The sequence below is a fragment of the Enterobacter sp. GER_MD16_1505_Eko_090 genome (assembly GCF_003331015.1).
Classification (GTDB): Bacteria; Pseudomonadota; Gammaproteobacteria; order Enterobacterales; family Enterobacteriaceae; genus Enterobacter; species Enterobacter roggenkampii.
Genome location: NZ_PUQF01000001.1, coordinates 459171 through 508788, shown reverse-complemented (window position 1 = coordinate 508788; position 49618 = coordinate 459171). Strand labels below are relative to the sequence as shown.

General features: G+C 56.7%; 47 protein-coding genes (1 of these 47 running past the window's edge). 27 read left to right on the top strand and 20 right to left on the bottom strand.

The genetic code is table 11. The features are described from left to right. Window positions 1-97 precede the first annotated feature (97 nt). Window positions 98-1693 (bottom strand): ABC-F family ATPase, encoded by a 1596-nt coding sequence (locus C6A40_RS02415; RefSeq protein WP_008501187.1) that lies wholly within the window; start codon window positions 1691-1693, stop codon window positions 98-100. Between the two features lie 222 nt (window positions 1694-1915). On the opposite strand from C6A40_RS02415, the gene ldtB reads away from it, so the two are divergent. Together ldtB and C6A40_RS02405 are read left to right on the top strand one after the other, a co-directional pair. Next, complete coding sequence (gene ldtB / locus C6A40_RS02410; protein WP_044596939.1) at window positions 1916-2836, top strand: L,D-transpeptidase; 921 nt, start codon at window positions 1916-1918, stop codon at window positions 2834-2836. A 242-nt stretch (window positions 2837-3078) separates the two neighbouring features. Further along, window positions 3079-3888, top strand: coding sequence for a glycosyltransferase (locus tag C6A40_RS02405; protein WP_052686633.1), 810 nt, complete (start codon window positions 3079-3081; stop codon window positions 3886-3888). Between the two features lie 8 nt (window positions 3889-3896). Here the strand turns inward: C6A40_RS02405 and C6A40_RS02400 are convergent, their stop codons facing one another. The 3 genes from C6A40_RS02400 to C6A40_RS02390 are packed head-to-tail and all read right to left on the bottom strand — an operon-like array spanning window position 3897 to window position 7379. Then, window positions 3897-4613 (bottom strand): GntR family transcriptional regulator, encoded by a 717-nt coding sequence (locus tag C6A40_RS02400; RefSeq protein ID WP_045336705.1) that lies wholly within the window; start codon window positions 4611-4613, stop codon window positions 3897-3899. A gap of 15 nt (window positions 4614-4628) precedes the next feature. Further along, window positions 4629-5951 carry a PTS sugar transporter subunit IIC gene (locus tag C6A40_RS02395; RefSeq protein ID WP_023292937.1) on the bottom strand — a complete coding sequence of 441 codons (1323 nt, stop codon included), beginning with the start codon at window positions 5949-5951 and terminating at the stop codon, window positions 4629-4631. A 51-nt stretch (window positions 5952-6002) separates the two neighbouring features. Next, window positions 6003-7379 (bottom strand): glycoside hydrolase family 1 protein, encoded by a 1377-nt coding sequence (locus tag C6A40_RS02390; protein WP_008501183.1) that lies wholly within the window; start codon window positions 7377-7379, stop codon window positions 6003-6005. A gap of 300 nt (window positions 7380-7679) precedes the next feature. On the opposite strand from C6A40_RS02390, the gene C6A40_RS02385 reads away from it, so the two are divergent. Continuing rightward, window positions 7680-8783 carry a succinylglutamate desuccinylase/aspartoacylase family protein gene (locus tag C6A40_RS02385; protein ID WP_052686634.1) on the top strand — a complete coding sequence of 368 codons (1104 nt, stop codon included), beginning with the start codon at window positions 7680-7682 and terminating at the stop codon, window positions 8781-8783. A gap of 114 nt (window positions 8784-8897) precedes the next feature. Here C6A40_RS02385 and C6A40_RS02380 read toward each other — a convergent pair whose 3' ends face one another. From C6A40_RS02380 to mntR, 6 genes are all read right to left on the bottom strand, one after another. Beyond that, window positions 8898-9938 (bottom strand): aldo/keto reductase, encoded by a 1041-nt coding sequence (locus tag C6A40_RS02380; protein ID WP_008501181.1) that lies wholly within the window; start codon window positions 9936-9938, stop codon window positions 8898-8900. Between the two features lie 107 nt (window positions 9939-10045). Next, on the bottom strand, window positions 10046-11569 hold the full coding sequence (locus C6A40_RS02375; RefSeq protein ID WP_114191229.1) for an efflux transporter outer membrane subunit: 1524 nt from the start codon (window positions 11567-11569) through the stop codon (window positions 10046-10048). Continuing rightward, window positions 11569-13140 carry a DHA2 family efflux MFS transporter permease subunit gene (locus C6A40_RS02370; protein WP_008501179.1) on the bottom strand — a complete coding sequence of 524 codons (1572 nt, stop codon included), beginning with the start codon at window positions 13138-13140 and terminating at the stop codon, window positions 11569-11571. The genes C6A40_RS02375 and C6A40_RS02370 overlap by 1 nt, the downstream gene beginning before the upstream one ends. Continuing rightward, window positions 13137-14231, bottom strand: a complete 1095-nt coding sequence (locus C6A40_RS02365) for an HlyD family secretion protein (RefSeq protein ID WP_008501178.1) — start codon at window positions 14229-14231, stop codon at window positions 13137-13139. Before C6A40_RS02365 ends, C6A40_RS02370 begins: the two co-directional genes overlap by 4 nt. A 101-nt stretch (window positions 14232-14332) precedes the next feature. Further along, on the bottom strand, window positions 14333-15442 hold the full coding sequence (locus C6A40_RS02360; protein WP_021240969.1) for an anion transporter: 1110 nt from the start codon (window positions 15440-15442) through the stop codon (window positions 14333-14335). After that, window positions 15439-15912 (bottom strand): manganese-binding transcriptional regulator MntR, encoded by a 474-nt coding sequence (mntR, locus tag C6A40_RS02355; protein WP_008501176.1) that lies wholly within the window; start codon window positions 15910-15912, stop codon window positions 15439-15441. Before mntR ends, C6A40_RS02360 begins: the two co-directional genes overlap by 4 nt. 183 nt (window positions 15913-16095) lie before the next feature. Here mntR and mntS point away from each other — a divergent pair, with 183 nt between their 5' ends. Beyond that, window positions 16096-16224 carry a manganase accumulation protein MntS gene (mntS, locus tag C6A40_RS02350; RefSeq protein ID WP_008501175.1) on the top strand — a complete coding sequence of 43 codons (129 nt, stop codon included), beginning with the start codon at window positions 16096-16098 and terminating at the stop codon, window positions 16222-16224. Window positions 16225-16507: 283 nt separating this feature from the next. After that, entirely contained in the window at window positions 16508-18091 is a 1584-nt protein-coding gene (locus tag C6A40_RS02345; RefSeq protein ID WP_044596944.1) for a phosphoethanolamine transferase, read from the top strand. Between the two features lie 147 nt (window positions 18092-18238). Here the strand turns inward: C6A40_RS02345 and ompX are convergent, their stop codons facing one another. Continuing rightward, on the bottom strand, window positions 18239-18757 hold the full coding sequence (ompX, locus tag C6A40_RS02340) for an outer membrane protein OmpX (protein ID WP_008501173.1): 519 nt from the start codon (window positions 18755-18757) through the stop codon (window positions 18239-18241). A 354-nt stretch (window positions 18758-19111) separates the two neighbouring features. Here ompX and rhtA point away from each other — a divergent pair, with 354 nt between their 5' ends. From rhtA to ybiO, 6 genes are all read left to right on the top strand, one after another. Beyond that, window positions 19112-19999, top strand: coding sequence for a threonine/homoserine exporter RhtA (gene rhtA / locus C6A40_RS02335; RefSeq protein WP_008501172.1), 888 nt, complete (start codon window positions 19112-19114; stop codon window positions 19997-19999). Between the two features lie 299 nt (window positions 20000-20298). Further along, window positions 20299-20802 carry a DNA starvation/stationary phase protection protein Dps gene (gene dps, locus C6A40_RS02330; RefSeq protein ID WP_008501171.1) on the top strand — a complete coding sequence of 168 codons (504 nt, stop codon included), beginning with the start codon at window positions 20299-20301 and terminating at the stop codon, window positions 20800-20802. Between the two features lie 362 nt (window positions 20803-21164). Continuing rightward, on the top strand, window positions 21165-21908 hold the full coding sequence (gene glnH / locus C6A40_RS02325) for a glutamine ABC transporter substrate-binding protein GlnH (RefSeq protein ID WP_008501170.1): 744 nt from the start codon (window positions 21165-21167) through the stop codon (window positions 21906-21908). Window positions 21909-22001: 93 nt separating this feature from the next. Further along, entirely contained in the window at window positions 22002-22661 is a 660-nt protein-coding gene (gene glnP / locus C6A40_RS02320; RefSeq protein WP_003858462.1) for a glutamine ABC transporter permease GlnP, read from the top strand. Next, complete coding sequence (glnQ, locus tag C6A40_RS02315; protein ID WP_008501169.1) at window positions 22658-23380, top strand: glutamine ABC transporter ATP-binding protein GlnQ; 723 nt, start codon at window positions 22658-22660, stop codon at window positions 23378-23380. Before glnP ends, glnQ begins: the two co-directional genes overlap by 4 nt. Before the next feature lie 124 nt (window positions 23381-23504). Next, the gene (ybiO, locus tag C6A40_RS02310) at window positions 23505-25718 is read left to right on the top strand and encodes a mechanosensitive channel protein (RefSeq protein WP_025912873.1); all 2214 of its coding nucleotides are present in this window, start codon (window positions 23505-23507) and stop codon (window positions 25716-25718) included. Window positions 25719-25766: 48 nt separating this feature from the next. Here ybiO and rlmF read toward each other — a convergent pair whose 3' ends face one another. Further along, complete coding sequence (gene rlmF, locus C6A40_RS02305) at window positions 25767-26678, bottom strand: 23S rRNA (adenine(1618)-N(6))-methyltransferase RlmF (RefSeq protein ID WP_008501167.1); 912 nt, start codon at window positions 26676-26678, stop codon at window positions 25767-25769. A 243-nt stretch (window positions 26679-26921) separates the two neighbouring features. Between rlmF and mcbA the strand changes: the two genes are divergently transcribed. From mcbA to ybiJ, 3 genes are all read left to right on the top strand, one after another. Next, window positions 26922-27188: a DUF1471 family periplasmic protein McbA gene (gene mcbA, locus C6A40_RS02300; RefSeq protein ID WP_021240977.1), complete on the top strand. Its 267-nt coding sequence runs from the start codon at window positions 26922-26924 to the stop codon at window positions 27186-27188. 121 nt (window positions 27189-27309) lie between these two features. Beyond that, on the top strand, window positions 27310-27576 hold the full coding sequence (locus C6A40_RS02295; RefSeq protein ID WP_023616641.1) for a DksA/TraR family C4-type zinc finger protein: 267 nt from the start codon (window positions 27310-27312) through the stop codon (window positions 27574-27576). Window positions 27577-27861: 285 nt separating this feature from the next. Continuing rightward, the gene (gene ybiJ / locus C6A40_RS02290; protein WP_013097471.1) at window positions 27862-28122 is read left to right on the top strand and encodes a DUF1471 family protein YbiJ; all 261 of its coding nucleotides are present in this window, start codon (window positions 27862-27864) and stop codon (window positions 28120-28122) included. 118 nt (window positions 28123-28240) lie between these two features. On the opposite strand, the gene ybiB is transcribed toward ybiJ, so the two are convergent. Next, window positions 28241-29203, bottom strand: a complete 963-nt coding sequence (ybiB, locus tag C6A40_RS02285; RefSeq protein WP_045336702.1) for a DNA-binding protein YbiB — start codon at window positions 29201-29203, stop codon at window positions 28241-28243. 256 nt (window positions 29204-29459) lie between these two features. Between ybiB and C6A40_RS02280 the strand changes: the two genes are divergently transcribed. The 5 genes from C6A40_RS02280 to C6A40_RS02260 all read left to right on the top strand — a co-directional run bounded on the left by C6A40_RS02280 (window position 29460) and on the right by C6A40_RS02260 (window position 34831). Next, window positions 29460-29996, top strand: a complete 537-nt coding sequence (locus tag C6A40_RS02280) for a fimbrial protein (RefSeq protein ID WP_021240980.1) — start codon at window positions 29460-29462, stop codon at window positions 29994-29996. A 69-nt stretch (window positions 29997-30065) separates the two neighbouring features. Next, window positions 30066-30740, top strand: coding sequence for a fimbrial biogenesis chaperone (locus C6A40_RS02275; protein ID WP_045336699.1), 675 nt, complete (start codon window positions 30066-30068; stop codon window positions 30738-30740). 26 nt (window positions 30741-30766) lie between these two features. Then, complete coding sequence (locus C6A40_RS02270) at window positions 30767-33310, top strand: fimbria/pilus outer membrane usher protein (RefSeq protein WP_145975153.1); 2544 nt, start codon at window positions 30767-30769, stop codon at window positions 33308-33310. A 22-nt stretch (window positions 33311-33332) separates the two neighbouring features. Continuing rightward, complete coding sequence (locus C6A40_RS02265; RefSeq protein ID WP_045336697.1) at window positions 33333-34322, top strand: fimbrial protein; 990 nt, start codon at window positions 33333-33335, stop codon at window positions 34320-34322. Window positions 34323-34327: 5 nt separating this feature from the next. Beyond that, on the top strand, window positions 34328-34831 hold the full coding sequence (locus C6A40_RS02260) for a fimbrial protein (RefSeq protein ID WP_008501157.1): 504 nt from the start codon (window positions 34328-34330) through the stop codon (window positions 34829-34831). Here the strand turns inward: C6A40_RS02260 and dinG are convergent. Both dinG and rhlE read right to left on the bottom strand, forming a co-directional pair. Beyond that, complete coding sequence (dinG, locus tag C6A40_RS02255; RefSeq protein ID WP_045336695.1) at window positions 34818-36995, bottom strand: ATP-dependent DNA helicase DinG; 2178 nt, start codon at window positions 36993-36995, stop codon at window positions 34818-34820. The two genes, C6A40_RS02260 and dinG, sit on opposite strands and share 14 nt — an antisense overlap. 97 nt (window positions 36996-37092) lie before the next feature. Continuing rightward, window positions 37093-38472 carry an ATP-dependent RNA helicase RhlE gene (gene rhlE / locus C6A40_RS02250; protein WP_023292954.1) on the bottom strand — a complete coding sequence of 460 codons (1380 nt, stop codon included), beginning with the start codon at window positions 38470-38472 and terminating at the stop codon, window positions 37093-37095. A 205-nt stretch (window positions 38473-38677) separates the two neighbouring features. Here rhlE and cecR point away from each other — a divergent pair, with 205 nt between their 5' ends. Genes cecR through C6A40_RS02225 form a run of 5 tightly spaced genes read left to right on the top strand, consistent with a single transcriptional unit; the run spans window position 38678 to window position 44318 of the window. Further along, window positions 38678-39355, top strand: a complete 678-nt coding sequence (cecR, locus tag C6A40_RS02245) for a transcriptional regulator CecR (protein ID WP_045336693.1) — start codon at window positions 38678-38680, stop codon at window positions 39353-39355. Next, window positions 39352-40347: a secretion protein HlyD gene (gene hlyD / locus C6A40_RS02240; protein ID WP_039266015.1), complete on the top strand. Its 996-nt coding sequence runs from the start codon at window positions 39352-39354 to the stop codon at window positions 40345-40347. The genes cecR and hlyD overlap by 4 nt, the downstream gene beginning before the upstream one ends. Beyond that, window positions 40340-42079, top strand: coding sequence for an ATP-binding cassette domain-containing protein (locus C6A40_RS02235; protein ID WP_045336690.1), 1740 nt, complete (start codon window positions 40340-40342; stop codon window positions 42077-42079). Before hlyD ends, C6A40_RS02235 begins: the two co-directional genes overlap by 8 nt. Then, the gene (locus C6A40_RS02230; protein WP_045336688.1) at window positions 42069-43202 is read left to right on the top strand and encodes an ABC transporter permease; all 1134 of its coding nucleotides are present in this window, start codon (window positions 42069-42071) and stop codon (window positions 43200-43202) included. Before C6A40_RS02235 ends, C6A40_RS02230 begins: the two co-directional genes overlap by 11 nt. A 9-nt stretch (window positions 43203-43211) precedes the next feature. After that, window positions 43212-44318: an ABC transporter permease gene (locus C6A40_RS02225; RefSeq protein ID WP_045336686.1), complete on the top strand. Its 1107-nt coding sequence runs from the start codon at window positions 43212-43214 to the stop codon at window positions 44316-44318. Here the strand turns inward: C6A40_RS02225 and C6A40_RS02220 are convergent. Continuing rightward, the gene (locus C6A40_RS02220; protein WP_008501149.1) at window positions 44280-44690 is read right to left on the bottom strand and encodes a YbhQ family protein; all 411 of its coding nucleotides are present in this window, start codon (window positions 44688-44690) and stop codon (window positions 44280-44282) included. The two genes, C6A40_RS02225 and C6A40_RS02220, sit on opposite strands and share 39 nt — an antisense overlap. Window positions 44691-44823: 133 nt before the next feature. On the opposite strand from C6A40_RS02220, the gene C6A40_RS02215 reads away from it, so the two are divergent. From C6A40_RS02215 to C6A40_RS02205, 3 genes are read left to right on the top strand one after another with little or no spacing between them, the layout of a single operon-like run. Next, window positions 44824-45585 (top strand): endonuclease/exonuclease/phosphatase family protein, encoded by a 762-nt coding sequence (locus tag C6A40_RS02215; protein WP_008501148.1) that lies wholly within the window; start codon window positions 44824-44826, stop codon window positions 45583-45585. Beyond that, window positions 45582-46820 carry a cardiolipin synthase ClsB gene (clsB, locus tag C6A40_RS02210; RefSeq protein WP_023343620.1) on the top strand — a complete coding sequence of 413 codons (1239 nt, stop codon included), beginning with the start codon at window positions 45582-45584 and terminating at the stop codon, window positions 46818-46820. Before C6A40_RS02215 ends, clsB begins: the two co-directional genes overlap by 4 nt. Further along, window positions 46820-47782 (top strand): lysylphosphatidylglycerol synthase domain-containing protein, encoded by a 963-nt coding sequence (locus C6A40_RS02205; RefSeq protein WP_023292958.1) that lies wholly within the window; start codon window positions 46820-46822, stop codon window positions 47780-47782. The genes clsB and C6A40_RS02205 overlap by 1 nt, the downstream gene beginning before the upstream one ends. 89 nt (window positions 47783-47871) lie before the next feature. On the opposite strand, the gene C6A40_RS02200 is transcribed toward C6A40_RS02205, so the two are convergent. The 4 genes from C6A40_RS02200 to moaC form a co-directional block, all read right to left on the bottom strand. Continuing rightward, a complete protein-coding gene (locus C6A40_RS02200; protein WP_008501145.1) occupies window positions 47872-48579 on the bottom strand; it encodes a Bax inhibitor-1/YccA family protein in 708 nt (235 codons plus the stop codon). 64 nt (window positions 48580-48643) lie between these two features. Next, complete coding sequence (gene moaE, locus C6A40_RS02195) at window positions 48644-49096, bottom strand: molybdopterin synthase catalytic subunit MoaE (protein WP_021240989.1); 453 nt, start codon at window positions 49094-49096, stop codon at window positions 48644-48646. Between the two features lies 1 nt (window position 49097). Then, window positions 49098-49343, bottom strand: a complete 246-nt coding sequence (gene moaD / locus C6A40_RS02190) for a molybdopterin synthase sulfur carrier subunit (protein WP_045336683.1) — start codon at window positions 49341-49343, stop codon at window positions 49098-49100. Then, window positions 49336-49618, bottom strand: the 3' portion of a protein-coding gene (moaC, locus tag C6A40_RS02185; RefSeq protein ID WP_021240990.1) for a cyclic pyranopterin monophosphate synthase MoaC. 203 nt of this gene lie beyond the right edge of the window; only the last 283 of its 486 coding nucleotides appear in the window; its start codon lies beyond the right edge, outside the window — the gene reads right to left on this strand; the stop codon is at window positions 49336-49338. Before moaC ends, moaD begins: the two co-directional genes overlap by 8 nt.

Sequence of the window (49618 nt, the reverse complement as noted above, 5' to 3'; positions counted from 1 at the left end):
GTCTCCTCTTCTATGCCAGTTATAACTGTTACCCATGTATCCGGTCTAAAGTGTTACCCATGTTTCCGGTTCATACCGAAGCGCCACCGGGCTTTTTTTAGCCGTCGATACCTTTGCTGCGCAGGTAATCTTCGTAGTTACCGGTAAAGTCCACCACGCGCTCTGGCGTAATCTCGATCACGCGGGTTGCCAGCGAGCTGACGAACTCACGGTCGTGAGAGACGAAGATCAGGGTGCCCTGATACATCTCCAGCGCCATGTTCAGCGATTCGATCGATTCCATATCCAGGTGGTTAGTCGGTTCGTCCATCACCAGAATGTTTGGTTTTTCCATCATCAGCTTGCCGAACAGCATGCGGCCTTTCTCGCCACCGGAGAGCACTTTAGCCGGCTTTTTGATGTCGTCCTGGCTGAACAGCAGACGGCCCAGGATGCTGCGCACCGCCTGCTCATCGTCGCCTTCCTGCTTCCACTGGCTCATCCAGTCGAAGACGGTCAGGTCATTTTCGAACTCGTACTCATGATCCTGCGCGTAGTAGCCAATCTGCGCGTTCTCGGACCATTTCACGGTGCCGTTGTCCGGCTGCAGTTCGCCGACCAGGGTTTTCAGCATGGTGGATTTACCCACGCCGTTGGCGCCCAGAATGGCAATCTTCTCGCCCACTTCCAGCAGCAGGTTGAAGTTTTTAAACAGCGGGCCTTCATCGAAGCCTTTGGTAAGGGCCTCCACTTCCAGCGCGTTACGGAACAGCTTCTTGTCCTGCTCGAAGCGGATGAACGGGTTCTGACGGCTGGAGGCTTTAACCTCTTCCAGCTTGATTTTATCAATCTGACGCGCACGCGAGGTCGCCTGACGCGACTTAGAGGCGTTGGCGCTGAAGCGGCTAACGAAGGACTGCAGGTCCGCAATCTGCGCTTTCTTCTTGGCGTTGTCCGCCAGCAGACGCTCGCGCGCCTGGGTGGCGGCGGTCATGTACTCGTCATAGTTGCCCGGATAGACGCGCAGCTCGCCGTAGTCCAGATCCGCCATGTGCGTACAGACCATGTTCAGGAAGTGACGGTCGTGCGAGATGATGATCATCGTGCTGTCACGGTCGTTGAGCGTCTGCTCCAGCCAGCGGATGGTGTCGATGTCCAGGTTGTTCGTTGGTTCGTCGAGCAGCAGGATGTCCGGGTTAGAGAACAGCGCCTGAGCCAGCAGCACGCGCAGCTTCCAGCCTGGCGCAACTTCGCTCATCGGGCCGTAATGCTGTTCGACCGGAATGCCGACGCCCAGCAGCAGCTCGCCCGCACGCGCTTCCGCAGAGTAACCGTCCATCTCGCCGTACTGCGTTTCCAGATCGGCCACTTTATAGCCGTCTTCTTCGCTCATTTCGGCCAGCGCGTAGATGCGATCGCGCTCCTGCTTCACTTCCCACAGCTCCGCGTGCCCCATGATCACGGTGTCCAGCACGGTGAACTCTTCGAAGGCGAACTGATCCTGACGCAGCTTACCGATACGCTCGTTAGGGTCGAGCGAGACGTTGCCGAGGGTCGGCTCCAGATCGCCGCCGAGGATCTTCATGAAGGTGGATTTTCCGCTACCGTTGGCGCCAATCAGGCCGTAACGGTTGCCGCCGCCAAATTTGACGGAAATGTTTTCGAACAGCGGCTTACTGCCAAACTGCATAGTGACGTTGCTGGTAACTAACACGGGGAGATTCCTGCGAAAAGTGTGATAAACACGGCATTATGCCACAATTCCGAATTGAGATCCCGTGTTGCGGCAATCCACTAAACTTTAACAAAATCGAAAAAAATGTGATTTCGTACACATCTGAATTCCCAGTGAGCGGGAATGCACATATAATGCGCTCCCATCACAGATTCAGACTTATCAACTCATCGCCTGAATGGCTTAGATACCTCGCACAACATGAACATGAAATTAACAGCGCTTTTTGCGGCGGCGTTAGCCGTAGTAGGTTTTTGTAAGACCGCGTCTGCGGTGACGTATCCCCTGCCGACCGACGGAAGCCGTCTGGTGGGTCAAAACCAGGTGGTGACGGTGCCTGAGGGTAACTCTCAGCCGCTGGAGTATTTCGCCGCGCAGTACCAGCTGGGCCTGTCTAACATGCTGGAAGCGAACCCGGGCGTTGACCCGTATCTGCCGAAAGCAGGTACCGTGCTGAATATTCCTCAGCAGCTGATCCTGCCGGATACCGTTCATGAAGGTATCGTGATCAACAGCGCCGAAATGCGTCTGTATTACTACCCGAAAGGCACCAACACCGTTATCGTGCTGCCAATCGGTATCGGCCAGCTGGGTAAAGACACCCCGCTGAACTGGACCACCAAAGTTGAACGTAAGAAAGCGGGCCCAACCTGGACCCCAACCGCCAAAATGCACGCGGAATACATCGCTGCGGGCGAACCGCTGCCAGCCGTTGTGCCAGCCGGCCCGGATAACCCGATGGGTCTGTATGCCCTGTACATTGGTCGTCTGTATGCGATTCACGGCACCAACGCCAACTTCGGTATCGGTCTGCGCGTAAGCCACGGCTGCGTGCGTCTGCGTAACGACGATATCAAGTTCCTGTTCGAAAACGTGCCGGTCGGTACGCGCGTGCAGTTCATCAACGAACCGGTGAAAGCGACGTCTGAGCCAGACGGCAGCCGCTACATCGAAGTGCACAACCCGCTGTCCACCAGCGAAGACCAGATCAACAACAACGAGATCGTGCCGATTACGCTGAACAGCGCGGTGCAGTCCGTGACCTCTCAGCCTGACGTGGAAACCACCATCGTCGACCAGGCGATTCAGAACCGTTCCGGTATGCCGGTGCGTCTGAACTGATCTTTCTGAATCTTTAAAGTACCTTATAAGACCTCGAAATCTCGGGGTCTTATTACTCCGCGATACCCACTGCACTCATCGTTTCTGAACAGCAATTATTGCCGTAAGTCCCATTCTTGCCATTTTCTGCCAACCCGGCGTGGTTACATCTGATCCTCTAAGTGTTATGATGCGCCTACTTATAACATCAGTTTAATCTGTATTTATAGGGTCTTTTTATTTCCTGGAGCACACTTAGTACAATGATCAGTATTAACTTAACAACAACAAAATCGCGCCTTTATCTCTGTTCGCAGACAGTGTGGTCACTAGCGAACCAGAGAAAAAAAGTCGATCGAATTGTTGTATGGGTCTCCAGTACACCTTATCTCAGTGATGAAGGCATCACTGAAGAGCCTGAATGGGCGCAGAAAATTCGCCAGACAGGTACAAACCTGGTTTTTAAATGGGTTAAAAACACCGGGCCTTATCGTAAATTGTTTCCTGCGTTACAAGCGGCAACGGAAGAGGATATTCTGATTTATGCCGACGATGACGCCATTTATAACGAAATGTGGGCAGAAACCCTACTAGATGATTTTTACCACCACAATCAGGAATATGTGGTTGCTGCGCGCGTGCGCGAAACAGTAAAGAAGAAGAAAGAACTTCTTGATACCTATCGTAATTTCCCGCTTATCACCGTGCCAAAAGTTGTTAAGCAAAACTATATCATCACCGGTCTTGGTGGCGTTGTCCTCAAGAAAAACATGATTCCGGAGTATTTCCATTTTAACGAGGATTTTATTCGGGTTTGTCCTCGCGCAGATGATATTTGGATCAGCAAACTGATTCAGCTCACCAAAACACCGGTCTATGTTTCAGCAAAGAGCATTCGTTTTGTTCATGAGATAATTCATGATTATGGATTATCACGCGACAATACCAGCAAAATAAAACGATCCTGGATCCAAAAAATCCGTTTTACATTTAAGCCGGGTCATATTCAGCATCTGTGTCAGAACGATCTTTACATAAAAGATACAGACAGCTATTTCGAGTCGTGTGCCTGAAGGACGGACTATCCGTTATTCACGATAACAATCCCGCCGTGGTCGTACCGATAGTGGCAGTGGGCATACTCCAGCGCAGTGCCGTCCTCCAGATAAATCACCTGCTCCACTTCCAGCACCGGATCGGTATGCTCGCAGACCAGATGCTCCCTGTCCAGCGCGCTGGGCTTAAGCGCCCGCACCACCCGATATGACCCCATAATTTTCAGCCCCAGGGTCTCCTGCACGTACTGGAACACTGACCCTTCAAGATGGCTTTTCGTCAGGCCAGGCACCAGATTCATCGGCATCACCGTGGAATCCAGCGACATGGGTTCGCCGTTTAATAAGCGCAGACGAATAAAGTCATAGACGGGCGCATCGGCGTTAATCATCAGCGACGCCTGCTCTTTTTCGTTCGGGAAGCGCAGTTCAAAATGCACCACCTGGCTCGTGACCGTGCCCAGATGTTCCCAGGTTTTGGTGGCACCGAAATAGTCGCTGCCGGAGAGATCCCACTGCGAGAGCTGGAGGAAGTTTTTGCGGATGAACGTCCCTTGCCCCTGACGGGTGTAGACCAGCCCTTCGACGATCAGCTGGCGCATCGCCTGCTGGATGGTCATCCGGCTGGTGCTGAACTCCGCCGCCAGCGCAAACTGGTCCGGGAGCGGTTCATTGGCGGCGTACTGCTGGCTGATAATGCGTTTCTTGATTTCCCGCGCTATGGTGATGTACTTCGCCGCCATCGTCCTTCCTTACAGTTAGTTTTCTATCCCGCTGTTTTTCAACGCCACTCGCTCGGCAATCTTGAGGAAAGGCAGGTAGAAGAATACACCAAATACGATGATTGCCAACTGCACTACCACCGCCCGCCAGTCCCCTGCCGTCGCCAGCCAGGCGCTGAGAATCGGCGGCGTGGTCCACGGGATCATCACCACGCAGCGCGACATGAATCCCAGCGTGGTACAGAGCCAGGCGAAGTAAATGCCGATGGCGGGCAACAGCACAAACGGGATCATCAGCGGCAGGTTAAAGACAATCGGCAGGCCGAAGATCACCGGCTCGTTGATGTTGAACAGGCCCGGCGCCAGCGACAGGCGCGCTACCTGCTTCGCCGACTGCTGGCGCGAGAAGATAAATATCGCAATCAGCAGCGAGATCGTGCTGCCGGTTCCGCCCACCATGCCAAACGTCGGCACGAAGATGTTGTTGATGATGTGCGGAATGGGCTGGCCGTTGGCGAAGGCCAGCATGTTCTCGTTGGTGTTGATCAGCAGGAACGGCTCCAGCACCACGCTGTTGACCACCGACTGATGAATACCGAGCGTGAACAGGAAGTTGCCGAAGCTGTAGATGAAAATCGTCCCCGGCAGGCTGGTGTTGATCAGCCGCAGCGGCTGCTGGATAAAGGTGGTAATGAGATGGATCAGATCCGTGTGCAGCACGTTTGCCAGCACGGCCGCCAGTACCGCGAACAGGGAGAGCGTGAGGATCGTTGGGATCAGCGCGGTAAAGGATTTGCTGACCGCTGGGGGCACATTTTCCCCGAGCGATATGTGCAGCGCCTTCAGGCGCGAAATCGCGATAAACACTTCCGTTGAGAGCAGCCCAATCAGCACCCCGGCGAAAATCCCGGTGGAGCCGATATTGGCGAAGGTCAGCACCTGCGTGACGTTCACCGCGGCGTCGCTGCCAACGGGCGTAACCTGTAAGCGCATCGGCATCATGATGATAAAACTGCTGACGGCGATAACCACTGCCGAAACCGGGTTGTCGAAATCTTTGTTGCGCGCCAGTGACCAGGCGATCATCGGGGCCAGCAGCAGCGCGGCGATGTTAAGCGTGCCGTTGATAATCGCCTCGCCCCACACTTTGAAGTGTGCCAGCGTATCGCCGTGAAAAATCCACGGGAACACCACGTTGTTCACCAGCACCGCCAGGCCGGCGAGGATGAAAATCGGCATCACCGTGGCGAAGGCGTCGCGCAGGGAGCGCAGGTGCACCTGGTTTGCCAGGCGCGCCGAGAACTCAACAAACTTATCGACAAAGGACTGCATGTGCGGTGTGATTTTTGTTTCAGACATAGCGGCGTGTTCCCATCAATCAGTCACAAAAACGGCCCGGCAGCGTACGGCTTACATCTCGCGTCCGTTGGTATGGATAACCTGTTTTAACCACGCGTAGCTCTTCTTCGGCACGCGCCTGAGGTCTTTCAGGTCGTGGTTTTCCCGGTTGACGTAGACCACGCCGTAGCGCTTACGCATGTCGCCCTGGGAGCTGAGAATGTCGATTAACCCCCAGCCGAGGTAGCCCATGACCTCTGCCCCATCCTCGAATATCGCCGCTTTCATCGCCTCGATGTGCGCCCGGTGGTAGTCGATGCGGTAGGTATCCTCGATGGGGTTGACGCCATCCCACGACTCAATCACGCCAATGCCGTTTTCAATCGGGAAGACCGGCATGCGCCAGTCGTTGGCGTAGCGGGTAATGATGGTGCGAAAACCGAGCGGGTCGATCTGCCAGTTCCACTCGGTGGCTTTCAGGTAGGGGTTATTTTTCTCGCCGTGCAGCAGGTAATAGTTGACCGGCGTGCCTTCCGGGATCGCATCGCTGTCCAGCGTTTTGCTGGCGTAGTAGCTGAAGGCCATATAGTCGTTTCTGGTGCGTGCCAGTAGCGCTAAATCTTCGGCGCGGTAGATATCACCAAAGCCTTCCTGCTCCACCACCGCCATCACCGCCGGGCTGTAGCCCTGCCCGGCAAAGACGCGCAGCAGGTTCTGGTTGAGGAACTCGTCATACTGCTGGGCGCAGAAGATATCGCGCGGTTTGCAGGTGGCCGGGTAAACCAACTGGTGCGCCAGCATGCCGCCCATCAGCTGGCCCGGTTTCGTCTGGTGCAGATACTCGGTCAGCGCCATGTGCGCCACCATGGTATGGTGCTGCAGCTCGTACAGCTCGCGCAGGGTTTGATCGCCTTTCATGTAGCCAGAAATGCGAAACGCTTCCGGCATATGGAAGATGTTCTGCTCGTTGAAGGTCAGCCAGTACTTCACGCGGTCGCCAAAGCAGTCGATCATCTTTTTACCGTAGCGGATAAAGGCGTCCATTACCCGGCGGTCATTGAAGCCGTTGTACTCCTGCGCCAGCGCCAGCGGCATATCGAAGTGGTAGAGGCAGATCATCGGCTCAATACCGCGGGCGATGAGATCGTCAATAAAGCGGTCGTAAAACGCGATGCCCTCGTCGTTGAACGCGCCGTCACCCTGCGGACAGACGCGGCTCCAGGAGATCTGGAAGCGGTAGCAGTTCATGCCCAGATCCTGCATCAGGTCGAAATCTTCCCGGTAGCGATGGTAGGAGTCGGTCGCGACTTTCCAGTCGGAGATGTTCTCCCCAGCTTCGCGAATGTCGTACACCGACATCCCCTTCCCGCCCTCGTTCCAGGCCCCTTCCGTCTGCATGCTCGATACCGAGTTGCCCCATAAAAAGTTGGCCGGCAGCTGATTGCTCATGTTTCCTCCCTATATGACTAGTCATTTAAAATTTCATGACTAGTCATATAAGCGAAGATGGCATGTCGATCAAAGCGGAGGATCGTTTTTTGTGAGGTAGGTTAGAAAGAAGACGCCGGGCAGGAAAAATGAATCGCGCAAACCCTGTTATTGAGGCCGGTGCGTTAGCCTATGCAAAATCACATTTCCCGATCGTGCCGCTGGCTGGCCTCATAAAATCACTATTAACTTAATGAGCACGAACCACGGCCCAGGCCGAAAAATAAAAATCTCAACCCTATCAAATGGAAAATGACGCTCATGAAGATATTTACTAGCCGTATCGCATTCGCTCTCAGCTTAGCGTTGCCATGCTCAATGACTCACGCGGCAACGGTGTATACGGGTGATAAGGTGCAGGGAGTGCCGGTTATCTCGACTCTGGATGTATCAGACCTGACAGCAGGACAGCATCGCTTCATGTTCGAGGGGGTTGAGACAGGAACAGGACAGCGCTGGTATGTCCCCATCATGGTGGCAAAAGGCAAAACGGACGGGAAGAAAGTCCTTCTGCAGGCGGGCGTCCACGGCGATGAGCTAAACGGAGTGCGCATCGTACAAAAAGTGATGGAACAACTGGACCCCGCAAAAATGAACGGCAGCGTTATTGGCATTATAGGTCCAAACCGTTCTGGACTTGAAAGGGTCTCCCGGACATGGTCCGTTTCAACCGATGGGGGTGAGACGATCGACTACAACCGCGTGCATCCAGGAAAAGAAACGGGTAACCCTGCCGAGCGTCAGGCATGGATGATGTGGAATAAGGTTTACAAAGGAAATGTCGACCTGGCGATTGACTATCACACCCAGTCTACCGGAACGGCTTATCCGCTGTTCATTTATGCCGACTACCGCAATGCGGATGCCCGGACGATTGCAGAACTTTTTCCGGCCGATCAAATTAAGAAAGATCCCGGCGAAGCCGGCTCAATGGAAACCACCTTTATTCAAAATGGTATCCCGGCGATAACGGCCGAGACGGGAGAGCCGAGGATTTACCAGCAGGATATGATTGCCAGGGGTGTAGAGGGTGCCCTCAATGTACTGATTCATTACAAGGTGATTGAAGGCAAAATCGGCGCAACCGCCAGCAGCAATAAAACGTATATTGGTAATGCGATCAGTTCAATACGAGCAACCACGGGTGGGTTTGCGGAAGTTTTCGTTAAACCCGGCGACACGGTAAAAGCAGGACAAGAGGTCGCCCTGCAGCGAAATGCATTCGGTGATGTTGTCGCGAAGTATTCAGCAGAACGGGACGGCAAAGTACTGTCAATTGGAACAGATGTCGTGAGAGAACCCCGAGCCCTGCTGGTAAGAATCCTTGAGCAAAACCCAGCGGCAACCTGCAAAGACGGTTGCTGATTCCCGCCACAGCCCATCGTTGAATCGGCAAAAGCGTGCTCAGTGAAATAAGCCGCTTTTGCCGATTTCTGTACCGATGGGCAAACAAATTTAAAAAATACCTGATGCGGAGAGTTACTGTTGCGCGAGCTGATTACGGCGATACTCCCCCTGACGCTCCAGCATCCAGCCCGGATACTCGCGCGGCAGCGCGCTCACCGCATCCAGCTGTTTGAGCTCGTCTTCGCTGAGGCGGATCCCGGTGGCGGCAATGTTGTCGTCCAGCTGCTCAACGCGTTTCGCGCCAATGATGACGCTGGTGACGGCTTTCTGATGCAGCAGCCACGCCAGCGCGATTTGCGCGACGGAGACGCCCTTGCTTTCGGCAATCACGCGCATCACGTCCACGCAGTCAAAGGCGCGATCTTTGTTCACCGGCGGGAAGTCAAATTCCAGACGGCGGCTACCGGCTTCGCTCTGCCCGTCGCGGCCATATTTTCCGCTCAGCAGGCCGCCCGCCAGCGGGCTCCAGACCATCAGCCCGACGCCTTCGCTCTGCATCATCGGCACAAGCTCGCGCTCAAGATCGCGTCCGGCGATGGTGTAATACGCCTGGAGAGATGCGAAGCGCGCCAGCCCGAGGCGCTCGGAAATGCCCAGCGCTTTGGCAATCTGCCACGCCGCCCAGTTCGAGACGCCGATATAGCGCACGTGGCCGTGCTGCACCAGGTTATCCAGCGCATACAGCGTCTCTTCAATCGGCGTGGCCGGGTCGAAGCCGTGCAGCTGATAGAGATCGATATGATCGAGCTGCAGGCGGCGCAGGCTCTCCTTCACGCTGCTGATGATGTGATAGCGCGAGCTGCCGCGCGAGTTCACTCCTGCCGTTCCCGTTTCGCCAAATACTTTAGTGGCGACGACCACGTTCTCGCGCGGAATTTTCAGGTTTTTCAGCGCCTGGCCGACGATCGCCTCCGAACGCCCTTCCGAGTAAACGTCCGCGGTGTCGATAAAGTTGATCCCGGCATCCAGCGCGCGGCCCACCAGCTGTTCTGCTTCGCTTTGCTGGAGCTGACCAATCTTGCCCCACATGCCGCCTTCTCCGCCGAAGGTCATGGTGCCGAGGCAGAGTTCAGAAACGAACAGTCCGGTATTGCCCAGTTTTTGATAACGCATATGATAATCCTCGCATGTCGTTTAAGGGGTACACGATAGTTATACCCGCCCCTCTGCCATCGCGAATGTGGCGTTCCTGTCCGTTTCTTGCCCAATCCTCTGAATATTTATCCGCGCGGGGCGTCGCCAAAGACGCTGTAGTCCGGCAGCTGCACCTGCTGATACGGCTCCCAGCCGCCACCGAGCGCCTTGTAGAGCGCCACCAGATCGAGCGCGCTTTGCACCTGCGCCTGCGCGCGCTGCTGCTCGGCCTGCGCCAGCTGTCGCTGGGCGTCCAGCACGTCGATAAAGCTGGCGATCCCCTGCCGATAGCTGTCGCTCGCCAGGTCAAAGGCGTTTTGCAGGGCATCAATGGTTTTCGCCAGGCCCGCTTCACGCTGCTGGTCGGTGCGATAGCTCACCAGCGCATTTTCGACATCGCCGAGCGCGGTGAGCACCGTCTGCCGATAGTCCAGCACCGCGGCCCCCTGCTGCGCGCGCGCCACCTTCACGCTGGAAACCAGTCGACCGCCCTGGAAAATCGGAATGGAGACCTGCGGACCAAAGCTGTAGAAGTGGCTGCTCCAGTCGGTCAGCCAGTTGGTTTCACTGTTGCGCAGGCCAAACTGCCCGGAGAGGGTAAAACTCGGGAACAGCTGGGCCACCGACACGCCAATCTGCGCCGTGGCGGCATGAAGATTCGCCTCCGCTTCGCGCACGTCCGGACGGCGTCGCGCGAGCGTAGACGGAATGCCGGTTTGCACGATATCCGGCAATTCGGGCATCGGCTGCACGCTTTGTAACTCCGCATCGAGCGCACCCGGCGGCTTGCCGAGGAGGATCGCCAGGCCATTCATCGCCTGCCGCGCCTGCGCCTGGTACTGCGGCAGCTGCGCCTCCAGGTTACCCAGCTGTGCCCGCGCATTCTCCACGTCCATCTGCGGCGACAGCCCGCCCCGCTGGCGGCTTTCGGTCAGATCCAGCGTCTGCTGCGCGCTTTTAATCTGGGTGTTCAGCGTGGCGATAATGCTCTGCGCCCCGCGCAGCTGGAGCCACGCGCGCGCCACTTCCGCCTCCAGCGACACCAGCGCGTCGTTACGCTGCTCGATAGCGGCTTTCTGCTGCGCTTCGGCGGCTTCCACCTGTCGGCGCACCTTGCCCCAGAGGTCAATTTCCCACTGGGCGTCGAAGCTGCCCTGGTAGAGGTTGATCGGCTGCGTCAGGGGGCCTAACGCGCCCCGCAGCTCAGGATCGACATTATCCAGCTGGTCATACACGCCGTGGGATTTCAGCTCCCCTTCCAGCCCGAGCTGCTGGCGCGTCGCCTGCAGATTGCCGTTCACCGACGGGTAAAACGCCCCGCCCGCCTGGTTAATCTGCTCGCGCGCGCCGGCGATGCGCAGCACCGTCTGCTGCAGCGTCAGGTTTCCGGCGAAGGCGCGCTCAACCAGGCTGTCGAGCTGCGGCGAGCCGAAGGTCTTCCACCAGCGCGGATTGGTCGCGGCGGAGGTCGTCTGCGATTTTACCCCGCTGTCGCCCTTATCGTTCCAGTGCGTCACGGCAGGCGGCGCGGGCGGCTGATAGTCCGGCCCGACGGCGCAGCCTGCCAGCAGCATCATTATCATCAGGGGGTGTAAACGTCTGTGTATCATCAATGTGCTCCTGCACTCCCCTCGCTCTTAACCGGCGAGAGCAACAAACAAAACGGAATCAATAGCAAGGCCACGGCGCTCAGAAGGGTAAAGACGTCGATGTAGGCCAGGAAGCGCGACTGCTCGATCATGGTCTGGTACAGGCGTCCGGTGGCAATCCCGGTGGGATCGCCCACCTGGGTCGTGAAGTTCTGGATCGCCTGGGCGCTTTCGCGTATTGCCTGCTGAAACTGCTCGTTAAACGGCGAGGCGTGGTACGCAAGGTGCGCGCTATGCGCCTGAGACCGTTCGGTGATGGCCGCCGTCGACAGCGAGATCCCGACCGAGCCCGCGACGTTACGGAACATAGTGAACAGCGCCGCCGCGTCGGCATTCAGCCGTCTTGGAATCGAAATAAAGGCAATGGTGGTCAGGGGCACAAACAGGAACCCCAGCCCCAGCGACTGGGCGCTGCGGAACAGCACCAGGGTTTCAAAGTCGATATCCGGGGTCAGCGTGCGCGACCAGAAGAACGACACCGCCAGGCAGGTAAAGCCAAAGGCGATAATCCAGCGCGTCTGCACCACCGGCATCAGCTTCAGCACCAGCGGGATCGTTAATACAATCAGCACCGCCCCGGGCGACAGCACCAGCCCGGACCAGGTGGCGGTATAGCCTAAATCCTGCTGCGCCAGCTGGGGGATCACCACCGAGCTTCCGTACAAAATCATCGCCATCCCCGCCATCAGCAGGCTGGAAATTGCAAAGTTGCGGTCCTTCATGCAGTGCAGATCCACCACCGGTTTTTTGGCATACACCAGCCAGTAAATGGCACCGATAATGCCGATTAGCGTTAACACCGCGAAGGTACGGATAAAGTTCGAGTAGAACCAGTCCTCATCTTCTCCCCGGTCAAGCATCACCTGCAGGCAGCCAAGCCCTAAGGCGATCAGGCCGATCCCCGTCCAGTCGATGGTCAGCTTCTCTTTAGACTTGCTCTCCCACGGCGGATCTTCCAGCAGCTGGTAGATCGCCAGCACCGTGACAATCCCCACCGGGATATTGATGAAGAACACCCAGCGCCAGGAGTAGTTGTCGGTGATCCAGCCCCCCAGCGTCGGGCCGAGGACCGGTGCAACAATAATCGCGATGGAGGAGAGGCCGAACGCTTTGCCCCTGTCCTCCGGCTTGAAGTAGTCGAGCAGTACCGACTGCTGCGTGGGCTGCAGCCCGCCGCCAAAAAAGCCCTGCATCACGCGGAACAGGATGATCTGCCACAGCTCGGTGGCGATGCCGCAGAGGAACGAGCAGACGGTAAACATGACGATGCAGATCAGGAAGAACTGCTTGCGGCCAAATACCCGGCTCAGAAACGCCGAGATGGGCAGCACGATGCCGTTCGCGACCAGGTAGCTGGTTAATACCCAGGTGGATTCGTCATAGCTGGACGAGAGTGAACCCGCCACGTGGGGCAGCGCCACGTTGACGATGGTGGTGTCGAGGATCTCCATAAACACCGCCAGGGTGACGACAATCGCCACCGCCCACGGATTGCTGGCGGGCTTCCAGCTGTCGTGGCTGTGATCCGTCATTCCACCGTCACCTTCGGCGCGACCGACAGCCCCAGCGGCAGCGGTTTGTTCGGATCGAGCCCCTTATCAATCACGATTTTCACCGGCACGCGCTGCACAATTTTGACAAAGTTACCGGTGGCATTTTCAGCCGGGAAGGCGGAGAAGCGCGAGCCGCTGCCCTGCTGGATACTGTCAACGTGGCCCTCAAGCGCCATATCCGGCCACGCGTCGACCGACACGGTGACTTTATCGCCGGGCTTCATGCGCTCAAGCTGGGACTCTTTGAAGTTCGCCACCACCCACACGTTCGGCGAAACCAGCGAGAACAGCGCCGTACCCGCCTGCACCAGCGTGCCGGGCTGCACGTTGCGTTTGGTGACAAACCCGTCGAACGGGGCGCGGACTTCGGTGTAAGAGAGGTTCAGATTGGCCGTTTCCAGCTGCGCTTTGGCCTGTTCGACCTGACGCTCGCGCGCTTCAACGTTGGTTTCCTGCTGGCGGATTTGCAGCTGTACCTGCTCTGCCACTTCCAGCTGCGCCTGAGCGCTGGCCAGACCCGCCTGGGCGCTGCGCAGTTGCGCATTCGCAGAATCAATACTTTGCTGGGTGGTCGCCCGCGGATCGACGCCGCGCTGGCGGCGATACTCCGCCTGCGCGTTCGCCAGATCGGCCTGCGCTTTCAGCACCTGCGCTTTGGCTTCGTCACGCTGGGCGGGATACTGCACTTTGGAGAGTGCGAGCTGCGCCTGGGCCTGGTGCAGCTGCGCGATAGCCAGCCCAAGCTGGGCCTGGGCCTGATCGCGCTGCGCGGTGGTATCACGCGGATCGATGACCACCAGCAGATCGCCTTTTTTCACGCGCTGGTTATCGCGCACCCGCAGCTCGGTGACGTAGCCTGCCGTTTTCGGGGCAATCGTCACCACGTCGCCGTCGGTAAAGGCGTCGTCGGTCGTCTCTTCGTTACGGGTTAAAAACCACCAGACCAGCGCCACGACGACCATCACCACCACGACAATGCCGAGGATAATTAACGGTTTTTTGCCCGGGCGCTTACGCTCATTATTATTTTTGTCCTGCTCGTCAGCAGGTGGAGTTTGATCTTCAGCCATAGTTCAGCAACGGTCCTGTCAGTGAGCGGCATCACACTATGCCGTTCACTAAAGCTAGGACGTTGCTATACGTTTGCCAGGAAAAACTGACAAATTGCGCACTATATGAGAAGGAATATTCCGAAACCGATCGCCGCGGCCCAAACCAGCATCGGGATTGACCAGAGATGGAAGCGCCACCAGATGCGGCGATCGTTGGCCATGCGCAGGGCAATCAGGTTGGCCAGCGAGCCGGGCAGCAGCCCAAACCCGCCGATATTCACCGCCCAGGCCAGCAGCGTGTCCGGCGGAACATAGTTGAGCAGCAGAATGGTGGAAGGCACGTTGCTGATAAACTGCGACAGGCCAATCGCCGTCAGCCACAGTCCCGGCTGAGACAGCGTGCTGACGCTGTGGAGCACGTTTTGCAGCACCGGAAGCTGAATAAGCAGATGCACATCAATAAACATCACCATAAAGACCAGCAGCAGCGTCCAGTCCACGCTGACCAGCACGCGTCGCGCGAGGACGACAAAGCCCGCGGCGACAAGCAACACGCCCGCCACCTCATACTTCAGCTCCAGCGCGAACAGAAAGACGATATATAACCCGAGGCAGCTCCAGACCAGACGCGGCTGCCACTGCGGGCCCGTGGTGCCGCTGTGGTATTGCAGTTTTTTATCCGGAAAGGCAAACCAGCAGACCGCCAGCAGCGACAGCATCATCACCAGCGCCAGCGGCGCCATCTGCCAGGTAAAAGCGGCGAACGACAGCCCGGAACGGCCCCAGAGGAGGATATTTTGCGGGTTACCGATGGGCGTTAACAGAGAACCGGCATTAACGGCGAGCGCTTCGAAGATGATGAGCCGGCTTACCGGGATCTCGCAAAGCTTACGCAGCGTGAGGGTGAGGGGCACGATGATAAACAGCGCCACGTCGTTGGTCAGAAACGTCGACAGCACCGCGGCGGAAAACACCATAAACAGGGACAACCTGCGCTCGGTGGCAAAGCGGCGCACCATTTTACGGCCCAGAACGTCAAAATAGCCGCTCAGCTCAACCCCTTTGGTGAGCATCATCAGGCCGCTCAGGGTAATGATGGTGCGCCAGTCAATGGCAGCGGGCCAGGCCTGCGGCGCAAACGGCACAAAGAGGCTTAACCCTGCGCCAATGAGTAATAAGAGATGGAAGAAACGATCGCGTGCCAGGGCCTGCAGTCCAGGGATTTTCATTCAGCGGAGGGACCATATTTAAGGGTAAATTCGCGAAACTTCACCAGCGTCTCTTCGCTGACGTGGTGTTCCATGCCTTCCGCATCCCGGCGGGCAATCTCCGGGCTGACGCCCAGCACCAGTAAAAAATTCTCGACAAGCTGGTGGCGCTCGCGGCTCTCCTGCGCGAGTTTCTCCCCTTCCGGCGTCAGAAAGACCCCGCGCCAGGGGATCATTTCAATTAGGCCCACGGAGGCGAGACGTTTTAACATTTTTGCGACAGTTGGCTGCGACACCCCCAGCCTGGCGGCCATATCGACCTGACGCGCTTCCCCGACCTCACGAATCAGATCGGAAATGAGTTCAACATAATCATCAATCAGTTCACGCCGGTGCGCTTCTCGGACCTGGCGAAAACCTTCGACATGCTCTTCAACATTCACCAGTTGCGTCGTTTTTTTAATGGTTGGCTTACCTGCGCGACGGTTCATTGTACTTCCTCAGTGGGGTGACGCTTCCAGCGCCCGGTATCGAGAGCGCACATTGTAAACCATCCCTCCACAAGCACAAAAAATTAACGAAATAGCCATAGCTATACAATATAGCCTGTGCTATATCTGTATGTAATGCAGTCACCCTTCACGGATCGAAGGGATCAAAAATCAGGAGGTCTTATGAACGAATTCAAGAGGTGCATGACCGTGTTTACCCACTCCCCCTTTAAAGTGCGCTTAATGCTGCTGAACATGCTGTGCGATATGTTTAACGGCAAACCGCATCAGGATGATAAACCTTCCCACTAAGCAGCGTTGCGGTACGCCGCTTCATTTTCCCGTCACAATCTCGCTCTAAACTGGCTCCCAGCCGCCTTATTCCCGATCTTTTTTACGGATTTGCAATCCCCTTCGCAAAACATCTGCTTAGCAACTGTTGATATTATTTAGCGCTCGCACTATCTTCTTGCAGCCCTGCACAATTTGCGGCTCGCTGAAGCGGACCCTCATTCCCTCTCCACGCACTGTCAGGCAGGTTATGACCCTTGACGCCAGGGTGAGCACATGGCGTTTTCATCCATGATAGTGACCTATGAATGTAACCCTGATAGATACCGTTGTGACCCGCAGCCGGGCCTTAAGCCCGTGGACGGGTTTTTACTTTTTGCAGTCATTACTGATTAACTTTGCGCTGGGTTATCCCTTTAGTCTGCTCTACGCGGTGGCCTTCACCTGCATTCTGCATGTGCTATGGCGCGCCGCCCCGCGCGCGCAAAAAGCGTTAATCGGCATCTGTTCGCTGGTTGCGGCACTCTATTTCCCGTTTGGTCAGGCGTACGGCTCGCCAAACTTTAATACCCTTCTGGCGCTGCACTCGACCAATATGGAAGAGTCGACGGAGATCCTGACGATCTTCCCGTGGTACAGCTACGTGGTCGGGCTCTTTATCTTCGCGTTGGGCGTTATCGCCATTCGTCGTCAGCCGGGCGAGAAAAAATCCTGGGGTAAGATCGACATACTCTGTCTGGTGTTCAGCATTGCCGTGGCGTTTGTCGCCCCCATCCAGAACATTCCCTGGGACGGTAAGCTAAGGCTCACCAATATCGGCTACCCGGTTTTCCGCTTCGTGAAAGACGTCGTTGTTAACAATAAAGAGGTTCTCGACGAACAGGCCCGCATGGCTGAGCTTTCCAATATGAAAGACACCTGGAACGTGCTGGCCGTGAAGCCGAAATATCACACCTATGTAGTGGTGATTGGTGAAAGCGCGCGTCGCGATGCAATGGGCGCGTTTGGCGGCCACTGGGATAACACCCCGTTTGCCAGTTCGGTCAAAGGCACCCTGTTTACCGATTATGTTGCGGCCAGCGGCTCGACGCAGAAATCACTCGGTCTGACCCTTAACCGGGTGGTGGATGGCAAACCGCAGTATCAGGATAACTTCGTCACCCTGGCAAACCGCGCGGGTTTTCAGACGTGGTGGTTCTCTAATCAGGGGCAAATTGGCGAATACGATACGGCGATTGCCAGCATCGCCAAACGGGCTGACGAAGTGCAGTTCCTGAAAAATGGCGACTTTGAAGCTGACAAAAACACTAAAGACGAAGCGCTGCTGAAAATGACGGCGCAGGTCTTCGCCACCCCGCGCACCCAGCCGCAGCTGATCGTCCTGCACCTCATGGGGTCGCACCCACAGGCCTGCGATCGGACAGGCGGAAAGTACGCGGAGTTTGTGCAGTCCAAAGAGACCTCCTGCTATCTCTACACCATGACGCAAACCGACGACCTGCTGAGCAAGCTGTACGATCAGCTGCGCAATACGGGCGACAGCTTCTCCATGGTCTATTTCTCGGATCACGGGCTGGCGTTTAAAGAGCGCGGTAAAGAGGTGCAGTATCTGGCGCACGATGACAAGTTCCAGCAGAACTTCCAGGTGCCGTTTATGGTGCTGTCGAGTGACGATAAAACGCATCGCGTCATTAAAGCACGCCGTTCAGCAAATGATTTCCTGCAGTTTTTCTCGCAGTGGACGGGGATTACCGCCGGGCAGATAAAAAATGTTTACCCGTTTGTCTCTAACAAGAAAGCTCCCCCAGTGTACGTTACCAACTTCAAGTTACAGAAAGTTGACTACAACCATCTGGGTACGGATATTTTTGATATTAAGAATAAGTAATTGCCGTCTCGTGCGGACCGATGCCCTCTCCCACGGGGAGAGGGAACCAACACTCAAAACGGCAACCTCAGGTTGCCGTTTTGCTTTTATCTTCGACAAAAAAAATCCGCCACAGTGGGCGGATTTTTTATTTAATCACCGAAGTGATTAGAAGCGGTAACCTACGCCCGCGATCCAGGTGCCAACGTCAACGTTGCGGATACGGCTCTGCTCATAGGAGAAGTCCAGAGCAACGTCCTGGATTGGGTTGAACTGCAGGCCTGCGCCATAGGAGAAGCCGTAGTCGCTGTTGCTTGCAGTGCGGTTCAGACCTTCGTTTTCGGTCTGCTGGAATTTACCGTAGCCAACACCTACAACACCGTAGATGCTTGCCCAGTCGTTCAGACGGTAAGCTGGACCAGCAGTGATACCGTAGTACTGGCCTTTGTTGTATGCGCCGTTTTCAGAACGATCTTTCTCGGTGTAGGTGAAAGAACCGATCACGCCCAGTGGGTTGTTATCCTGCTCGTAACGATACTTCAGGTTGAAACCGTTAGCTTTGTTCATCACGCCCTGATAGTCGCTCTGAGCGTAACCACCAGTAACAGTAGAAGTAGCAGCTACAGCGGTACCTGCGGAAACAGCCAGTACAGCGGCCAGTGCTGAAAGACATGCAATTTTTTTCATAACCACCTCAAATGTGATCCAAGTAAGTCCGTAAGTTTTAAATATATCAAAAAAATTTGCGAAACTCTTTGTGATTCGTGATGTCTAATGAAGCCTTTCCTGTAACAGAACGTTTCCAGCGTAAGCTATCTCTTTCAAATCACATGCAATTTTCACTACTAAATGCGCATAGTGCGCGTCTGCGCCGTTACATTCATCCAGATTATTCCTAATCTGACAGGCGATAAATCCACCAGCGCTTATCCATTTTACGGATTTCACCTGCTTTTTTTTCAACAGCGCCTCAACCGTCGCCGCATATTTCCTTTACACTGCAACCTTTACCTCATTTGACATAAGCTGACAGGAGAAAGGATGCCTGGGTTATCCCGCACGTCGTCGGTCTGGTTGCCGGTTGCAGTCATACTCATTGCCATGTTGTCCATTCAAAGCGGCGCCTCGCTGGCAAAATCGCTTTTTCCACTGGTTGGCGCGCCCGGGGTGACCGCCCTGCGTATTGTTCTGGGCACGGCGATACTGGTGGTCATTTTCAAACCGTGGCGACTGCGCTTTAAAAAGGAGCAGCGTTTACCGCTGCTGTTTTATGGACTCTCCCTGGGGGCGATGAACTACCTGTTCTACCTCTCCATCCAGACGATACCGCTGGGTATTGCCGTCGCGCTGGAGTTTACCGGCCCGCTGGCGGTGGCGCTGTTCTCCTCCCGACGTCCGGTCGATTTTATCTGGGTTGTGTTGGCCGTATTGGGCTTATGGTTCCTGCTGCCGCTGGGCCAGAGTGTTTCTGAGATTGACCTGACGGGCGCAGCGCTGGCACTGGGCGCAGGTGCCTGCTGGGCTGTCTATATCCTCACCGGCCAGCGCGCAGGGGAAGAGCACGGACCGGCAACGGTGGCGCTGGGTTCCCTGATTGCGGCCATCGTGTTTGTGCCCATCGGCATGGCGCAGGCGACAGAATCGATCTGGCAATGGTCCGTCATGCCCATCGGGCTGGCGGTTGCGATTCTCTCTACCGCACTCCCCTACTCTCTGGAGATGATTGCCCTTACGCGTCTGCCGACGCGCATATTTGGCACCCTGATGAGCATGGAGCCTGCGCTTGCAGCCATTTCCGGGATGGTGTTTCTCGGTGAAACCCTGACATTGACCCAGACGCTGGCGCTCTGCTCGATTATCGCGGCATCAATGGGATCGACGCTCACCATGCGCCCCGAACCTAAAGTTGAGAAAGTGGATATCAACTAAGGCCATATATTCTGCATGGCTTCAACGCCATGCAGAATAAAGGCCAAAAAGACAGTCGTTATAATTTCTTACACTCTGATTCCTGCCAGCTAAATATCCCTCTGCGCTGACTTCCTCATTCAGCAATTAAGATTGATCTGTATCAATTTAAAAATTATTCAATATTTTCAATACATTAATTTCTCAACCTCCTTCTCGCTATTAAACCGATAGGCACAGCCAAACCGCAGAGAAAAAATCCGGTGCTATACTTAGTTCCGTAATTACCTGGGACATAAACATCAAGAGGATATGAGATTATGAGTACCGCTAAACTGGTGAAAACGAAAGCGTCTAATCTGCTTTATACCCGTAACGATGTATCGGACAGCGACAAAAAAGCGACCATTGAGTTGCTGAATCGCCAGGTGATCCAGTTCATCGATCTTTCGCTGATCACCAAACAGGCCCACTGGAATATGCGCGGTGCAAACTTTATTGCCGTTCATGAAATGCTGGATGGCTTCCGCACAGCACTGGTTACCCACCTCGATACGATGGCTGAACGTGCCGTTCAGTTAGGCGGCGTGGCGCTGGGTACCACACAGGTGATCAACAGCAAAACCCCGCTGAAAAGCTATCCGCTGGATATCCATACCGTTCAGGATCACCTGAAAGAGCTGGCGGACCGCTACGCGATTGTGGCGAACGATGTGCGCAAAGCGATTAGCGAAGCGAAAGACGAAGATACCGCAGATATCTTCACCGCCGCGTCCCGCGATCTGGATCAGTTCCTGTGGTTCATCGAATCTAACATCGAATAATTCATACGAATTTTCTATCAAACCCTCGCCTTCCGGTGAGGGTTTTGCACATCTATGGTGCACGTTTTTTGCCTGAGAACGTGCAAAAGTGAAGAAATTGTAATAATCACCTCACACAACCGTTAACGGAAGATTGTTTTTTCGTCAGAATTTACGCTAAATATCTCCCTGTCAGTTAAGCCAAACGAAGCGCACCAAAACAGTGCTCCACTTTGGTGCAATAAAACCTCATTGCCCCATTTATTGTGCAATGCATGACATCATCCCCTTTGCAAAACAACAGCTTGTAAAGTTGGCACGATTTTTTCATTGTGCCACCTGTTCTCGCAGGGGATCGCCCCGTGGATATAAAAGGAAATGCTATGAAGTCTGTATTAAAAGTTTCACTGGCTGCACTTACCCTGGCTTTTGCGGTGTCCTCTCAGGCTGCCGACAAACTGGTTGTGGCGACCGACACGGCGTTCGTTCCGTTTGAATTCAAACAGGGTGATAAATACGTTGGTTTTGATGTGGATCTGTGGGCCGCAGTCGCAAAAGAACTCAAGCTGGATTATACCCTGAAGCCGATGGACTTCAGCGGCATCATCCCGGCACTGCAAACCAAGAACGTTGATCTGGCGCTGGCGGGTATCACCATTACCGACGAGCGTAAAAAAGCGATCGACTTCTCTGACGGCTACTACAAAAGCGGCCTGCTGGTGATGGTCAAAGCCGATAATAACGACGTAAAAAGCGTGAAAGATCTCGACGGCAAAGTGGTGGCAGTGAAGAGCGGCACCGGGTCAGTTGATTACGCGAAAGCGAATATCAAAACCAAAGACCTGCGCCAGTTCCCGAACATCGACAATGCGTACATGGAGCTGGGTACCGGCCGCGCTGACGCAGTGCTGCACGACACGCCAAACATCCTGTACTTCATCAAAACCGCGGGCAACGGCAAGTTCAAATCTGTGGGCGAATCTCTGGAAGCTCAGCAGTACGGTATCGCCTTCCCGAAAGGCAGCGACGACCTGCGCACGAAAGTTAACGGCGCGCTGAAAACGCTGAAAGAGAACGGCACCTATAACGAAATCTACAAAAAATGGTTCGGTACCGAGCCTAAATAATTTCACCTGAATTCAGGTTTGTAACGCCCGGTGGCGCTGCCGCTTACCGGGCCTACGTTTTTCGTTTTTCACCACGGTATACAGGAATACATCATGCAGTTTGACTGGAGCGCCATCTGGCCTGCCATTCCACTCTTGCTTGAAGGCGCTAAAATGACCCTGTGGATTTCGGTCCTGGGTCTGGTTGGCGGGTTGATTATCGGTCTTGTCGCCGGTTTCGCCCGCACCTACGGTGGCTGGATTGCAAACCACATCGCACTGGTTTTCATCGAAGTGATCCGCGGCACCCCCATTGTCGTGCAGGTCATGTTCATCTACTTCGCCCTGCCTATGGCATTCACCGACCTGCGCATCGACCCGTTCAGCGCCGCCGTCGTCACCATTATGATCAACTCGGGCGCCTACATTGCGGAAATTACCCGCGGTGCGGTGCTGTCGATTCATAAAGGGTTCAGTGAAGCCGGTCTGGCATTAGGCCTTTCACGTCGCGAAACGATCCGCCACGTTATTCTGCCGCTGGCGCTGCGTCGCATGCTGCCACCGTTGGGTAACCAGTGGATCATCAGCATTAAAGATACGTCGCTGTTCATTGTTATCGGCGTGGCCGAACTGACCCGTCAGGGGCAGGAGATCATTGCTGGCAACTTCCGCGCGCTGGAAATCTGGAGTGCGGTGGCCGTTGTCTACCTGATCATTACTCTGGTTCTGAGCTTCGTTCTGCGTCGTCTTGAAAGAAGGATGAAAATCCTGTGATTGAATTTAAAAACGTTTCCAAGCACTTTGGCCCAACCCAGGTGCTGCACAATATCGATCTGAACATCAAACAGGGTGAAGTGGTGGTGATTATCGGGCCATCCGGCTCCGGTAAGTCGACCCTGCTGCGCTGCATCAACAAGCTGGAAGAGATCACCAGCGGCGACCTGATTGTCGACGGTCTGAAGGTGAATGACCCGAAAGTGGATGACCGTCTGATTCGTCAGGAAGCGGGCATGGTGTTCCAGCAGTTCTACCTGTTCCCGCACCTGACGGCGCTGGAGAACGTGATGTTTGGCCCGCTGCGCGTGCGCGGTGCCAACAAAGCGGCGGCAGAAGCGCTGGCCAAAGATCTGCTGGCGAAAGTCGGCCTCGCAGAACGCGCCCATCATTACCCTTCCGAGCTGTCCGGTGGTCAACAGCAGCGCGTGGCGATTGCCCGTGCGCTGGCGGTCAAGCCGAAGTTAATGCTGTTTGATGAGCCTACGTCCGCACTCGACCCGGAGCTGCGTCACGAGGTGCTAAAGGTCATGCAGGATCTGGCGGAAGAAGGGATGACGATGGTTATCGTGACCCACGAAATCGGCTTCGCGGAGAAAGTGGCGTCCCGCCTGATCTTTATTGATAAAGGCCGTATCGCGGAAGACGGTAACCCGCAGGAGTTGATTGCGAATCCGCCGAGCCCGCGTTTGCAGGAGTTCCTGCAGCACGTCTCCTGATCCCTCGCGTTACGCTAAGCCGGGCCTGCCCGGCTTTTTTACGCCAGATTGTTCCCAAAAATCCCCCTCCGCGTTCCGACTTCTATACTTATCATTTTGTTCGACATTTTCACCGGAGGACGCCGTGCCGTGGATCCTGTTGCTGTTGATTAGCCTGTTTAGTGCGCCATCGTTCGCCGTCGCGATCCCCGGTGTGACCACCGGAACAACCGCCAGCCAGCAAAGTACGCCCCCGCCGGAACCGGATGTTGAACAGAAGAAAGCGGCTTACGGCGCGCTTGCCGACGTTCTTGAGAACGACACCTCCCGAAAGGAATTAATCGAGCAGTTGCGCAAAGCCGCCGCCACGCCGCCCCAGGAAACCGTTCCGACCCTCACCCCTCCGCAGGAGGAGGAGCAAAAAACGGTGCTGGAAAATGTCACCGACGTGAGCCGCCACTATGGGGAAGCGCTCTCCTCGCGCTTTGCCCAGCTCTACCGCAACCTGATTGGCTCACCGCATAAGCCGTTTAACCCACAAACGTTTACCGCCGCCGCCATGCAGTTCCTGATGCTGGCCGGTGCAGTCTTCCTTTTTTACTGGCTGGTGCGCCTGTGCGCGTGGCCGCTGTACCGCAAAATGGGGCAATGGGGACGCAGAAAGAATCAGCAGAAAAGCAGCTGGCTGCACCTGCCGTTGATGATCGCCTCAGCGTTTATCATCGATTTACTGCTGCTGGCGCTGACGCTGTTCTTAGGCCAGATGCTGGCCGACAGGCTGAACGCGGGCAACAAAACCATCGCCTTCCAGCAGTCGCTTTTCCTGAATGCCTTTGCCCTGATTGAGTTCTTCAAGGCGCTGCTGCGGTTACTCTTTTGCCCTCACGTGCCGGCGCTGCGTCCCTTCTCCATTCGGGACGAGAGCGCAACATACTGGGCGCTGCGCCTGAGCGTGCTCAGCGGGCTGATTGGCTACGGTCTGCTGGTTGCCGTGCCGATCATCTCCAACCAGGTGAACGTGCAGTTTGGCGCGCTGGCAAACGTCATTATCATGCTCTGCATTACCGTCTGGTCGCTGTACCTTATCTTCCACAATAAAAAGACCATCACTGAGAGCCTGCTGCATCTGGCCGATCGTTCCCTCTCGTTCTTCAGCCTGTTTATTCGCGCATTCGCCCTGGTGTGGCACTGGCTGGCAAGCGCCTACTTCATCGTATTGTGCTTCTTCTCGCTGTTCGACCCGGGAAACAGCCTGAAATTTATGATGGGGGCAACATTCAAAAGCCTGGCCATTATCGGCATCGCGGCATTTGTCTCGGGGCTGCTGTCGCGCTGGATCTCGAAAACCATCACCCTGTCGCCGCAGGTACAGCGTAATTACCCGGAACTGCAAAAACGGGTGAACGGCTGGATGTCGGTATCCCTCAAGGTGGCGCGCATTCTCACCGTCTGCGTGGCGATCATGCTGCTCCTTAACGCGTGGAGCCTGTTTGATTTCTGGAACTGGCTGCACAACGGCGCAGGTGAAAAAACGGTCGACATTCTGATTCGCATCGCGCTGATTTTGTTCTTCTCTGCCGTCGGCTGGACGCTGCTGGCGAGCCTCATCGAGAACCGTCTGGTGTCAGATATTCACGGCAGGCCCCTGCCCAGCGCGCGGGCCCGCACCTTGCTTACGCTGTTCCGCAACGCGCTGGCGGTCATCATCAGTACCATCACCATCATGATTGTGCTGTCAGAAATCGGGGTGAATATCGCCCCGCTGCTGGCCGGTGCAGGTGCCCTGGGGCTGGCGATCTCCTTCGGGTCGCAAACGCTGGTGAAGGATATTATTACCGGCATCTTTATCCAGTTTGAGAACGGGATGAACACGGGCGATCTGGTGACCATCGGGCCGCTGACCGGCACGGTGGAGCGGATGTCGATTCGCTCGGTGGGCGTGCGTCAGGATACCGGGGCGTACCACATCATCCCCTGGTCTTCGATCACCACCTTTGCCAACTTTGTGCGCGGCATTGGTTCCGTGGTGGCGAACTACGATGTGGATCGTCATGAGGATGCCGATAAAGCGAAGCAGGCGCTGCGCGATGCGGTAGAAGAGCTGATGCAGATGGAAGATATTCGCGGGCTGGTGATTGGCGAGCCGTCATTTGCCGGCATTGTCGGGCTGACGAACACGGCCTTTACCCTGCGCGTGTCGTTCACCACCCAGCCGCTGAAGCAGTGGACGGTGCGCTTTGCGCTCGACAGCATGGTGAAAAAGCACTTCGATCTGGCGAACGTGCGGATGCCGGTACAGACGTATCAGGTCCTGCCGCCGCCCGCAGCGCCGCTCCCTCCGCAGGAGCCGACGCTGTAGCCGGGTTGCCGGGTGGCGGCTTCGCCTGACCCGGCCTGCGACGCAGCGCTATTTGCGGCGTTTGTTATCGTCCATAAATGACCAGGCGATAAAGCGGCTTTGCTTCTGGCCCTGCGCCATCTCTTTTTTCACTACTTTCACCGCGCCCGCTTCGGTGAGCGCGCGGTAAAGTGGCGGCAGGTTATCTCCGCGGGAAACCAGCGTCGTAAACCACTTCACCTGACGGCCAAACTGTTTGCTTTCCGCAATCATGCGCAGGATAAAGGCCACCTCGCCGCCTTCACACCACAGCTCCTGCTGCTGACCGCCGAAGTTCAGCGCGGCGTCTTCAGCCTGACCCAGGTTGCGGCGCTTGCGCTCGCTGCCCGCGCGGGCTGCTGCCGCCGAATCGTGGAACGGCGGGTTGCACATCGTGGCGTCATAGGTTTCATTTTTATGAATAATGCCGTTGAAGATTGAGGCGGCCTCTTTCTGACGACGCAGGCGAATGGCGCGGCTTAATCCCGGGTTCGCGTTGATAATCGCCTGGGCGCTGGCGAAGGCCTCGGCACCGATTTCGCTTCCGGTAAAGCGCCAGTGATACTCATGCGCGCCGATCAGCGGGTAAATCAGGTTCGCCCCGGTGCCGATATCCAGCACGGTCGCCTGCTGAGGAATAATGCCATCACGGTCTTCAGCCAGAAGATCGGCAAGGTGATGAAGGTAATCCGCGCGGCCCGGAACGGGTGGACAGAGAAAGCCTTCCGGAATATCCCAGTTCGCCACACCGTAGTAATGTGCGAGCAGCGCTTTGTTCAACATTTTAACCGCCTGGGGGTCAGCAAAGTTGACCGAAGGTTCACCCGCGGGGGTCTGGACAATATAGTCCTTTAACGGCGGGCAGCTCAGGCATAACGCATTCATGTCGTAGCGGCTGCGGTGGCGGTTTCGTGGGTGCAATCCCGGCTTTTGGGAAGTCATGGCGTTCTCCTTTAAACAGCGGCGTAAGATACCCTTTGCTGGCCCAACGGTAAATCTTTCTCTGCGGCGCTGAAAAAGCCGCCATAAATCAAACACCTTTATGTCTATGATCTGTCAGCGTAATGTCAATTTTTATCGTTCAAAAAATAAGCAGATCATCATCAAATATTTGCGCTAAGTCACACTCGTCAGGCTTCTAAACTTAATGGGAATCACCTGTTGTTTCCTCATGAGGATGTGATTATGAAAAAGTACCTGACCCTTGTTGTTATCGCCGCCGCCCTGACGACCGCGTCATTTTCTGCGATGGCCGTTCAGTCGCTGACCCAGAGTACCGACACCAGCCAGCTTCAGCCTGCAGGCACCGTTTCGGTTAGCCGCGCAAGTAACCTGGACGATCTGCAGAATAAACTGGCGGAAAAAGCCCGCCAGGAAGGTGCAAAAGGCTTCGTGGTGAATTCCGCTGGCGGAGATAACCATATGTACGGCACAGCGACCATCTATAAATAATCTGCCCCACCCCATGACTGCATCTGCCTGCCAGATGCAGTTTGCTCTCTTCCTCGCCTTGATTGTTCATTTTTTAACCCCACATTAAAAGCAGGGCATAACACCATTTCAGGAGGATGCTATGGCTTCCGGTTGGGCGAATGATGACGCCGTAAACGAACAGATCAACAGTACGATTGAAGATGCGGTTGCGCGCGCTCGCGGTGAAATCCCGCGCGGCGAAAGCCTGAAGGAGTGCGAAGAGTGTGGAGAACCTATCCCGGAGGCGCGGCGTAAAGCCATTCCAGGGGTAAGGTTATGCATTACCTGTCAGCAGAATAAAGATTCAAAAAATGCTTCACATTCAGGTTATAATCGCAGAGGTTCGAAAGACAGCCAGTTACGTTGACTTTCCTTTACCTAAGTTAACCGCCGGGGCGCTTACCTTTACGCTCACGATTTTTAGCGAACCGCGTAGCAAAATGTGCCCTTCATTTTTGTTCTGTAAAGCGCATCCACAAGAAGTGTAAAGTGCCACTTTGAATTTATTAGTAATCAATAAGTTATTTGTCATTCAAATTTTTTGATTGACCACGTCAATTCTCTTCGATTTTATCTCTCAAGAAAAAACGTGATACTCATCACATCGACGGAACATCGTCCCCTTAACAGAAACACCTGCGAGAGATTACTTATGAAAACCATCAAATATGCTGTAGCTGCTGTTGCCCTGTCCGCTCTGTCTTTCGGCGCTTTCGCCGTAGAGCCAGTCTCTTCTGCTCAGGCACAGAACATGAACAAAGTCGGTGTGGTGAGTGCTGATGGCGCGACCACCCTGGACGGTCTGGAAGCCAAACTGGCTGAGAAAGCGGCTGCTGCCGGTGCAAGCGGATACACCATTACCTCCGCTAACGGCAATAACAAGCTGAGCGGTACCGCGGTTATCTACAAATAATCGCCTGAATGAATGCTGTCCCCTCGCCAAACCCTCTGGTGAGCTGCTCCAACCCTCATTGACCCTGTTGTTTGTTACCCTTGCTTGCCCGTCCGCCACTGGACGGGCTTTTTTTTGCCTAAAACGCCGCGTCCACGCGTTTGAGACCGGCCTCGACCGTATCAACTTCCCCGGTTGCCAGCAGGCAGCAGGCCATCTGCAGCTTAATGGACTGCGGCACAGGCACGTTTCCGGCGAGGCACTGTTCAATCCAGTGCGCGGTGGTGTGCGGGTCTTTCGCTTCAGGGAGAATGACGTCCGTATTCTCTTCCCCGCGCGCCAGAACAGCGCGCGTACCGGCAGAATCGATCAGCATCAGCTGAGGGCAGCGGAGTGGATTGGCATACACCTCACCTTCTGTACCGTGCATCAGCAGCGCCCTGCCGCCAATCTCCTCAAAAAATTTCCCGACACGCCCCACGTATTCCGGGTGCGATACGCTGGAAAGGCGCAATGCGGCATCTTCTGCAAACGGCGTCGCCAGCTTCGCCAGGGTGTGGGCGCTGTTGCGCACGCCCATCCGCCAGCGCATATCCAGCTGCTTTTCCAGCGGCGGGCACAGGGCTCCGACGGGGATGTAAACCGGCTGATGGCCATCCAGCTTCGCCTGCGCCTGTCCTGCATGACGCGTTGGCTCAATCCCCAACATGCCGAAAATGGTCTCCGTCAACACGCGGGTGGGATCTTCGCTGACCCCGTGAACCACCACCGGGAACCCCAGCTTATGCAATAAGATCGCCAGCAGCGGAGTGAGGTTTGCCTGCTTGCGCGCGCCGTTATAGCTCGGGATGACAATCGGCATCGGTTTTGCCACCGGCGGCGTCAGGCGCAGCGTTTGCGCCTGCATCGCCTCGTAAAAACCGCGCATCTCCGCTTCGCCTTCGCCTTTGATACGCAGCGCAATCAGGATGCCGCCCATCTCCAGGTCAGGTACCTCGCCATCGAGCATTTGAGTATACAGGGCGCGAGCAGTTTCATGGTCCAGATCGCGGGCGTGGTTTTTGCCCCTGCCTACCTCTTTGATAATCTTGCGATAATCCACGACATCTCTCCTGAAAATATCCTTCTGGTAACAATATAGCCCTGTTAAACGTTCGGACGTTAGTTTTTTTCTACATCATCAACGTTCTGTTTTTAAGGATAAAAATGAAACTCAAGCATTATTTCAATTATTTGTGATTCCAGCAGAAGATTCTTAATGCACCATTATTTGTTTAAATAACCAGCGGAAAGTCATTAAGGGTCAACGGTGAAAACGTCCAGGCAACGCTTTCACCAGAAACATATCAGGATTTGTTATGAACAAGGTTGCTTTAGGTTTAATCATCGCCGCAGCGGTGGGATGTTCTGCATCCACGTTTGCGGCAACAAACGGTGAAGGTCAGATCAATTTCACCGGTGAAATTATCGATTCTGCTTGTCAGGTCGTGAATGGATTAAGTAATCCATTAAATGTTCAGCTGGGAAAAGTGTCTAAAACGGTATTTACCGGTGCTGGCTCTACCAGCACATTAACGAAGTTTGATATTCAGTTAACGAATTGTCCTGACACGGTCACCTCCGCAGCCATTAATTTCGGCGGTACGCCAGATGCGAATAACAACGCTACGCTGGCCTTAACGCCAGATAGCGATGCGGCGACCGGTGTGGCGATTCAACTGGTTGATGCCTCAGAGCAGCCTGTCAGCCTGTATACGCCATCGCAGCAGTATCAATTAACCTCCGGTACGGCGGTTAACGATCTGGAATTTGGTGCCCGTTATATCCAAACCGGCGCTGCGATCACCGCAGGCCCTGCTAACTCTGTATCGACCTTCACCGTTATTTATAACTGATCTTATCAATCCTGAGATATTAATGCTTTTGCGGGCATTAATATCTCATCTATTTATTGAGAAATCTGTATGCGCCACGGTTATTTACTGAGCACGCTTTTACTGGTAGCCGCCACTGCACATGCGGGCGTCATTATTAATGGCACCCGTCTGGTCTACCAGGGAGATAAAAAGGAATCATCTCTTGGTCTTTCAAATCCAGATGCGACGGATTATCTGGTGCAGTCCTGGGTTGATTCCGGCGGTAAAAACCTGGCCAAAGCCCCGTTCCTCATCACCCCACCGCTTTTCCGTCTGGATGCGAAAGAAGATAACGTTCTGCGCGTGGTACGTACGGGCGGAAATTTGCCTGAAGACAGGGAATCCCTGTACTGGTTGAATATTAAAGCGATCCCTTCCTCAAAGCAGGTGGAAGGCGTGAATACGCTGCAAATTGCGATTAATACCCGTATTAAATTGCTGTATCGCCCGTCTGCGGTAAAAGGCAGACCAGAAGACGTGGCCGATAAGCTTGAATGGCGTCGCGAAGGTAACGAGCTGGTGGTGAATAACCCCACGCCGTTTTATATGAATTTCCAGGCGGTCACCCTGAATGGTCAGAAAGTGACGAAAGCGACCTGGGCCGTTCCAAAAACAGAAACGCATTTTGCCATACCGGGTAATGTCAGAGGCTCGAACGTGGCGTATTCCATTATTACTGATTACGGCAGCATCAGCCATACCTGGTCGAAATCCGTTCATTAATACTTTCCCCCGGTAATAAAATAATCATGTACAGCCATAAAAAGCCGTTCACCTGCCGATTTTCGTCATTGCTGGTCATTCTTTTTGGCCTGGCGATGGCGATCTTTGCGCATCAGGTTATGGCTGATGATTATTTTAATCCTGCCCTGCTGGATATTGATAATCCCCAGCAGGGAAAAACCGATTTATCCGTCTATGAAAAAGGCCCAGGCCAGGCGCCGGGTAAATATCAGGTTACGGTGTTTATCAATAATAATAAAATTGATACCCGCGATGTCACCTTTACGCTGCAGAAAGACGATCACGGCAACAGCACGCTGCAACCTTGCTTTACCGTGGACGATTTAAAAAGCCTCGGGATCAAAACCCAAAAATATCCGCAGCTGAAAGCCAAAGGCCAGTGCGCCGATTTACACGCCATCCCTGCGGCATCCGCGACCTTCCGCGTTCGCAACCAGCAACTGCTGCTGAGCATTCCCCAGTCGGCGCTCGGTCAGGTGCCTCGCGGCTACATTGACCCAAAAGAGTTTGACGAAGGAATTAACGCGGGCCTGCTTAACTACAGTGCAAATGCCAGCCAAAGCCATGCGCGCCAGCCGGGTGAACAGGATAACAGCAGCCAGTACGTTAACCTGCGTCCGGGTTTGAACATTGGCGCATGGCGCATTCGCAACTATTCCACCTGGAATCGCAGCACCACGGGTAACGATGAGGACCAAAAATTCACCTCCGTATATACCTACGCGCAACGCGATATTGTGGCGATGAAAAGCGACCTCACCGTCGGCCAGAGTTCCTCGCCTTCCGACGTTTTTGACAGCGTACCCTACACCGGCGTGGAGCTGAAATCCGATAACGACATGCTGCCGGACAGTGAAAAAGGCTACGCCCCCATTATTCGCGGCACCGCCCACAGTAACGCGCAGGTGGTGGTACGCCAGAACGGTTACATCATTTATCAGAACACGGTCGCCCCCGGCGCGTTCGAAATTAACGATCTCTACCCCACCGGCAGCAGCGGCGATCTCCAGGTCACCGTGAAAGAGACCGACGGCAGCGAAAGCCATTTCGTCGTGCCGTTTGCCTCCGTGCCGGTATTGCAGCGTGAAAAAAATCTGCGCTACAGCGTGACTGCCGGACGCTACCGTTCTTATGACAACGACGTCGAGAAGACCCCGTTTGCCCAGGGCAGCGCCATCTACGGTTTACCCTACGGTTTCACCGCCTACGGTGGCGTGCAGCAGAGCAGCCATTACCAGTCTCAGGCGGCTGGCGTCGGGAAAAACATGGGCGATTTAGGCGCCTTTTCCATTGACGTGACCCGCGCGAAGGCCCTGTTGAAAAAACAGCAGGCCAGCAAAGGCCAGTCGTGGCGCGTGCGCTATAGCAAAGACATCGCCCGGTCAGGCACCAACTTCTCGCTGGCCGGCTATCGCTATAACAGCAAAGGGTTTTACACCCTTGAAGACACCATGGAGTCATATACCCGCTCCGACGACTGGTCTGCACCGCAGCAGCGCCGCGCCCGAACCGAAGCCACCATCGACCAGACGCTGCCGGAAGGCTGGGGATCCGTCACCCTGAGCATGGTGAAAGAGACGTACTGGAGTCAGAGCCAGAACATGACCTCGATGAGCGTCAGCTACAACAATAGCTGGCACGGGGTGAGCTACAGCCTCAGCTACAGCATGAACAAAAACACCCAGGACAGCGATGAAGACGGTAACGAGGTGACAAACGACAACCAGTTCTCGCTGAGCGTCTCGGTGCCGCTGGACCGCTGGATGCATAACACCTGGGCCACCTACAACCTGAACAACACCAAAGACGGCACGACGCAGAACATCGGCCTGAACGGCACGGCGCTGAAAGAGGACAACCTGAACTGGAACATCCAGGAAGGGCTGAGCAGCACCGGCAGCGGTAACTCCACCAGCATCAACGCCGATTATAAAGCGACCTACGGCGAAGTGAGCGCAGGCGTCAGTCAGGATAAATATCAGCAGACCGTGAACGTCGGTTTGCAGGGCGGCGTGGTTGCCCATGCGAACGGAATAACCCTGAGCCAGCCGCTCGGTGACACCATCGCGCTGGTGAAAGCGCCGGGCACGCACGGAACCCATATCACGAACCAGACGGGCGTCGAGACCGACTTCCGCGGCTACACCGTCGTGCCGTTTGTTACCGCGTATCGCCACAACACCATCGCGCTGGATACCGAAACGCTACCGGACAACGCCGACGTCACCCACGCGGCGCAGATCGTGACGCCAACCCGCGGGGCCGTGGTGCGCGCCAGCTTTAACACCCGCGTGGGTAACCGCGTCCTGATGACGCTTACGCAAAAGGGTAAACCGCTGCCCTTCGGCGCAACGGTCACCACCGAGGATAAGGACAGCGAATTTATTGTCGGGAATGACGGCCAGACCTACCTCTCTGGTCTGCCGCAGCAAGGGCATCTCTACGTTTCCTGGGGACAGGGGGCGGACGAGCACTGCGTCGCTGACTATGCGCTAACGGATGAGAAAGAGAAAACCAGCATCATTAACGCTGCCGCGCAGTGTCACTGATCCACCGTTCAGGCTAACGATTATGCAAATGATTAAACAGTGCTTTTTCTTACTGGTTCTGGGAACCGCCGCGTTATTTATGCCGCATGCGAAGGCGACCTGTACTACGCCAGATCTGCCGAAAATGATCAACGTGGCCTCTATCTCCGTTCCCACGACGCTGGCCGTTGGCGAAACGATCCCAGGTACAGAGCAAACCGCCCATATCGCCGGTAATTGTGACAATGCGGAAGATAAGGGACTGGAAATTGTCTCTTGTTACTACGGCACAGGGGCTGAGATTCCAGGCCTGAAAGGTGTCTACGATTCGGGCGTTCCTGGGATCGGTGTGGCCCTGATGAACGATCAGGGGCAGCGCATCAGCGGAGCCGGAGGCGTTAACTGCATTTCCACAGGAACGCCGTTGGGTTATGTTTCCAGCGATGGCAAACAGACCTTTAATTTCGACGTTACGCTGGAGTTGGTCAAAACCAGCGATACCGTAGCGTCAGGCACGCTGAATCAAAGTCAGACCCGTTTTGGGATCGGGGTTTATCACCACGAAGGGCTGGGCGATCCCAACACCATCTCCTATGCAGGCAACGTTATTCTGAAAGAGGTCACCTGCTCCGTCCTGCCGAAAAACCTGACGGTCAATCTGGGGGATTTCCCGGTCAGCGACTTTATCAGCGTGGGGATGCTCTCTTCCCCGGCACGAAACTTTGACGTCACGGTGAACTGCAACAGCACCGTACAGCCTGAAGTGAAAATTACCAGCTCAAACGGCTATGAAACGGCCTTCGAAGGGGTGCTGAAACTCACGCAGCAGACCGGCGTCGCGACGGGCGTCGGTGTCCGAATGCTGTTCGACGACAATATCGCCACCTTTGATACCTACGTTAACACCCGAAGCGAAGCCATTGCCAACGAAACGCTGACCATACCGTTTGAGGTGCGCTACGAGCAGGTCAGCGACGTGGTCACTCCCGGTCCGGCCAACACTGTTGCCACTATCACGCTTGCTTATAAGTAACTGACATGAAGAAGATAATTGCGTTTCTGGCGCTGGGGCTGATCGCCCAGGCACACGCCGAGGATATTCAGATCCAGATGACGGGCAACATTTACGCCAATACCTGCATCATCGACAGCGCCAGCCGGAACCTGACGGTGGATTTAGGTCAGGCGGCATCCGGTGATTTTAAAGACGTGGGCGATACCGGCGAGTGGAAAGACTTTTCCCTGTCAGTATCCCACTGCCCGCCAAGCCTCGCGCTTGCCACCGCCTATTTCTACGGCCAGGCGGACAGCACGCACCCCACTAAATTCGCCAATATCGGCAGCGCAAAGGGGCTGGCGCTGGAGCTGGCAGACCGGCAGGACAATATTCTCATCGCTCCGCAGGCGAGCTTTAACGCGGTGATTAATCAAAACGATCATACGGCCACCTTCCCACTCGCCGCACGCTACTACGCCACCTCCATGCCGGTGAGCGCGGGGACGTTCAGCAGCGTGGTGCAGGTGACCTTCACTTACCAGTAGGACCGCGCCCCTTAGCACGGATGCTTTTCCTGCGCCCGGCGGTCAGTGTTGCCGGGCGTTTTTTTACCTCGGGGACCTCTGGCTGTTCAATCGGAAAGATCGGCAGCGCGTTTAACAGGCGTTGGCCGTAATTTTTAGTGAGCAGACGCTTGTCATAAATCACCACCTCCCCCCAGCAGCCGTGACTACGGATCAGACGCCCGACCTGCTGAATAAGGTTAAACGACGCCGCAGGTAAGCTTTGCACCTCAAACGGATAGCGGTTGAGGCTCTTCAGCCACTCGCCCTCGGTGATAACGACCGGGCTGTCGATGGGCGGGAAGGCAATTTTATGAATATGCACCTGCGTCAGGTAATCGCCCTTCAAATCCAGACCTTCCGCGAAGGACTGCAATCCCACCAGCACGCTGCGCTCGCCGTTATCGATGCGCTTGCGATGGGTTTCCACCAGCCGGTAACGGGGCTGGTCGCCCTGGACCAGCAGAAGCAGGCGCAGGTCGGTCACATGTTCCAGAAAACGCTGCATCGCCCGTCCGCTGGCAAACAGCACCAGCATGCCGGGGTACTTCCTGCTCTCAACCTGTTCGCGGAAGTAGGCCGCCATTTCCGCAATGTGCTGCTCTTCGTTGTCGATCAGCGGCTCATACTTCATGCGCGGGATCACCAGCTTCCCCTGCTCGCAGTGGTTAAACGGCGAGTCCAGCGCGACAAAACGATCGCCCGCTTTCTCTTTCAGGCCGCTCATCTCCTGCAGCCGCGAGAAGCTGTTCAGGGAGCGCAGCGTGGCGGAGGTCACGACCACGTGCGGCACGCTGCGCCAGATGAGTTTTTCCAGCTGATCGGCCACGCGGATGCCCACGCAGTGGAAAAACAGGTGGACCTGGCCGTCGCGCACTTCACGCGTGGCCCATTTGGTGACCGGCGCGCCCGACGCCTGCGCCATCGAGGCCAGCCGCCAGAGCTTGCTCTGCGCTTCGAACATGCCGAGCGCACGGTTCATTTGCAAAAGAATACGGTGCAGGCGAACAACGTCATGGGTGCCGGTTTTCTCGCTGAGATCGTTTAAGAACATCTCCGCCAGCCCGCGCAGCTTTTCAAGATGCTTCGCCAGCTGCTGGCAAATCTCCATCACCTCCTCCGGCAGTTCGCCCATCGCAAAGCGGTGTTCCGCCTCCTGGGTAGCGGGAAGATAAAGATTCAGGATGTTGTTCAGAGACGAGATAAGGCTGTAAACCTCTTCGCAGTGGTCGCTCAGACGCTCCGGCACCGCCAGCGGCGGCGTGGTTTTCGGCCGGAACTGCTCCATGCAGGTGGCGACAAGCTTGCAGAAGAGATCCAGCTGCAGGCGGAACCAGGGCGCGGTAATTTCTGCGCTCATCTCCAGCGCGTCGCGCGCCACGTCGGGCAGATGGTGGCCTTCGTCGAGCACCAGCAGCAGGTTTTTCGGCTCCGGCAGCACCGCTTCGCTCTCCAGCGCCGCCATCACCAGCGCGTGGTTAGCCACCACCACTTCGGCTTCCTGAATTTCGCGCCGCGCGACGAAGAACGGGCATTCGCGGTAGTAGTGACAGTTGCGGTTCAGACAGCTGGCCTTGTCGGTGCTGAGCCTGCGCCACAGATCGTCGCTGATGGCTTTATCGGTGTGATCGCGCAGGCCATCCCATTTATAGCCATCAAGATCGCCTTTCAGCGTTGCGCAGAGCTCCTGCTCGGCTTTGTTGTTGGGCGTGAGATCGTCGTCGAGGAACGCCAGCAGATCCTGTTGCGACGCCTCGCTGCTGGCAAGCCCTGCCAGGTTACGCGGGCAGACGTAGCGCCCGCGGCCAAAGGCGGCCGTAAACCGCAGGTCGGGGATGATTTTGCGCAGCAGGGGCAAATCTTTGCTGAAGATCTGGTCCTGCAAGGCCACGTTGGCGGTGCTGACCACCAGCGTTTTGTCTTCCTCCCGCGCGATGGCGATGCCGGGAATGAGATACGACAGGGTTTTCCCGACGCCGGTCGGGGCTTCAATCGCCAGATGTCGCCCGTCGTCCCCGGCGAGCGTTTTTGCCACGTCGGCAATCATCTGCCGCTGCGGCGCTCGGGGGATAAAATCGGGGATCTGCTGCTGTAGCGCCTTATACCAGGCGCCTATTTGCGCTTTCAGCGCCGCGGTTAAAGCCATTGGAAAACCTGAAATACTGTATAAACAGCCACTATTGTGGCACTTTCTCTTCGCTGCCGCAAAAAGAAAAGCCCGGCTTTACGACCGGGCTTCCAGATTACTGCGGGTTAGCAGGCTTGCGCGGGCGGCGTCGGCGCTGCCCTTCGCCTGCCGGCTTGCCTTCGCCGCTGCGCCACGGATTGTCACCGGCCGGTTTGCTGTCGTTGCTACGACGCGGCGGTTTGCCCGCTGTCTTCGGCGCGCCACCTTCAGCACGGCGCGGCTGCTGGCCGCGACCACCGCCGCCCTGACCGCGACCGCCCTGACGACCGTTCTGAATCGGCTCGGCTTTGATCGACGGATCCACTTCATAACCCGGGGTTTCGATGCGCGGGATCTCTTTCTTCAGCAGGCGTTCGATGTCGCGCAGCAGCTTGTGCTCGTCCACGCACACCAGAGAGAGCGCTTCACCGGTGGCCGCCGCACGACCGGTACGGCCGATACGGTGCACGTAGTCTTCCGGCACGTTTGGCAGCTCGTAGTTCACCACATGCGGCAGCTCTTCAATGTCGAGGCCACGGGCGGCGATGTCGGTCGCCACCAGCACGCGGATGTCGCCAGACTTGAAGTCCGCCAGCGCACGGGTACGCGCCCCCTGGCTCTTGTTGCCGTGGATCGCCGCGCTGCGGATGCCGTCTTTGTTCAGCTGTTCCGCCAGGTGGTTCGCGCCGTGCTTGGTGCGGGTAAAGACCAGCACCTGCTGCCAGTTACCCTGGCCGATCATCTGGGAGAGCAGTTCGCGCTTGCGCTTTTTATCCACAAAGTGAACGTGCTGCGTCACCTGCTCAGAGGCGGTGTTGCGGCGCGCCACTTCCACTTCCAGCGGGTTATGCAGCAGCTTTTCCGCCAGCGCCTTGATCTCATCGGAGAAGGTCGCGGAGAAGAGCAGGTTCTGACGACGCGGCGGCAGCTTGGCCAGCACGCGGCGAATATCGTGAATAAAGCCCATGTCGAGCATGCGGTCGGCTTCGTCCAGTACCAGAATTTCGATGTTATCCAGCTTCACCGCGTTCTGGTGTTCCAGATCCAGCAGACGGCCCGGCGTTGCCACCAGTACGTCCACGCCGCCGCGCAGCTTCATCATCTGCGGGTTGATGCTGACACCGCCGAACACCACCAGCGAGCGAATGTTGAGATAGCGGCTGTAGTCACGCACGTTCTCACCAATCTGCGCGGCCAGCTCGCGGGTTGGGGTGAGGATCAGCGCACGAACCGGACGACGGCCTTTTGCGTGCGGCTGATTTTTTACCAGCAGCTCTAACAGCGGCAGCGTAAAGCCCGCGGTTTTACCGGTGCCGGTCTGGGCGCTGGCCATCAGGTCACGGCCCTGAAGAACGGCAGGAATAGCCTGCTGCTGGATTGGGGTTGGCTCAACGTAGCCCTGCTCTGCGATCGCGCGCAGAATTTCCGGGTTCAGGCCAAGGGAATCAAAAGACATAAAAACTCCGAACCGCCCCGACCATCACAGGTGTAGTTTTCAGGGAGATATAACAATTGAGAGGACAAAAACCACAATGTCGCGAAGGGGCGGAGTGTAGCAGCTTTTGTGACGTGGCGCATAAAATATCCCTCCGCGTTCCCTCGACGGGGATGCGAATCAGGCATAATCTTAATCAATCGATTGATTAATTTTTAATGCCGTCATGAATACAACACCCACAACAACCAAAGGTGAACAGGCCAAAAACCAGCTTATTGCCGCCGCGCTGGCGCAGTTTGGTGAGTACGGGCTGCACGCGACCACGCGCGATATCGCCGCGCTGGCCGGGCAAAACATTGCGGCGATTACCTACTATTTTGGCTCAAAAGAGGATTTATATCTCGCCTGCGCCGAGTGGATCGCCGATTTTATCGGCACGCAGTTTCACCCGCACGTTGAGGAGGCCACCGCGCTGCTCGGCCAGCCGTCGCCCGATCGCGAGGCCATCCGCCAGCTGATCCTGAGTGCCTGCCACAACATGATCCGCGTGCTGACGCACGACGATACGCTCAACCTGAGCAAGTTTATCTCCCGCGAGCAGCTCTCCCCCACTGCCGCCTACCAGCGGGTACACGATCGGGTCATTGCCCCGATGCATACCCACCTGACCCGGCTGATCGCCGCCTATACCGGGCGGGATGCCGGCGATACCGAGACAATTTTGCATACCCACGCCCTGCTGGGTGAAATCCTTGCCTTCCGTCTGGGCCGGGAAACCATCCTGTTACGCACCGGCTGGACACAATTTGATGAGGATAAAGCCGCGCAGATCGGTGAGGTGATCGCCTGTCATCTCGATCTGATCCTGCAAGGCTTAACGCAAAGGAGCCTGAAGTCATGAAAAAACCTGTCGCCATCATTCTGGTGGTCATTGTTTTGCTTGCCGCGGGCGTCGGTGGATGGCTGTGGTATCAGAGCCATCAGGATAAAGGCCTGACGCTGTACGGTAACGTGGATATTCGCACGGTGAACATGAGCTTCCGCGTCGGCGGACGTCTCGCCTCGCTGAGCGTTGACGAAGGCGATGCCATTAAAACCGGGCAGACTCTGGGGATGCTGGACAAAGCGCCCTATGAAAACGCGCTGCTGCAGGCCAAAGCGGGTGTCTCCGTTGCGCAGGCGCAGTATGACCTGATGCTGGCCGGCTATCGCGACGAAGAGATCGCCCAGGCCGCTGCCGCCGTCAAACAGGCACAGGCGGCCTATGACTACGCGCAGAACTTCTATGCCCGCCAGCAGGGGCTGTGGAAAAGCCGCACCATTTCCGCGAATGACCTGGAAAATGCGCGCTCGTCCCGCGACCAGGCGCAGGCAACCCTGAAGTCCGCGCAGGATAAATTAAGCCAGTACCACACCGGTAACCGCCCGCAGGATATCGCCCAGGCGAAAGCCAGCCTTGAACAGGCGCAGGCCCAGCTGGCGCAGGCAGAGCTGGATCTGCACGACACCACGCTCATCGCACCGTCTGACGGCACGCTGATGACCCGCGCCGTCGAGCCGGGCAGCATGCTCAGCGCGGGCAGCACCGTGTTAACCCTCTCCCTGACCCGCCCGGTCTGGGTGCGCGCCTACATTGATGAGCCTAATCTCGGCCAGATGCAGCCGGGCCGCGAGCTGCTGCTCTATACCGACGGTCGCCCGGACAAGCCGTATCACGGCAAGGTGGGCTTTGTCTCCCCTACCGCCGAATTCACGCCGAAAACGGTAGAAACGCCGGACCTGCGTACCGACCTGGTGTATCGCCTGCGCATCATCGTGACCGATGCGGACGACGCCCTGCGCCAGGGCATGCCCGTCACCGTAAAAGTGAACAGCGGGGAACGACATGAATGACGCGGTTATTCAGCTCAACAGTCTGGTTAAACGCTTTAAGGGGATGGATAAGCCTGCGGTCGCGCCGCTGAACTGCACCATCCGGAAAGGCTACGTGACCGGGCTGGTCGGTCCGGACGGCGCGGGGAAAACCACGCTGATGCGGATGCTGGCGGGGTTGCTGAAGCCGGATGAAGGATCGGCCCGCGTGCTGGGCCTGGATCCGATTAAGGACGACGGCCCGCTCCACGCCATGCTCGGCTATATGCCGCAGAAGTTTGGCCTGTATGAAGACCTGACGGTGATGGAAAACCTGAACCTGTACGCCGACCTGCGCAGCGTCACCGGCGAAACCCGGGAGAAAACCTTCGCCCGCCTGCTGGAATTTACCTCGCTCGGCCCGTTCACCGACCGGCTGGCGGGCAAGCTCTCCGGCGGGATGAAGCAGAAGCTGGGGCTGGCCTGCACGCTGGTGGGCGAGCCGAAGGTGCTGCTGCTGGACGAGCCCGGCGTCGGCGTAGACCCGATTTCCCGCCGCGAGCTGTGGCAGATGGTGCACGAGCTGGCGGGCGACGGGATGCTAATCCTCTGGAGCACCTCCTACCTCGACGAAGCGGAACAGTGCCGGGACGTGCTGCTGATGAACGAAGGCGAACTGCTCTATCAGGGCGAGCCGACGACGCTGACGCAGAGCATGGCCGGGCGCAGCTTCCTGCTGCACAGCCCGCAGGCGTCCAACCGCTCGCTGCTGCAGCGGGTGCTCAGGCTGCCGCAGGTCAGCGACGGGATGATTCAGGGCCGCTCGGTGCGGGTCATCCTCAAAAAAGAGGCCACCGTCGACGATATTCGCCGGGCGCCTGGAATGCCGACGATTGAGATGGAAGAGACGGCGCCGCGTTTTGAAGATGCGTTCATCGACCTGCTGGGCGGCGCGGGAACCTCCGAGTCGCCGCTTGGGGCGATCCTGCACACGGTGGAAGGTACGCCGGGCGAAACGGTGATCGAAGCCAAATCCCTCACCAAAAAGTTCGGGGATTTCGCCGCCACCGACAACGTCAATTTTGCCGTGAAGCGCGGCGAGATTTTTGGCCTGCTCGGGCCGAACGGCGCGGGAAAATCGACCACCTTTAAGATGATGTGTGGCCTGCTGGTGCCGACGTCCGGCAAAGCGCTGGTGCTGGATATGGATCTCAAAGTCAGCTCCGGCAAGGCGCGCCAGCACCTGGGCTATATGGCGCAGAAGTTCTCCCTGTACGGCAACCTGACGGTCGAGCAGAATCTGCGCTTTTTCTCCGGCGTGTACGGCCTGCGCGGGCGTGCGCAGAACGAGAAAATTCGCCGCATGAGCGACGCCTTCGGGTTAACGAATATTGCTTCCCACGCCACCGACGAACTGCCGCTCGGCTTTAAGCAGCGGCTGGCGCTGGCCTGCTCGCTGATGCACGAGCCGGATATTCTGTTTCTGGATGAGCCGACCTCCGGCGTTGATCCCATTACCCGCCGCGAGTTCTGGCTGCATATCAACAGCATGGTGGAAAAAGGGGTGACCGTGATGGTGACCACCCACTTCATGGACGAGGCGGAGTACTGCGACCGCATCGGGCTGGTGTATCGCGGCAAGCTGATTGCCCACGGCACGCCGGACGACCTGAAAAACCAGGCCGCCGACGATGAGGTCCCGGACCCGACCATGGAGCAGGCGTTTATCACCCTCATCCACGACTGGGATAAGGAGAATGCCCATGCGCAGTAACGCCCTTTCCTGGCGCCGGGTGCGCGCCCTGTGCGTTAAAGAGACGCGGCAGATCGTGCGCGATCCCAGCAGCTGGCTGATTGCGGTGGTGATCCCCCTGCTGCTGCTGTTTATCTTTGGCTACGGCATTAACCTGGACTCCAGCAAGCTGCGGGTCGGGATTTTACTCGAACAGCAGAGCGAAGAGGCGCTGGACTTTACCCACGCCATGACCGGTTCGCCCTACATTGATGCCACTATCAGCGACAATCGTCAGGAACTGATCCAGAAGATGCAGGCCGGGAAAATTCGCGGTCTGATCGTCATTCCGGTCGATTTTGCCGCCAACATGGCGCGGGCGAATACCGATGCGCCGATCCAGGTCATCACCGACGGCAGCGAGCCAAACACCGCGAACTTCGTGCAGGGCTACGCGGAGGGGATCTGGCAGCTCTGGCAGATGCAGCGCGCCGAAGACCGGGGTGAAGAATTTAAGCCGCTCATCGACGTGCAGACGCGCTACTGGTTTAACCCCGCCGCCATGAGCCAGCACTTTATTATTCCGGGCGCGGTGACGATTATTATGACGGTGATCGGCGCGATTTTGACCTCGCTGGTCATCGCCCGCGAGTGGGAGCGCGGCACCATGGAGGCGCTGCTTTCCACCGAAGTGACGCGCGTCGAGCTGCTGCTGTGCAAGCTTATTCCCTACTACTTCCTCGGCATGCTGGCGATGCTGCTCTGCATGCTGGTGTCCGTCTTTATCCTCGGCGTGCCGTATCGCGGCTCGCTGATCGTGCTGTTCTTTATCACCAGCCTGTTTTTACTCAGCACGCTGGGGATGGGGCTGCTCATCTCCACCATCACCCGCAACCAGTTTAACGCCGCGCAGGTGGCGCTGAACGCCGCTTTCCTGCCGTCGATTATGCTGTCCGGGTTTATCTTCCAGATAGACAGCATGCCTGCCGTCATCCGCGCCGTGACCTACATTATCCCGGCGCGCTACTTCGTGAGCACGCTGCAAAGCCTGTTCCTGGCGGGGAATATTCCGGTAGTGCTGATTATCAACACGCTGTTTTTAATGGCGTCGGCGGTGATGTTTATCGGGTTGACGTGGATGAAAACCAAACGGCGGTTAGATTAAGGAGCGCGCATGTTTCACCGTTTATGGACACTGATCCGCAAAGAGCTGCAATCCCTGCTGCGCGAGCCGCAAACCCGCGCCATACTGGTGTTGCCGGTGCTGATCCAGGTTTTACTGTTCCCGTTTGCCGCCACCCTTGAGGTGACCAACGCCACCATTGCCATTTACAACGAAGACAACGGCAAACATTCCGTCGAGCTGACGCAGCGCTTTGCGCGTGCGAAGGCCTTTACCCACATCCTGCTGCTGAAAAGCCCGCAGGACATTCAGTCCACCATCGACACGCAAAAAGCGCTGCTGCTGGTGCGGTTCCCGGCGGATTTCTCCCGCAATCTGGATACCTTCCAGACCGCGCCGATGCAGCTGATCCTCGACGGGCGCAACTCCAACAGCGCCCAGATTGCGGCCAACTATCTCCAGCAGGTGGTGAAGGATTACCAGCAGGAGCTGATGGACGGCAAACCGAAGCCCAACAACAGCGAACTGGTGGTGCGCAACTGGTATAACCCGAATCTGGACTACAAGTGGTTTGTGGTGCCGTCGCTGATCGCCATGATCACCACCATCGGGGTGATGATTGTGACCTCTCTCTCCGTCGCCCGCGAGCGCGAACAGGGCACGCTGGATCAGCTGCTGGTCTCCCCGCTCGCCACCTGGCAAATTTTCGTCGGCAAAGCGGTGCCGGCGCTAATTGTCGCCACCTTCCAGGCCACCATCGTGCTGGGCGTGGGAATATGGGCTTACCAGATCCCGTTCGCCGGATCGCTGGCGCTGTTTTACTTCACGATGGTGATTTACGGGCTGTCGCTGGTGGGGTTTGGGCTGCTGATCTCCGCACTCTGCTCGACGCAGCAGCAGGCGTTTATCGGGGTATTCGTCTTTATGATGCCCGCGATCCTGCTCTCCGGGTACGTCTCGCCGGTTGAGAATATGCCGGTGTGGCTCCAGGATCTGACGTGGATAAACCCGATAAGGCACTTTACGGATATCACCAAGCAAATCTATCTGAAGGATGCGAGTCTGGATATTGTCTGGGGAAGTTTGTGGCCGCTACTGGTCATCGCGGCCACGACAGGCTCAGTGGCCTATGCGATGTTTAGACGCAACATCGCGTAGCTTTTTCTCTTTGGTTAGCAACGAGACCACCGCAGGCCCTGCGAGGATTGCCAGACCCGCCAGGGCCAGCAGCAGGTTGTTTTGCAGCACGCGTGAAAGCAGCCACAGAACAATCATCGCCGCACCAAAGTACCAGGTGGTGGTGAGCTCTTCGAGCACGTCACCCACCTCGCGCCAGCGCGCGTCATGGTGGCGCTGTAAAAACAGCATCGACAGCACGGTGACGCCGTAAAGGACGCATAGCCCCAGGCCAACACGCACCAGCGTGCCGCTCATCCAGCCCATCACCAGTACGGCCACGACCAGTAAATGCAACATTATCTGCCAGCAACTCAGGCCAGTTGCGACACGAACACGTTGTTGCCACTTCATGGCTTCTCTCCTGAAGGATTTTTCTCTGCTTAATCAGACTACCGCACTTTACGGAAAATTCCGTAACGCCGCATCTTTTTGTGACGACGACTACACTTTATTTTCATCGGGATAGTCACTCAGGAAGGAGCTTATGACGAAAAAAATGCAGCATTTCTCGCTTAAAGTGCTGACGATAAACATTCATAAGGGCTTCACAGCATTTAACCGCCGCTTCATTTTACCGGAGCTGCGCGACGCGGTGCGCACCGTCAGCGCGGATATTGTCTGCCTGCAGGAGGTGATGGGCGCGCACGAAGTACATCCGCTTCACTTTGAGAACTGGCCCGACACGCCGCACTATGAATTTCTGGCCGATACCATGTGGAGCGATTACGCCTACGGCCGCAACGCGGTCTATCCTGAAGGTCATCACGGCAACGCGGTGCTGTCGCGTTATCCCATTGAACATTATGAAAACCGCGACGTTTCCGTCGGGGAGAGCGAAAAACGCGGCCTGCTCTACTGCCGCATTACCCCGCCCGACCTTGAGCTGCCCATCCACGTCGGCTGCGTTCATCTGGGCCTGCGCGAAGCCCATCGTCAGGCGCAGCTGAAAATGCTGGCCGAATGGGCCAACGCGCTGCCTGACGGTGAACCTGTTGTGGTGGCCGGCGATTTCAACGACTGGCGCCAGCGGGCAAACCATCCGTTGAAGGTGGATGCCGGGCTGGAGGAGATCTTCACCCGGGCGAACGGCAGGCCTGCGCGCACGTTCCCGGTCCGTTTCCCGCTGCTGCGGCTTGACCGCATCTACGTGAAAAATGCCCACGCCAGCAGCCCGACCGCTCTGGCGCTCCTCAACTGGCGGCATCTTTCCGACCATGCCCCGCTCAGCGCGGAGATCCACTTATGAAATGTTCCTGGCAGGAAGGCAACCGGATCACGCTGCTGGTCAACGGGGACGAGTATTACCCGGCCGTGTTTAAGGCAATTGATAACGCCCAGCAGAAAGTGATCCTCGAAACCTTTATCTGGTTCGAAGACAACGTCGGCAAGCAGCTGCACAGCGTGCTCCTGCGCGCCGCACAGCGCGGCGTCAAAATTGAAGTACTGCTGGATGGCTACGGCTCGCCGGACCTCAGCGATGCGTTCGTCAATGAACTGACCGCCGCAGGCGTGGTATTCCGCTACTACGATCCCGGCCCTCGCCTGTTCGGCATGCGGACCAACCTTTTCCGCCGAATGCACCGCAAAATTGTGGTGGTGGATGAGACGGTGGCGTTTGTCGGCGGCATTAACTACTCGGCGGAACATATGTCCGACTACGGCCCGGAAGCGAAGCAGGATTACGCCATTCGCATTGAAGGCCCGGTGGTGCAGGACATCTTGCTGTTTGAGCTGGAGAACCTGCCGGGGAAAGAGGCCGTTCGCCGCTGGTGGCGACGCCGCCATCGCCCGGAAGAGAACCGGAAGCCCGGCGAAGCGCAGGCGCTTTTCGTCTGGCGCGACAACGGCGAGCACCGGGACGACATTGAACGTCACTATCTCAAGATGCTGGCCAACGCCAAGCGCGAAGTGATCATCGCCAACGCCTACTTTTTCCCGGGCTATCGCCTGCTGCATGCCATGCGCAATGCGGCAAGACGCGGCGTGCGCGTGAAGCTGATTGTCCAGGGCGAGCCGGATATGCCGATCGTCAAAGTCGGGGCGCGGCTGCTGTACAACTACCTGGTGAAGGGCGGCGTCCAGATCTACGAATACCGCCGTCGACCGCTGCACGGCAAAGTCGCGCTGATGGACGATCACTGGGCCACCGTGGGCTCCAGCAACCTCGATCCGCTGAGCCTGTCGCTTAACCTTGAAGCCAACCTGATCATTCACGACCGCCAGTTTAACCAGACCCTGCGGGATAACCTGCAGGCGTTGATCGTTAACGACTGCGTGCGCGTGGATGAGTCTATGGTTCCCAAACGCACCTGGTGGAACCTGGGCATCAGCGTGGTGGTGTTCCACTTCCTGCGGCATTTCCCGGCGATGGTCGGCTGGCTGCCGGCGCATACGCCGAAGCTGGCGCAGGTGGACCCGCCGGTACAACCCGAAATGGAAACCCAGGACCGCATTGAAGCGGAAGACGGAGGCAAACCCTGATGTCAAAATCGCATCCACGCTGGCGTCTGGCAAAAAAGATCCTCACCTGGGTATTCTTTATTGCCGTCGCGGTGCTGCTGGTGGTCTACGCGCAGAAAGTGGACTGGGAAGAGGTGTGGAAGGTCATCCGCAACTATAACCGGATGGTGCTGCTGGGCGCGACGGGGCTGGTTATCGTGAGCTACCTGATGTACGGCTGCTATGACCTTCTGGGTCGGGCCTACTGCGGCCACAAGCTGGCCAAACGTCAGGTGATGCTGGTGTCGTTTATCTGCTACGCCTTTAACCTGACGCTGAGCACCTGGGTCGGGGGCATTGGCATGCGCTATCGCCTCTACTCGCGGCTCGGCCTGCCGGGCGGGACCATCACGCGCATTTTTTCCCTGAGCATTACCACCAACTGGCTGGGCTATATCCTGCTCGGCGGGGTGATCTTCACCATCGGCGTCGTGCAGCTGCCCGCGCACTGGTATATCGACGAGGCCACGCTGCGCATTCTGGGCATCGTGCTGCTGCTGATTATCGCCGTTTATCTCTGGGCCTGCGCGTTTGCAAAGCGCCGCCATATGACCATCAAAGGGCAAAAGCTGGTCCTGCCCTCGTGGAAGTTTGCGGTGCTGCAGATGGCGGTCTCCAGCGCCAACTGGATGGCCATGGGGGCGATTATCTGGCTGCTGATTGGCGAGGACGTCAATTACTTCTTCGTGCTGGGCGTGCTGCTGGTGAGCAGCATTGCCGGGGTGATTGTGCACATTCCGGCGGGGATCGGCGTGCTGGAGGCGGTGTTTATTGCCCTGCTGGCCGGGGAGCATGTTTCTCAGGGAACGATTATCGCCGCCCTGCTGGCGTACAGGATGCTGTATTACTTCCTGCCGCTGGCGCTGGCAACGATCTGCTATCTGGTGCTGGAAAGTCGGGCGAAAAAGCTGCGGGCGAAGAATGAGAGGATGCTAGCGAAGTGAATAAGTCGGGTGGCGGCTTCGCCTTACCCGACCTACGGTTCGCGATTCGCAGGACGGGTAAGGCGAAGCCGCCACCCGGCAAAGCAACCTTAGCGACGGTTGCCTAAAATCCGCAGCAGCATCAGGAACAGGTTGATGAAGTCCAGATAGAGCGTCAGCGCGCCCAGAATCGAGTATTTGCGCAGGTTGGAACTGTCGCGCACGTCGATCTGCTCGCCGATGTTTTTCAGCTTCTGGGTGTCATAGGCCGTCAACCCGACGAAGAGCACCACCCCGATATAGGTCACGGCCCACATCAGCGCGTCGCTCTTGAGCCACAGGTTCACCAGCGACGCCAGCACAATCCCGATCAGCCCCATAAACAGCATGCTGCCGAAACCGCTTAGATCGCGCTTCGTGGTGTAGCCGTACAGGCTCATCGCACCAAACATCCCGCCGGTGACCACGAAGGTGCTGGCGATGGAGGAGTAGGTGTAAACGATGAAAATACTGGAAAGCGTCAGCCCCGTTAGCGCCGAATAGAGCATAAACAGGGTCGTTGCCATGCCGGCACTTAGCTTATGCACCAGACCCGAAAGCACAAACACCAGCGCCAGCTGCGCGATAATCAGCCCAAAGAAGGTGATTTTGCTGGAGAAGATAAACATCATCAGCTCCGGCGTATTCGCCGCATACCACGCGATAAACGCGGTAAGCAGCAGGCCAACCGTCATCCAGCCGTACACCTGAGCCATATACGTCTGCAGGCCGCTACGGGTCTGCTGCACTATTGAATCGGAACGCGGAAATCGGTCCATGATTCACTCCTGATTAAGATTAAGTAGACACACTCTTTAAGAGTAACACATCCACGTAAACCGACTACCAACGGCTGGCGGCCTGTTTATCGCTGTCGCGAGATTCTACCCAGCGATCGCCTTCCGGCGTGGCTTCGCGCTTCCAGAACGGCGCTTTGGTTTTGAGGTAATCCATAATGAACTCCCCTGCCGCAAACGCGCTGCCGCGGTGCGCGCTGGTCACCCCGACAAAGACAATCTCCTCGCCGGGCCACATCTCGCCGATGCGGTGAATCACCGTGACGCGTCCGAGCGGCCAGCGGCCTCGCGCCTCGTCCACTATCTCCGCCAGCGATTTCTCCGTCATGCCGGGATAGTGCTCCAGCGTCAGCGCCTTCACGCTGTCACCGAGGTTGTGATTGCGCACTTTGCCGGTAAAGGTCACGACCGCACCGTCTTCGTCGCGTTCCGCCAGCCAGCTGTATTCTGTCCCTACGTTAAAGCGCTCAGGGCCAACCAGAATGCGGGTTTCACTCATATTAGCCCCCTGTGACCGGCGGGAAGAAGGCCACTTCATCCCCGGCCTTCAGCGGATGGGTAAGCTCCACCAGCGTCTGGTTAACGGCGGCCAGCAGCTTGCTTTCGTCGAGCGCCAGCGCCCAGCGCTCGCTCTGTGCCGCCAGATGCGCACGCAGAGCCGCAACGTTTTCAAAAGACGCATCCAGCGTCAGGCTGTCGGTATTCACCAGCTCGCGCACCTGCGCAAAAAAGAGCACCTTAATCATGGCTGTCCACCTTAAAATCTCCGGATTTGCCGCCGCTTTTTGCCAGCAGGCGAACCGGGCCAATCACCATGTCTTTCTGCACCGCCTTGCACATGTCGTAGATGGTCAGCGCGGCCACGGACGCTGCCGTCAGCGCCTCCATCTCCACGCCGGTTTTGCCGGTTAAGCGGCACAGCGATTCAATGCGCACGCGATTGTGCTCCGGCTGCGCCTGCAGGTTTACCTCCACCTTGCTCAGCATCAGCGGATGGCACAGCGGAATTAAGTCCCAGGTG

Coding starts and splice junctions, on each gene's coding strand:
- ldtB (WP_044596939.1), top strand. CDS start 1,916: ATGAACATGAAATTAACAGCGCTTTTTGCGGCGGCGTTAGCCGTAGTA.
- C6A40_RS02405 (WP_052686633.1), top strand. CDS start 3,079: ATGATCAGTATTAACTTAACAACAACAAAATCGCGCCTTTATCTCTGT.
- C6A40_RS02400 (WP_045336705.1), bottom strand. CDS start 4,613: ATGGCGGCGAAGTACATCACCATAGCGCGGGAAATCAAGAAACGCATT.
- C6A40_RS02395 (WP_023292937.1), bottom strand. CDS start 5,951: ATGTCTGAAACAAAAATCACACCGCACATGCAGTCCTTTGTCGATAAG.
- C6A40_RS02390 (WP_008501183.1), bottom strand. CDS start 7,379: ATGAGCAATCAGCTGCCGGCCAACTTTTTATGGGGCAACTCGGTATCG.
- C6A40_RS02385 (WP_052686634.1), top strand. CDS start 7,680: ATGAAGATATTTACTAGCCGTATCGCATTCGCTCTCAGCTTAGCGTTG.
- C6A40_RS02380 (WP_008501181.1), bottom strand. CDS start 9,938: ATGCGTTATCAAAAACTGGGCAATACCGGACTGTTCGTTTCTGAACTC.
- C6A40_RS02375 (WP_114191229.1), bottom strand. CDS start 11,569: ATGATACACAGACGTTTACACCCCCTGATGATAATGATGCTGCTGGCA.
- C6A40_RS02370 (WP_008501179.1), bottom strand. CDS start 13,140: ATGACGGATCACAGCCACGACAGCTGGAAGCCCGCCAGCAATCCGTGG.
- C6A40_RS02365 (WP_008501178.1), bottom strand. CDS start 14,231: ATGGCTGAAGATCAAACTCCACCTGCTGACGAGCAGGACAAAAATAAT.
- C6A40_RS02360 (WP_021240969.1), bottom strand. CDS start 15,442: ATGAAAATCCCTGGACTGCAGGCCCTGGCACGCGATCGTTTCTTCCAT.
- mntR (WP_008501176.1), bottom strand. CDS start 15,912: ATGAACCGTCGCGCAGGTAAGCCAACCATTAAAAAAACGACGCAACTG.
- mntS (WP_008501175.1), top strand. CDS start 16,096: ATGAACGAATTCAAGAGGTGCATGACCGTGTTTACCCACTCCCCCTTT.
- C6A40_RS02345 (WP_044596944.1), top strand. CDS start 16,508: ATGAATGTAACCCTGATAGATACCGTTGTGACCCGCAGCCGGGCCTTA.
- ompX (WP_008501173.1), bottom strand. CDS start 18,757: ATGAAAAAAATTGCATGTCTTTCAGCACTGGCCGCTGTACTGGCTGTT.
- rhtA (WP_008501172.1), top strand. CDS start 19,112: ATGCCTGGGTTATCCCGCACGTCGTCGGTCTGGTTGCCGGTTGCAGTC.
- dps (WP_008501171.1), top strand. CDS start 20,299: ATGAGTACCGCTAAACTGGTGAAAACGAAAGCGTCTAATCTGCTTTAT.
- glnH (WP_008501170.1), top strand. CDS start 21,165: ATGAAGTCTGTATTAAAAGTTTCACTGGCTGCACTTACCCTGGCTTTT.
- glnP (WP_003858462.1), top strand. CDS start 22,002: ATGCAGTTTGACTGGAGCGCCATCTGGCCTGCCATTCCACTCTTGCTT.
- rlmF (WP_008501167.1), bottom strand. CDS start 26,678: ATGACTTCCCAAAAGCCGGGATTGCACCCACGAAACCGCCACCGCAGC.
- mcbA (WP_021240977.1), top strand. CDS start 26,922: ATGAAAAAGTACCTGACCCTTGTTGTTATCGCCGCCGCCCTGACGACC.
- C6A40_RS02295 (WP_023616641.1), top strand. CDS start 27,310: ATGGCTTCCGGTTGGGCGAATGATGACGCCGTAAACGAACAGATCAAC.
- ybiJ (WP_013097471.1), top strand. CDS start 27,862: ATGAAAACCATCAAATATGCTGTAGCTGCTGTTGCCCTGTCCGCTCTG.
- C6A40_RS02280 (WP_021240980.1), top strand. CDS start 29,460: ATGAACAAGGTTGCTTTAGGTTTAATCATCGCCGCAGCGGTGGGATGT.
- C6A40_RS02275 (WP_045336699.1), top strand. CDS start 30,066: ATGCGCCACGGTTATTTACTGAGCACGCTTTTACTGGTAGCCGCCACT.
- C6A40_RS02270 (WP_145975153.1), top strand. CDS start 30,767: ATGTACAGCCATAAAAAGCCGTTCACCTGCCGATTTTCGTCATTGCTG.
- C6A40_RS02265 (WP_045336697.1), top strand. CDS start 33,333: ATGCAAATGATTAAACAGTGCTTTTTCTTACTGGTTCTGGGAACCGCC.
- C6A40_RS02260 (WP_008501157.1), top strand. CDS start 34,328: ATGAAGAAGATAATTGCGTTTCTGGCGCTGGGGCTGATCGCCCAGGCA.
- dinG (WP_045336695.1), bottom strand. CDS start 36,995: ATGGCTTTAACCGCGGCGCTGAAAGCGCAAATAGGCGCCTGGTATAAG.
- rhlE (WP_023292954.1), bottom strand. CDS start 38,472: ATGTCTTTTGATTCCCTTGGCCTGAACCCGGAAATTCTGCGCGCGATC.
- cecR (WP_045336693.1), top strand. CDS start 38,678: ATGAATACAACACCCACAACAACCAAAGGTGAACAGGCCAAAAACCAG.
- hlyD (WP_039266015.1), top strand. CDS start 39,352: ATGAAAAAACCTGTCGCCATCATTCTGGTGGTCATTGTTTTGCTTGCC.
- C6A40_RS02235 (WP_045336690.1), top strand. CDS start 40,340: ATGAATGACGCGGTTATTCAGCTCAACAGTCTGGTTAAACGCTTTAAG.
- C6A40_RS02230 (WP_045336688.1), top strand. CDS start 42,069: ATGCGCAGTAACGCCCTTTCCTGGCGCCGGGTGCGCGCCCTGTGCGTT.
- C6A40_RS02225 (WP_045336686.1), top strand. CDS start 43,212: ATGTTTCACCGTTTATGGACACTGATCCGCAAAGAGCTGCAATCCCTG.
- C6A40_RS02220 (WP_008501149.1), bottom strand. CDS start 44,690: ATGAAGTGGCAACAACGTGTTCGTGTCGCAACTGGCCTGAGTTGCTGG.
- C6A40_RS02215 (WP_008501148.1), top strand. CDS start 44,824: ATGACGAAAAAAATGCAGCATTTCTCGCTTAAAGTGCTGACGATAAAC.
- clsB (WP_023343620.1), top strand. CDS start 45,582: ATGAAATGTTCCTGGCAGGAAGGCAACCGGATCACGCTGCTGGTCAAC.
- C6A40_RS02205 (WP_023292958.1), top strand. CDS start 46,820: ATGTCAAAATCGCATCCACGCTGGCGTCTGGCAAAAAAGATCCTCACC.
- C6A40_RS02200 (WP_008501145.1), bottom strand. CDS start 48,579: ATGGACCGATTTCCGCGTTCCGATTCAATAGTGCAGCAGACCCGTAGC.
- moaE (WP_021240989.1), bottom strand. CDS start 49,096: ATGAGTGAAACCCGCATTCTGGTTGGCCCTGAGCGCTTTAACGTAGGG.
- moaD (WP_045336683.1), bottom strand. CDS start 49,343: ATGATTAAGGTGCTCTTTTTTGCGCAGGTGCGCGAGCTGGTGAATACC.